Raw genomic sequence first — 44362 nt, forward strand, 5'->3', positions numbered from 1 at the left:
AGTGTCACACACACTGCCCGCTCTGGGGGGGGGGGGCGGGGGGGGGCCGCGGGGGCCGGGTGTTTGTGGGCGGCGCGGGGGGGGGTCCGCGGGGCCCGCCCTTAGGTACGGGGCGGGGTGGGGGGCCGTTCAACGGGTGTGAGAGAAGTGTGATGTCCGGTGGGGCCGCACCTTCATGGAAGTGAACCGAGGACCAGAATGACCATCAACGTCTCGCATTGTTCCTTCGGGTACCGGCGCCGGGATTTCGTCCTGGACGACCTGACGCTCGACATTCCGTCAGGGTGCTCGGTGCTTCTCGGGCCGAACGGTGCCGGTAAGTCGACGCTGCTGGCGTTAGCCGCCTCCGCGCTCAGACCCCGCAGGGGCCGTGTGACGCTCGGCGACCTCGACACCGGTCGGCGAGGGGATCTGAAGGAGTACCGGCGGCAGGTCGGCTGGCTGCCCCAGCGGGTGACCGCGGTCCCCGGGCTGCGGGTTCGGGAGCAGACAGCGTATGCCGGGTGGCTGAAGGGCCTGTCGCGACGGGACGCGTGGGACCGCTCGCTGGCCGCCATCGAGCGGGTCGGTCTGGGCGAGTTGGCCGACCGGTCCGCCGAACACCTGTCGGGGGGCCAACTACGGCGCCTCGGCATCGCCCAGACACTCGTGCACTCGGCGCGGGTGGTCCTCATGGACGAACCGACCGCCGGCCTCGACCCGGCGCAGCGACGGGTCTTCCGCGCTCTTCTGGAGAGGCTCAAGGACCAGGCGAGTTTCGTGGTCTCGACCCATCAGACGGACGATCTGGCGGACAGCTACGACTCGGTTCTCCTGCTCGACCAGGGGCGAATCCTCTTCCAGGGGCCCACCGCGTCCTTTCTCGACCTGGCGCCTCGGCAGGTCGAGAAGGAGCGGCGGGCCGAAGCGGCCTACACCGGTCTCGTCGAAGAGGAGGTGTAGACATGCCGTGGCGTACCGTGCTGCGCGTGTCGATCGCCCCGCGCATCGGCATCCCGCTGATCCTGTGGCTGCTCCTCTACAGCGGCAATGTCACCGAACTCGTGACGCGCGGCTACTGGCCGTCGATCGCCGCGCAGACAACGTCGCTGCTGGTCTGGACGGCCCCGGCCGTGGCTGCCTGCGGCGCCTGGGAGGGCCTGCGGCTCCGGCGGTCCCAGGTCCTCCAGCAGGCACCGGCGCGCACTTTCGGCACCGTGTCACTGACTGCCCTGGCGCCGACGCTCGTTGTGGGCACCCTTGCCGTGGTGCTGGCCCTGGGGCTGCTCCTGCCGCAGGCCGAGGGCGTTCCCGACCGGATCTCCACGGCCGTACTCGCTCTGGAACTGCTGGTCATCACGGCCCACACCGCCGTCGGGTACGTCATCGGGCTCTCCCTGCCACGGCTGCTGGCGGTCCCGACGGCACTGGTGGGCAGCTTCGTGTGGATGGCCTATCCGGCGTCGATGGACGTCTTCTGGGTCCGGCAACTGAACGCCACCAACCTCGCGGAATGCTGTGCGCTCGACCAGGTGCCGGAACCCCGGAGCATCCTGGCGCCCCTGCTCGTGTCGGTCGGCCTGATCGTGGCCGCGTGGCTGGCGACCACGAGTCGATGGGGGCCGCGGATCACCGCGCCGGTCGTCCTGGCCGTGATGGTGGCCACCGCGGCCTGGGTCGTCCGTCCTCTCGGATACAGCGCGGCGGAATCCCGTTCGCCCGCCCTGCGCACCTGCTCCAGCACCCAGCCGCGGGTCTGCCTCTGGCCCGAGCAGCGCCGGGCCGCCACCGATGTCGTCGAGTGGGCGACGGACGCCCGTACCCGCCTGGCCGCATTCGGTGTGGCGACCGCTCCTGAGCTGTCGCCGAGAGCATCCACACCGTCGTCGAACGACGTCCGCGCCCTCGTCGCGCTGAGCGCGCTGCCCCAGGACATTCCGAAGTGTGCGGAGAGCGGGCAGTGGCCCGGAGCCGTGGCTGCGGGGCCGCTCAGTGTCTGGCTCACCGTCACCGCCGGAGCGGACGTCCGGATCGTGGCCTCGCGCTATGCGCCGGAGGATGTGGAGACGGCCACGCGGGTTCGCGAGCAGCCCGACCCGGTGCAGGCCGCCTGGTTCCAGCGCAACGCGGAAACGGTCACCGGATGCGATCTGCAACCCGACCTCGACCCCGCCCACTTCTGAGCGTGCCACCACCGCACACCACGGAGAGAACCCAATGGACTGGTGGCTTCGCGTACGCCGCGTGCCCGCTGTCTGCGCGAGCCTGGTCGCCTGCCTGCTCCTCGGTGCCCTCGCCGATTCCATCCACATCCCGGTCCCGGTGGTCCTGGGCGGAGTGTCCTTCCAGATGCCGCTGCCCTTCCTCCTTCCGCTCGTACCGGTATGCCTCATCCTGTACGGCCAGTCGCGGGGGATGAGCGCCCTCGAAGCAACCGCCGTCCGCCCGGTGAAGCGGTGGGACACCGGATTCATGACGGCCTGCTGCCTGCTGGCGGTGACAGGAGGCTGGTCCATCGCGTCCATGACGGGCCACGTGCTCGCCGCGGGGATGGCGCGCAACTTCCTTGGCTACCTCGGGCTCGCCCTGCTGCTCCGTCCGCTCATCGGCCACAGCGTCACGGCGGTGGCCATCACCCTTCTCCCGATCGGATGCGCCGCCTTCGGCGTCCGCAACGGGCGACCCCACAGGTGGGCGTGGCCACTGCACGAAGCGGCGAGTCTGCCGTCCTTCCTGGTGGCCGTCGCCCTGGCGGTCACCGGGATCGCCGTGTCCCTTCTCCCTCGTGCCGTCACCCGCCGTGCTCATGCCGAGGGCGGCTGAGCGCCGCGCGTGTGTCAGACGAGCACACCCTCCGGTTCCTTCGTCCACCGTTCCAGCAGGTCCACGAACTCCGCGCCCCGGTCGGTCCAGTCCAGCTCGGACAGGGCCGCCTCCCGGCCGCGTTCGGCGGAGCCGAGCCGTAGGTCGGGGTCGGTGCGCAGGCGTCGTACCGCCATCGCCGCCGCCGCCGGGTCCTCGTAGGGGACGACGAGGCCGCAGCGGTGGCGTCGCACCAGGTCGACGGCGAGCGGGTTCGGGGTGGTGACGACGGGGATGCCGTGGGCCATGTACTCGACGACCTTGGTGGGCCGCGAGTGACGGTAGTTGGGCTGGTCGTGCAGGAGGGAGAGCCCGGCCAGGGCGCCGGAGAGCAGGCCGAGCGCGCGGTCGTTGGGGAGGTAGCCGTGCCAGCGCAGCACGCCGTCGCGGTCGGCGGCGGTGAGCGCGTCACGGACATCGGGGTCGGCGGCGCCGACGACCTCCACCCGTACCTCGGGGGCCAGCAGCCGCGCGGTCTCGATCAGGTCGAGCGCGCCGCGCGCCCGGGAGAGATGGCCCAGGTAGACGGCCCGGTCGGGGCCGGGCGGCGCGGGGTGCTCGCGGGGCACGACCGGGAGGTTGGGGACGACGGGGTGCGGCTTGCGGAAACGTTCCTGGTAGGCGTCCTCGGCGAGTAGCAGCCGTACGTGCCGTTCCGCGAGGCGTTCCGCGGCCCGTACCGCCGCCCGCAGCGGGAGCCGCAGCGGGGCCGGGACCCAGCGCTTCATCACCAGGGCCGCCGCGGTGTCCTCGTGCACGTCCCACACCGTCACCGGGGCGCGGCCCTCGCGGCGCCAGCGGCGCAGGGTGCCGGGCAGGGCGAGCAGCAGTTCCGGATCGTGCAGGATCACGACGTCCGCGTCCGGGCCGCGCTCGGCCAGCAGGGTGCGGGCCGCGCGCAGGGCGGTGCGGCGGTCGCGTCCGGCGGCCCGGGGCAGGTCCAGGCCCTCCACGTCCGGGCGCGGGGTGACCTGGCGGGCGGCGAACGGGGCCGCGAACATCACCTGGTGACCGCGCTCCTTCAGCGCGGCGATCTGCCGGTGGAGGATGCGCGCGTCCTCCGGATGGTGGACGACGGTGACCACGAGTATCCGCATCAGAGCAGCACCTTTCGGCTCCCGCGCGAGGTCAGAGCACTTCGACGCCGGGCCGGAAGATCCGCCCCCGGGTGTCGAAGAGCAGCCGGGCCGCGTCGGACAGGGCGGGCAGGTCGTAGGAGGAGTGGTCCTGGAGCAGGATCGTCAGGTCGTGGTCGGCGACCGCGGCCATCGGGTCGTCCACACGCGGGACCGGCACACCGTCCACGGTCCATTCACGGACGTACGGGTCGTGGAAGCGGACGTCCGCCTCCCGCCGGCGCAGCAGCCGGGCCACCGGCACCGCCGGGCTCTCCCGCTGGTCGGCGATGTCCGGCTTGTAGGTGACCCCGAGGAGCAGCACCCGGGAGCCGTGCAGCGGCCGTCCGGCGTGGTTGAGCAGATCCTGGGCGCGGCGCACGACGTACTCGGGCATCCGCCGGTTGATCTCCTGCGCCAGCTCCACGAACCGGAACTCGTAGCCGAGCGAGGAGCGCACCTTGTACGAGAGGTAGTTCGGGTCGATGGGGATGCAGTGGCCGCCGACCCCGGCGCCGGGGCGGAAGGCGTGGAAGCCGAACGGCTTGGTGCTCGCGCAGCGGATCGCGTCCCACAGGTCGACGCCCAGCTCGTGGCTGATCACGGCCAGCTCGTTGACCAGGGCGATGTTGACATGCCGGTAGGTGTTCTCCAGCAGCTTGGCCATCTCGGCCTCGCGGGTGCCCTTGGCCTGGACGACGGTGTCCACGAGCTTGCCGTAGAAGGCGACCGCGCGGGCGGCGCAGGCGGGGGTGCAGCCGCCGACCACCTTCGGGGTGTCGCGCAGCCCGAAGCCCGGGTTGCCGGGGTCGATGCGCTCGGGGGAGAAGGCGAGCGAGAAGTCCTGACCGGCCCGCAGCCCCGACACCTGCTCCAGCAGCGGCCGTACGACCTCCTCGGTGGTGCCCGGGTAGGTCGTGGACTCCAGGACGACGAGCTGTCCGGGCCGCAGCCGGGCCGCGATCTCCTGCACGGCCGCGGTGACCGCGCTCAGATCGGGCCCGCCGTCGCTGTTCAGCGGCGTCGGCACACAGATCACCACGGTCTGGGCGCGGGCCAGGCAGCCGGGGTCGGTGTGGGCGCTGAATCCGGCGGCCAGCATCGCGCGTACGTCGTCGTCCGGGACGTCGTCCACATGGGAGCGTCCGGCGTTGAGCGACGCGACGATGCCGGGGTCGCGGTCCAGGCCCACGACCCTCAGGCCGACCGTCGCCGCCTCCCGGGCCAGGGGCAGTCCGACATAGCCCAGCCCGATCACCGCCAGCTCGGCCGTGATCTCCGGGTCCGTGGGTTCCGGGGCCGTGATCTCCGGGTCCGTGGTCTGACTACTGCGCGCGGCCTGCATGGGCATTCCTCCCCGTCAGCGGTGGTGGCTGCACCCGCGCGGCCCGCGCCTCAGACAGCGCCGAGGGCGCGGTACGCCTCGCGGGTCGTCTCGGCGACCCGCGTCCAGGTGCGGTCGCGGGCCACTAGCTCGCGCGCGGCCGATCCCCATTCGTACCGGTTATGACCGTAATAGAGTTTTTCCATACTTTCAGTCCAGGATTGCGGGGAGTCGGGTGGAATCAACTGTCCGGTCTCACCCGGCATGACGAGTTCCCGCAGCGCCGGGAGGTCGCTGGCGGCCACCGGCAGCCCGCTCGCCATCGCCTCCACCGGCTTCAGCGGGGTGACCGTCCGGCACACCCGCTCATCGGTGCGCGGCACGGCGAACAGGTCCAACACCGCGTGATACGCGCGTACTTGGGTGTGCGGCACCCGCCCGGTGAACAGCGCCGTACCGTCGTCGAGACCGAGCCGCGCGGCCAGCGCCGCGAGCTCCGCCCGCTGCGGTCCGTCCCCCACGATCAGCAGCCGCACCGGCACCCCGCGCCGCCGCAGCGCGGCACCCGCATGGAGCAGCGTGCCGATTCCCTCGTGTGGCGCAAGGGTGCTGACCGTGCCGACCACGAAGTCCTCCGGCGCGATCCCGAGCCGCGCCCGCAGCGCCGCCCCGTCCGGAGGCGGAGCGAGGAACGCCGCGTCGACCGCGTTCGGCACGATCAGCACCCGCTCCTCGGGCACCCCGCGTCCCACGATCTCCGCCTTCATCGCCGCGCCCAGCGTCAGCACCAGGTCCGCCTCGCGCATGACGGACGTCTCCAGCTCGCGCCGGGCCCGGTAACTGGGGTGGGCGGGGGTGCGGCCGGGTGCCTGGGTGAGCCAGGTGTCCTCCAGGAAGCCCCGCACCTCGTACACCACCGGCAGCCCGTAGGACGCGCGCAGCGCCAGCGCGACCCGTCCGTTGCCGTGGTCGGTCGCCGGATGCAGCACCGCCGGGCGCAGCCGCTCCACCAGCCGCCCGGCCAGCTCCGCGTCACGGGCCAGCAGCGCGGACTGCCCGTACGGCAGCCACCAGGGCAGCAGCCGGTGGTGCGGGACGCCGGCCACCGACTCCACCGGCCGGGCCGCCATCACCCCCTGTGCCACCGGGAACCCGATCCGGGTCACCACATGCGGATCGAGACCCAGCGCCCGCTGCGCCTCGGCGATCTTCTGGGTGCGCACGGTGTATCCGGCGTGCTTGACCGGCAGGGAGTTGGTCACCAGGTGCAGCACCCGCCCCGGCACCGGCCGTACCGCCGACCGGGGGAGCGGCGGGGCCACCCGTCCCCCGTCCGGAGCAGCCGCCGGACCCGCCGCGCGGGCCCGCGCGGCGAGCCGCCGTTCGAGCGACCCGGCCCGCCGCCGCACGGGCGGGGGCAGCATCCGCACCCCCAGCAGCATCGCCCGGACGGGGTCATGGCGCAGCTCGCCCCAGGCCACGGAAGCGGCCAGACTGAGCGCGCGAGGGGATGGTGTGGGGATATGGCGTGACATGACATCACGTTAGATGGAAAAAATGGATAAGTGCGATATGAAGCATGAAGTAGGTCATGGCGTAGGTCATGGCGTAGGTCATGGCGTAGGTCATGCAGCAGGTCATGCAGCAGGTCGTGAAGCAGGTCATGCAGCAGGCAGGTAGAGGGACGACATGAAGGACGACATGAACGGGGTCACATGAACGGGCGCGTACTCCACGTCGTCGGCACCCGGCCGAACTTCGTCAAGGCCGCACCGGTCGTGGCCGCGCTGCGCGCGGCGGGCTGTGATCAGGTCCTGGTGCACACCGGCCAGCACTACGACGAGCGGATGTCGGACATCTTCTTCCGGCAGCTCGGTCTGCCCCGGCCGGACACCGACCTGGGCGTGGGCTCCGGCAGCCAGGCCCGCCAGACGGCCGAGCTGCTGATCGCCCTGGAGGGCGAGCTGATCGCCCGGGATCCGGCCCTGGTCATCGTCTACGGCGATGTGAACTCGACCCTGGCCGCCGCCCTGGTCGCCGCCAAGCTGGGCATCCCGCTCGCCCATGTGGAGGCCGGGCTGCGCAGCTTCGACATGGCGATGCCGGAGGAGGTGAACCGGCGCCTGGTCGACCAGCTCGCCGAGCTGCTCTTCGCGACGAGCCCCGAGGCGATCGGGCATCTGGCCCGCGAGGGTGTCCCGGCCGACCGGATCCATCTGGTGGGCAACCCGATGATCGACACCCTGCTCACCCACGTGGACCGCTTCGACCCGGCCGCGGCCCGTACGTCCCACGCCCTGCCCGAGCGCTACGGCGTGGTCACCCTGCACCGCCCCGCCAACGTGGACGACCCGGAGGCGGTACGGGCCGCCGTGCACGCCCTGACCGAGGCGGCCCGGCTGATCGACCTCGCCGTGCCCCTGCACCCCCGGGGCCGGGCGGCCCTGGGCGCGGCGGGGCTGGCCGACGCCCCCGGCATCCACATCCTGGACCCCCTCGGGTACGTCGAGTTCATGAGCCTGGTGCGGGGCGCCGCCGCCGTGATCACCGACTCGGGCGGCGTCCAGGAGGAGACGACGGTCCTGAACGTCCCCTGCCTGACCCTGCGCACGACCACCGAACGCCCGGTCACGGTCACCCACGGCACCAACCGCCTGGTCGCCCCCACCGAACTGGTCCCCGCCCTGCGCAAAATCCTGGACACGACGACCCACCCCCCAACAGAGGGCCCACCCCTGTGGGACGGCCACGCGGGCCCGCGTATCGCGAGGACCATCACACGCTGGCTGGACCACCATGGCTGAGGGCGCCGGGCTTCTTGGCGGTGACGGGGCGGGCTTCTCTGCGGCGGAGGGCGCCGGGTCATACGGGAGCGGGCGCGCTGGCGCGTCCATGGCAGCGGGCGTCGGGCCTGATGGCAGCGGGGGGATGGGCTTGCCCGTGGCTGGGGGCGCCGGGGCGCGTGGGCTCGATGGCGGTGGTGGGGCGGGCCTTTCCGCGCTTGGCGGTGCTGGGCGTCACGGCGGTGGTGGGGCGGGCTTCTCCATGGCCGGGGGTGCCGGGTCATACGGGCGTGGGCGCGCGGGCGCGTCCATGGCAGCGGACGTCGGGCCTGGTGGCAGCGGGGGGATGGGCTTGCCCGTGGCCGGTGACGGCACCGGCGGGTCGGACCCCTGCACGGCCGACGGCACCACACCCATCGGCAGCGCCGGGGCGCTCTCCTTCACGCCCGAGGACACCCGGCCCCACGAACCCTCCGGCAGCGCGGTCACCCGTACCTACTGGGACACCCGTCACCGCGTCCACGACCACCTCGCCTCCGGCGGTCACATCGGCCTGGACCGGGCGGGCAACGAGATCTTCTACGCGCTGCGCCTCGGCGCGCTGCTCCCCCTGATCGGCGACCTGGCCGACCCGACGGCCCCGCTGTTCGTCCTGGACGCGGGCTGCGGCAAGGGCCACTTCGCCCGTGCCCTCGCCCGGTGCGGCCACCGCGTCGACGCCTTCGACACCAGCGAACAGGCCGTCGCCCACGCCCGCGCCGAGGGCGGCGGCCCGCGCTACGCCGTCGCCGCCCTCGACGCCTGGCGCAGCCCCTGGCCCTACGACACGGTCCTGTGCCTCGACGTCCTCTTCCACGTCCTGGACGACGAGGAGTGGTCCGCCGCCCTGCGCAACCTCGCCTCCCTGGTCCGCATCACCGGCCGCCTGATCATCACCGACGAGAACGCCCCGGCACGCCGCCTCCGAGGCGACTACATCGTCCACCGCACGGCGACGGAGTACGCCGCCGTCCTGACCCCGCTCGGCCTGCGCCCCACGACCTTCACCCCGTACGGCTTCCGCGAGAACGAGGTCGGCTTCCACGTCTTCACGAGGGTCCGCTGATGCGCGCGGCCGACCGGCCGGCGGACTCGACACCGCGCGCAGCCCGCCGACTCCGGGACTCGCCGCGCCGGTCTCCCCGCCGCACGGCCGACTCCACGCCGGCCTCCCGCCGCCGCCCGGCGGGCGCGTCGCCTCGCCCCCGCCCCGCCCCGGTGGGCGTGCCGCCAGGCTTCCGCCCGCTCTCGGCGGGCGCCCCGCCCCGCCTTCGCCGTGCCCCGGCGGGCTCCCCGCCCTACCCCCACCACCCCCCGAAGCACCCGCCGCCGCGCGCGACCGAGCGTACGAGGACCAGCCGATGCGTCTGACCGATCTGCTCCGCCCCCATCTCGACGGCGTCACCACCGTCGTGGACGCCACCCCCGGCGCCCTCGACCTGGAGCCCTATCTCCACCTCCCCGACGGCGTCACGCTCCGGCGCGGTGCGCAGGGGGCCGGGCAGGGCGAGCTGGTGCTCGTCTCCTACGGCCCCGACGCCCGGCTGCACGGCACCGAGTCCGCCGTCCTCGCCGTACTGGAGCGGATGCGCCCCGGCGGACGCGGCCTGATCGTCTTCGGGCACCGGGGCCCCGACCTGCCCTACCACCGGCTGCTCGACGCCCTGGTCGCCCACCACTGCCAGGTGCTGCGCGCCGCCCCGCTCGACTACGTCCATCTCCACGCGGGCGCGGTGTTCGCCCGTACCGATGAACTCCTGCCCCCCGACGACTGGTTCGGCCGCCCGGTCCCGGCCGAGGGCTTCACCACCGCGCTGCGGATCGCCGACGAGTACGTCCTCGCCGACCTGGTCTCCCGCTCGCTTCGCGCGAAGGTGCTGGACCTGGAGCGGACGGTCGAGGAGACCGAGGCCGCCCGGGGCTCCGAGCGCAGCGACGGACTCGCCGAGCGACTGGCCGCCGCCGAACGGGAGAAGGCCCGCCTCTCCGGCGCCCTGCGCGGCGCCCGGGACCGGGTCGAGGTGCTCCAGGCACGGGTGGCCATGCTGGAGGGCTCGACCTCGCTCCGGGTCGGCCGCGCCCTGGTCTCGGCGGCCCGCTCCCCGAAACGCGGCGCGTCCCGGCTGCCGAAGGAGCTGTACGGGCTGTGGCGCGGACGGACCGCGCAATCGGCCCCCGCGAAGCCGCCCCGGACCGCCGCCGCCGCGACCGCCGAGGCGGAGGCCGTCCAGGACGGCCGTCTGCACCTCGCCCACCGCGCGTTCACGTCGGCCCCCCGCGACCGCCTGGTCCTCACCGGCGTCCTCACCGACGACACCGCCACCGCCTTCGCCGCGGACGCCGTGGTCAACCCCGCCCTGCCGCACGACGGCGAGCTGATCGTCCGGCGCACCGACCCGGACGCCGTCGTCGTCCAGCTCAGCGCCTGCACCGGCTACGGCCCCTGGGCGCACACCGGCACCGGCTTCGCCCCCGACCTGGACCGCCGGCTGGCCGAGATGCTCACCGAGGCCCGGGTCGCGGGCCGCGCCTGCGTCCTGTGGCGGGACGGCCCCCCGTCCGCCGCCCCCGGACTGTCCCGGCTGACCTGGGACGCCGTCATCGACACCGACACCGGGGTGCCGCTGACCGCCCTGGACCCGGCGGTGGACGGCCGCGAACGGCTCCGCGAGACCTTCCGCACCGGCAGCACCCGGGTACGGCTGGCCGAACTGGCCCGCCGCGTCGGCGCCCCCGACCCCCTGGACACCCGCCGCGTCTGCGTCGTGGCCGCCCCGAGCGACCGGGCCGGCATCGCCCGCCTCACCGCCCAGGTCCTCAGCCAGCTCCACCGGCCCGCCGAGGTGGTCGTCCCCGACCCCACCGGCCTGGACGAACTCACCGCCGCCGGGATCACCGTCCGCACCGGTGCCCCCCTCGCCCCCTGGGTCGCCGACTGGACCGACCTCACCGAGGACCGCCCGGACACCCTGCTCCTGGACCTGCTGTGCGCCCAGGAACACTCCGGAGCCGACGCCGTGGGCAGCACCCCCGCGGGCGACGACTACACCTTCGTACCCGAACTGCGCCCCCTCCTCGTACGCCGCTCCCTGCACACCTCCACCACCCCACCCGAGCTATGGGCCCGCCAGGGCCACCGCCTGTTCGCCTGCTGTGGAAAGGAGCCGGCTTGACTTCCTCCCCCGCCTAAAGGCGGGGGATTCCAGCGGTCACCCGCTGGGGTTCCTGCTTCACCGACGACCGCCCCGTCCGGGAGGACTCCCGTTGAGGTCTTACACCGTCTCCACAGGCAGACACGGCCAGTCCGGCCGCCAGAATGTTCTTCGCCGCGTTCACGTCGCGGTCATGCACAGCGCCGCAGTCGCACGTCCACTCGCGGACGTTCAGCGGCATCTTCGCCGCGACCGTGCCGCAGTCCCCGCACAGCTTGCTGGACGGGAACCAGCGGTCGATCACGACGAGTTCGCGCCCGTACCAGGCGCACTTGTAATCCAGCATCGCCCGCAGATCACGCCAGGCCGCGTCGGAGATGGCGCGGGCCAGCTTGTGGTTCTTGACCATGTTGCGGACGGTGAGGTCCTCGATCACGACCGTTTGGTTCTCACGGACGAGTCGAGTCGACAGCTTGTGCAGGAAGTCCCGGCGCCGGTCAGCGATCCGGGCGTGGGCCTTTGCGACGCGGCGGCGGGCCTTCTCCCGGTTCGCCGAGCCCTTCGCTTTCCGCGACAGTTCCCGCTGAGCGTGGGCGAGACGGGCCCGGTCCCGGCGCTCGTGGCGCGGGTTGGTGATCTTCTCACCGGTGGACAGGGTCACGAGGGACGCTATGCCCGCGTCGATGCCGACCGCGTTCGTCGTGACCGGAGCCGGAGCGATGCGGTCGTCGCACAGCATCGAAACAAACCAGCGCCCGGCTGGATCGCGGGACACGGTGACCGTGGTCGGCTCCGCGCCTTCGGGCAGGGGGCGCGACCAGCGGATGTCCAGGGGTTCGGTCATCTTCGCGAGGGTGAGGCGGCCGTCCCGGAACTTGAAGCCGGAGCGGGTGTACTCGGCCGACGCGCGGGACTTCTTCTTCGACTTGAAGCGCGGGTACCTGGCCCGCTCGGCGAAGAAGTTCGCGAACGCTGTCTGGAGATGCCGCAGTGCCTGCTGGAGCGGGACGCTCGACACCTCGGTGAGGAACCCGAGTTCCCCGGCCTTCTTCCACTCCGTGAGCGCGGCGGACGACTGCACGTAGGAGATGCGGCGCTGCTCGCCGTACCAGGCCCGGGTGCGCTCCTCCAGCGCCTTGTTGTACACGAGGCGGACGCAGCCGAACGTGCGCGACAGCTCAGCCGCCTGCTCGTCCGTGGGGTAAAAGCGGTACTTGAAAGCCCGCTTGACCTGCCGCGTCATGCCTCACATCGTATTAGCTCCCGTGTGAGTGGCGGCTGTTGGCCGGTGGCCGGTGGACGCCGGCCCGCCCCGGAGGCGAACCGGCTTTCCCTGCCCTGCTCCGCAGGAGCTTCGTTTCCTCCCCCGGCTGAAGCCGGGGGTATCCACGAAGGAAGGCCCCGATGACTCCGGCGGGAAGCGGCCCCGGCCGCACACTCGACGCGCTCGTCTACGGCGACGTCGACCTCAACCTCATCGACGGCTCCGCCGTCTGGGCCCAGTCCACCGTGCAGGTGCTCGCGGGCGCCGGCTGCCGGACCCGGCTGGTGCTCAAGGCGCCCGTGCGGACCGCGCGGCTGATCGATCCGCTGGCCGGGCTGCCCGGCGTGCGCGTGGTGCGCCCGCACGAGGAGCGGCTGGTGCCGGGCGCCCCCGACCGGCCGCTCTCGCCCGTCCAGGCCGAACGGCTCCTCGCCCGCCTCGACGACGCCGAGCCCTGCGATCTGCTCGTGCTGCGCGGGCGGCGCCTCGTCACCCGGGTCGTCTCCGAAGGCCGTTTCGACGGCCGGATCTGGGCCTACCTCACCGACATCCCGCAATCGGCCGCCGAGATGACCGAGGAGGCCCGCGCCGACCTCACCAGGATCGCCGAGGCGTCCCAGCGGCTGCTGTGCCAGACCGAGGAACTGCGCTGCCTGCTGGAGACCTGGATCCCGGAGGCGGTCGGGAAGTGTGTCCTCAGCCCGCCCGCCGTACCCGAACCCACCTCCCCGGTCCCCGACCATGACCGGCCCGGCCATGACCGGCCGCACGACGGCGGGTCCCACGACGACCAGCCGCACGACTACCAGCCATACGGCGACCAGCCCCACCCCGACCAGCCCCACGACCCCTTCCGGCTCGTCTACACCGGCAAGTTCGCCCCCCTGTGGAACACCCTCCCCATGACCCGCCTCCCCGCCCTCCTCGCCGAACAGGGCATCCGGGCCACCCTCCACACCGTTGGCGACAAGATCCACGACGACCCCGCCCACCCCGGCTTCCGCCCCGCGATGGCCCGCGCGCTGCACAGCACGCCCGGCGTCGAACACCACGGCGGACAGCCCCGCGAAGAAGCCATGCGCATCGCGGGCGACTGCGACCTGGGCCTCGGCTGGCGCGCGCCCGAGCTGGACTCCAGTCTCGAACTCTCCACCAAGGTCCTGGAGTTCGGCGCCCTCGGCCTGCCCGTCGTCCTCAACCGCACCCCCGCCCACGAGGCACTCCTGGGCACCGACTACCCCCTGTACGTCCCCGGCCGCGCCGGACTCGACGACGCCGTGGCCGCCATCGCCCGTGCCGTGCGCGAACCCGGCAGCCGCCACCTGGCCGCCGCCCGCTGCCGCGAGGCCGCCGCCCGCCACACCCTGAGCGCGGCGGCCGGCCGCTGGCGCACCCAGCTCGACCGCGCCTTCCCCGCCGCGCCCCCTGCCGTCGCCGCCCGGCCCCGGCCGCTGCGGGTCGGCGTCGCGGGCCACGACCTCAAGTTCCTCACCCGGCTCATGGACCACTTCCGCGCCCTGCCCGGCCTCGACGTCCGCGTCGACGCCTGGCCCGCCCTCTCCCGCCACGACCCGGTGGCCGGCCGCGAACTCGCCGAGTGGGCGGACGTGGTCGTCGTGGAGTGGTGCGGCCCCGCCGCCGTCTGGTACAGCCGCCACAAACGCCCCGGCAGCCGCCTGATCATCCGCCTGCACCGCTTCGAACTGGAGGCGGGCTGGCCCCAGCAGGTCGCCATCGAGAACGTGGACCGGGTGATCTGCGTCAGCACCTACTACGCCCGCCGCACCCTGGAGCACACCGGCTGGCCCGAGGCGAAGGTCACCGTCGTCCCGAACTGGGTCGACACCGACCAGCTCGACCGGCCCAAGGCACCCGGCGCCCGCTTCCGGCTCGGCATGATCGGCATCGCGCCCAGCCGCAAACGCATGGACCTCGGCCTCGATGTGCTGGAGGCCCTGCGCGCCCGCGACCGGCGCTGGCACCTCGCCATCAAGTCCAAGCCGCCGTGGGAGTACTGGTGGATCTGGAACAAGCCCGAGGAACGCGCCCACTTCGACGACGTCCTGCGCCGGATGCAGACCTCGCCGCTGCTGACCGGCGCGGTCGTCTTCGACGGCTTCGGCGCCGACGTGGCGAGCTGGCTGCGCCGCGTCGGACACGTCCTGTCCACCAGTGACGACGAGTCCTTCCACCTCGCCCCGGCCGAGGGCATGGCCTCCGCCGCCGTACCCGCCCTGCTGCCCTGGCCGGGCGCGGACGAGATCTATGACCGGCGCTGGATCCACCAGGACCCGCAGACGATGGCGGACGCCCTGGACTCCCTGGACGAGCACGGCTGGCGCGCGGCCGGTCAGGAGGCCCGCACCCAGGTACGGAAGGACTTCTCACTGGAGCGAGTGGCCCAGGAGTGGACGGACCTCCTGGTGTCCGGGTGAGGCGACGGGCCGCCAGATGTGGGGGCGTCCTGACCGCCAGGCCCGTACGGGCGTCCAGGCCATGAGAGATACGAGGCTCCCGGCCCGGACGCCCCCGCGTCAGCCCCCCACCCGCGCCTCGACGCCCGCCTCGACCCCCACCTCAACCCGCTTCCTCACCCGGAACGCGAACTGCCCGCAGAACGTGAGCTTGCGCAGATTCACCAGCGCCGTCTGCCGCCGGGTCAGCTTGCCCCAGTCGTCGATCTCCACGTTCAGCGGCGATTCCTCGCTCCAGTACCGCCCGTACCGCTCCTTGCGCTCATGGTCGTACGTGCGCAGGATCAGCGTCACGCCGTCCAGCGAGGGCCGGATCTCCTCCAGCGCCAGCCCGGCCTCCTCGACCAGCACCCGGAACCCGTACGGCGTGTAGTTCCACAGGCTGAAGGAGTGGTACGGCTCGAACTGCGAGGTGCTGCCGATGAACACCCCGCCCGGCGCCAGCACCCGGCCGATCTCGGCCAGCAGATCACGCGGGCGCACGACATGCTCGAAGACCTGATGGGAGTAGATCAGCGGCAGCGAGTCCGTGCGGAACGGCAGCCGGACACCGTCGAAGTGCAGCACCGGGTCGCCGTTCGGCCGGTGCTGCCGGGCCTCGGGGGAGTCGCAGATGTCGACGCCCACCCAGCGCACCTCGGGGTCGTGCCGCTTGAAGTGCGCGGCCGAGGTGCCCCGTCCGCATCCGAGGTCCACCACCCGGCCCGGCGCGCCCGGCGCTTGCATGACCTGGTCCACGTAGTAGCGCGAGGTCACCTGACGGGCGTGGTCGTCGGGGATGCAGTCCTTGAGAAGGTCCCAGAGGGTCGCCATGCGGCGAGGCTACGGCACCACCCGCCGCAACAGATCCCGCAACGCCAGGCGCTCCTCCTCGCTCAACCCCGCCAGCGGCTCACGGGCGAAACGCAGGGAGTCACGGAGGCTGCGGGCGACCCGCAGGCCCTCGTCCGTCGCCGCCGCCAGCTTCACCCGGCGGTCGGCCGGGTCGGCGCGGCGCTCGGCGAGACCGCGCGATTCCAGCCGGTCCACGATCCCGGTCACATTGGACGGCTCGCAGCGCAGCTTCCGGGCGATCCTGCGCATCGGCAGCGGCTCCAGCGCCAGCAGACTCAGCAGCTTGGCCTGCGCGCCGGTCAGCGCGTGCTCGGCGGCGGCCTCCTCGTACTCCTCGTGGTAGAGCGCCACGACCGAGCCGATCAGGTCGACCACCTCCAAGGTCAGTGCGTCGGGACGCCGGGGGAGCGATGGTGTGGCCATGCTTCCCAGGGTACCCCGTTACTTGACATCATGAAATATTAAAGAGCATGATTATTTTAGTCAATGAACTAATGAGCTACTGAAGTAAATGGAGAGCCCGCCCACATGTCTTCGACTCACCCCGCCCTCCCCGCTCTCAGCCGTGAATGGCACCTGCTCAGCCGTCCGGTCGGCTGGCCGAAGCCCGAGGACTTCGCCCTGGTCGAGGCCCCCCTCCCGGTACCGGGCGAGGGTCAGGTGCTGGTCCGCAACCGCTACCTCTCCGTCGACCCCTACATGCGCGGCCGGATGAGCGCCGCCAAGTCCTACGCACCCCCCTACGAGCTGGGTGAGCCGATGCTCGGCGGGGCGGTCGGCGAGGTCGTGGCGTCCCGCGCCGAAGGACTGGCCGTCGGCGATCACGTCCTGCACCGCCTCGGCTGGCGCGAGTACGCGGCCGTGGACGCCTCCGCCGCCGTCCAGGTGGACCCCAAGGCCGCGCCCCTCGCCGCGTACCTCGGTGTGCTCGGCATGACCGGGCTGACCGCCTACGCCGGGCTGCTGCGGATCGCGGCGCTGAAGGAGGGCGACACCGTCTTCGTGTCCGGCGCCGCCGGGGCCGTCGGCAGCCAGGCCGGGCAGATCGCCAGGCTCAAGGGCGCCGCCCGGGTCATCGGCTCGGCCGGCTCGGACGAGAAGGTCCGGCTGCTGCTGGACGAGTACGGCTTCGACGCCGCCTTCAACTACAAGGACGGGCCGGTCGCCGAGCAGCTGGGCGCCGCCGCGCCCGACGGCATCGACGTCTACTTCGACAACGTCGGCGGTGAGCACCTGGAGGCCGCCGTCGGCGCGCTCAGGGTGCACGGCCGGATCGCCCTGTGCGGCATGATCTCCCTCTACAACGCCACCGAGCCCGTCCCCGGCCCGCGCAACCTCGGCCGGCTGATCCAGACCCGTGGCCGGATCGAGGGCTTCCTGGTCAGCGATCACCGGGACCTCCAGCCGCGGTTCGTCCAGGAGGTCGGCCCCTGGATCGCCTCGGGCGCGCTCAAGCACCGCGAGACCGTGGTCGACGGTGTGGAGAACACCCTGGAGGCGTTCCTCGGCGTCCTGCGCGGCGACAACACCGGCAAGATGATCGTCAAGCTCTGACCCCTTCACCGGCCCGCCACCCCTTCAGAGACTTTCCGGCATGCGGTAACTTCTTTCCGAAACCGTCGGGGATCGTGGGCGCGAGTCCCCGGCGGACCCGAGGAGGAAGAACCCCATGCCCATTCAGCAGTCCGACGTCCTGTACACCGCCGTCGCCACCGCCGAGAACGGCCGCGATGGCCGGGTGTCCACCGACGACGGCACGCTCGACGTGGTCGTCAACCCGCCCAAGGAGATGGGCGGCTCCGGCACCGGCACCAACCCGGAGCAGTTGTTCGCCGCCGGCTACAGCGCCTGCTTCCAGGGCGCCCTCGCCGTCGTCGCCCGCAAGGAGAAGGCCGATGTCTCCGGCTCGACCGTCACCGCGAAGGTCGGCATCGGCAGGAACGCCGACGGCTTCGGGATCATCGTGGAGATCTCCGCCACGATCCCCGGCGTCGACACCGAGACCGCCAGGGCCCTGCTGGACAAGGCCCACCAGGTCTGCCCGTACTCGAAGGCCACCCGCGGCAACATCACGGTGACGCTCGTCTGAGGGTCACCCGCGAGGACGGCGGTGACCGCACGCCCCTCCGGGGGACGCGGTCACCGCCGTTCGTCGTGCTCCGTCAGGCCGGCGCCCTGCCTCGGTCCTGCGCCCGTCGGACCGGCGTTGGCGCCCTGCCTCCCTCACGCTGCCGTCGGACCGGCGACCTGACCCCGCCCTGCCTCCGTCCTTGTCACCCGGCCCCGGGCTTCCCCCCCCCGCTTCCCTCCGCTTCCCCCGCTTCCGCCCTGTTGCCCTCAGGTCTCCAGCGCCGCCCGGTGCGCCGCCGCCACGAACCGTTCGTTCTCGGGCGCCGCCCCGCCGGGGTACGCGAACCGGCGCCGCGTGTACCCGTACGCCAGCCCGTTGCGCGGATCCGCGAACGCCTGCGCCCCGGCCGCCCCGCTGTGCCCGAACGCCCCGGCGCCCAGGAAGGGATACGCGATCTCGGAGGGCGCCTGGAAGCCCAGCCCGTACGCACTGTGCGTGCGGGTCACCAGGTCGTACCCCACGGAATGCGGCTGCCCGAACTCCGCCACCGTGTCCTCCTTCAGCAGCGGCGCCTTGCCGTCCACCTCGCCGATCGCCGCCGCGTACATCCCGGCCAGCCCGCGCGCCGCGGCCACCCCGCCGTACGAGGCGGGCCCCTTGGCGCGGACCGCCCGCCCGTTGGGCAGCGCTTCGATGTCGGTGGGCTCGGCCGCGTGGCCGTTGAACGCGATCGACGCCAGCGTGTGCCGACCCCGCGCCACCGCGTCGAGCAGCGCCCGCTGCTTCGCCGTCGGCGCCATCGGCTGCACCGCGCGGAAACGCGGCTCCAGCGCCTGGGGCAGCCCGAGGTGGAAGTCCAGGCCGTACGGCGCCCGGACCCGCTCCTCGAACACCTCCTGGAGGGTGCGGCCGGTGGCCCGGCGGACCACCTCACCGGTCAGCGCGCCGATCACCATCGCGTGATACCCGAACGCCGTGCCCGGCCGCCAGAACGGCCGCTGATCGGCGAGCCGTTCGGCCATCAGCCGGTCGTCGGCCAGCTCCCGCGCGCTGAACCCGCCGTCGGCGCCGACCACCCCGACCCGGTGCGCCAGCAGCTCCCGCAAGGTGACCGCGCCCTTGCCCTCGGCGGCGAACTCGGGCCAGTAGTAGGTCACCCTGCGGTCCAGCTCCAGCGTGCCGTCCTGCACCAGCAGCGCCACCACGAGGTGCGCGGCGCCCTTGGTGCAGGAGTACACCCCGTACAGCGAGTCGGCGCCGACACCGTCCGCGCTGTCACCGGCCCACAGGTCCACGACCCGGCGCCCGCGCAGATAGACGCACAACTGGCCCTCGTAGTCCGGCCGTTCGGACGCGACGAACGCCGTGAACTCCTCCCGTACGCCTTCGAAGCCGTCCGCGACCGTGCCATGGATCTTCACGGCCGTGCCGTGGATCTCCTGTGTCATGCGCTCTCCTCACATGTCATGCGCTCTTCCCACGCTCCGCCGCCACCGGCGCCTGCCACCGTGAACAATGCCCGCCCGACCTGTGCGAACTCCCCCTTTCGGAGATCGGTACGGCGAGCCGCACCCGTTCGACTCAACCGCGACAAGAGGGTGTTGCGCGCACCCGGGCGGACCGCTGCCCCCGCTCGGCCCGGACCGGCCCCGACCGGCCCCGGTAGGGTGCCCCCATGCACGATCTTGGGGCGGGTTTCGGCTATCTCATCAAGGGCCAGCGCTGGATGGCCCGGCACGGCAGGAGTTATGGCTTCGGGCTGCTCCCGGGCCTGGTCACGCTGGTGCTCTACGCGGCGGCGCTGGTCGGGCTCGCGCTGTGGGGCGAGGACTTCGTCAGCTGGGCGACCCCGTTCGCCGACGACTGGGCGAGCCCCTGGCTGGGTCTCTTCCGCGGCTTCCTGACCGCCGTGCTCTTCGCCCTCGCCCTGCTCCTCTCGGTGCTCACCTTCACCGCGGTCACGCTGCTGGTCGGCCAGCCGTTCTACGAGAACCTCTCCGAGCAGGTCGACCGCGATGTCTCGCCGGACGGCACCGCCCCCGAGTCCGGGCTTCCCCTGTGGCGGGAGATCTGGATCTCGGCCCGCGACAGCCTGCGTATCCTGGTCCGCGCCCTGTTCTGGGCGATCCTGCTCTTCGCCCTCGGCTTCATCCCGGTCGCCGGGCAGACCGTCGTCCCGGTCGCCGGGTTCATGGTGACCGGCTTCTTCCTCACCGAGGAACTGACCGCCGTCGCCCTCCAGCGCCGCCGCGTCGACGTCCGCGCCCGCCTCGCCATCCTGCGCCACCACAAGCGCATGGTCTGGGGCTTCGGCACCCCGCTGGCGCTCGCCTTCCTGGTCCCGTTCGTGGCGGTGTTCCTGATGCCGGGCGCGGTGGCGGGGGCGACGCTGATGGCACGGGAACTGCTCGGGGAGGACTTCAAGGAGGACGGGGCGGACGCGGCACAGGACGGCGAGATCAGTGCCGGGAGCGTCCCGCCGCGACTGCCGCAATCGCCCTGACCTGCGCGACGATGTCCAGCCGATTCCGTACGAACGCCGGGTCGGTCACCTCGGTCGTGTTCCCGGCGCTGAACGCCGGACCCGCCTGACAGCGGCGCATTCGCCCGGCAGCGGCGCATTCGCCCAGCGGACCTGCCCAGCGCTCCGGACCCGTCCAGCGGGCTGCCCAGCGCGCCGGACCCGTCCAGCGGCGCCAGGAAGCCCCGGAGCGCGCCCGGCGTGCCGGACGCCCCTCGGAGACCGCCGCCTTGGTGATCCGCCGCCCCGGCGCCCCGCCGACCCGGCCACGCTCCCGCCCCCGCCACCACCCCCCGTGCACGATGGGAGTCACCCGACCCCACCTCGACGAGGAGGCAGCCGATGGCGACGACGACCCCGGGCACCCGGCCCGCGTCGGACCCCCCGGACCCGGACCCGGCGCCCACCCCCGCCGACCGGGCCCGCGAGGCGGCGGTCGAGGCCGCTCTCGGCGTCCTCGGGCTCGATGCCAAGGCCCGGCTGCTGTCCGGTCAGGACATGTGGTCGCTGCCCGCGCTCCCGGAGATCGGCCTGGAGTCCCTCGTGATGTCGGACGGCCCGATCGGGGTGCGGGGCGTGCGCTGGAGCGCCGACGACCCGTCCGTCGCCCTGCCCTCCCCGACCGCGCTGGCCGCCACCTGGGACCCCAGCCTCGCCCGCCGCGCCGGTACCCTCCTCGCCCAGGAGGCCCGCCGCAAAGGCGTGCACGTCCTGCTCGCCCCCACGGTCAACCTGCACCGCTCCCCGCTCGGCGGACGGCACTTCGAGGCGTACAGCGAGGACCCCTACCTCACCGGCCGGATCGGCACCGGATACGTCCAGGGCGTCCAGTCCGGCGGCGTCGGCACCACCGTCAAGCACTTCGTCGCCAACGACGCCGAGACCGACCGCTTCACCGTGAACAACCTGGTCGGCGAACGCGCCCTGCGCGAGCTGTATCTCGCCCCCTTCGAGGCGATCGTCGAGAAAGCCCGCCCCTGGGGCATCATGACCGCCTACAACGCCGTCGACGGCCCGACCATGACCGAGCACCACCACCTGGTCAACGAGGTGCTGCGCGGCGCCTGGGGCTTCGACGGGTGCAACGTCTCCGACTGGACGGCCGCCCGCGACACCGTCGCCGCGATCACCGGCGGCCTCGACGTCGCCATGCCGGGCCCCAGGACCGTCTACGGCCCGGCCCTCGCGCAGGCCGTGCGCGACGGCTCCGTCCCCGAGGCCGTGGTCGACACGGCCGTCCGCAACGTGCTGCGGCTCGCCGCCCGCACCGGCCTCCTGGCGGGCGCCCGACCGGCCGTCACCGACCTCCCCGCGCCGGTCGACGGCGAGGCCCTCGCCCGCGAGATCGCCCGCCGCTCCTTCGTCCTGCTGCGCAACGAGCCCCGCGCGTCCGGCCCCGCGCTGCCGCTGCGGCCCGGCGGCACCCTCGCCCTGCTCGGCGCCGCCGCCCGGGACGCCCGCATCCTCGGCGGCGGCTCCGCCACCGTCTTCCCGCCCCGGGTCGTCTCCCCGCTCGACGGCCTCACCGCCGCCCTCCCCGCCGGGGCCCTGACCTACGCGCTCGGCGCCGACCCCACCACCGGGATGGCCGTCGCCGCCCGGGGCTTCACCCTGCGCACGGTCTGCCGGGACGCCCACGGCGAGATCATCGGCACCGCCTCCGCGCCCAACGGCCACATCCAGTGGACGGACCCCGACCTGCCCGACGGCGTCACCCACGACCGGCTGCACACCGTGGAACTGACCGGCACCTACCTCCCGCGCGAGAGCGGCACCCACACCTTCGGCATCAAGGGCGTGGGCGCCTTCACCCTCACCATCGGAGGCCGGACGTACTTCGAGGGCGTCCAGGGCAACGGCGAGGCCGACCCCTTCGCCGCGTTCTTCGGCACCCCGGTGCCCCGCGCCGAAGCGGCTCTCACGGCGGGCGAACCCATCGAGGTCTCCCTCACCCAGGTCGTCGCCCTGCCCGAGGGCGCCCCGCTGAAGGTCGTCACCTTCTCCCTCGCCCACCAGGAGCCACAGCGCGACCCGGACGCCCTGATCGCCGAGGCCACCGAGGCCGCCCGCGCCGCCGACACCGCCGTCGTCGTGGTCGCCACCACCGAACAGGTGGAGTCCGAGGGCTTCGACCGCACCGACCTCACCCTCCCCGGCCGCCAGGACGACCTGGTCCGCGCGGTCGCCGCCGCCAACCCGAACACCGTGGTCGTGGTCAACGCCGGCTCCCCGGTCGAACTGCCCTGGCGCGAGGACGTGGCCGCCGTCCTGCTGACCTGGTTCCCCGGCCAGGAGGGCGGCGCCGCCCTCGCCGACGTACTGACCGGCGCCCACGAGCCCGGCGGCCGGCTGCCCACCACCTGGGGCGCCCTCGCCGACGCCCCGGTCACCCAGGTCACCCCCACGAACGGCGAACTCGCCTACACCGAGGGCGTCTTCATCGGCTACCGCGCCTGGGACCGCCAGGACCGCACCCCCGCCTACCCCTTCGGCCACGGCCTCGGCTACACCACCTGGACATACGACTCCATCGAGGCGACCGGCGCCGACGGCAGCCCCACGACCGGCCCGACCGTCACCGTCCGCGTCCGCAACACCGGCGACCGCCCCGGCCGCGAGACCGTCCAGCTCTACCTCGCCCCCACCACCCCCGACCCCGGCCGCCCCGCCCGCTGGCTGGCCGGTTTCACGGTGGTCGAGGCCGCACCGGGCGAGACCGCCGAGGCCGTCATCACCCTGCCCGTCCGGGCCTTCGAGCGCTGGGACGAGACGACCGGCTCCTGGTCGCTTGTGAAGGGTTCGTACGACATCCTGGCAAGTTGTTCGATCTTCGACCACAGGCTCGCCCTGACGACTACTGTCTGATCAAGGCCGATTTTCCTCCCACCGGACGGATTCGTCCCCCGGACGGCACAGCGACCCGTCGCCTCCCGACGGACAGCGAGCCGCCCCCTGAACAGCCCCGGCCCGGAACCTGACATCCGGGCCGGGGTTCACGGCCTTCCCCGCAACCACAGCGCTCCGCGCCCCCCGAAGCCATACACCGTCTCCGACCGGAACACCTCACCCGGCCGCAGCACGGTGTCCGGGAACTCCGGCCGGTTCGGCGAGTCCGGGAAGTGCTGGGTCTCCAGGGCGATCCCGTCGCCCGGCGCGAACGGCTCGGTGAGGTGGTCGGCGGTGTAGAGCTGAAGGCCGGGTTCGGTGGTCGCCACGGTCAGGGTCCGCCCGGACGCCGGGTCGGACAGCTCCGCGACCTCCACCGGGGCGCCGGTCACCCCCTTGTCCAGCACGAAGTTGTGGTCGTACCCCGACCCCACCTTCCGTGCCGCCCGGAAGTCGAAGCGCGTGCCCTCCACCGCCGCGATCCCCGTCGGGATCTGATCGGCGTCCACCGGGGTGTACCGCGCGGCGGCGATCCGCAGTTCATGCCCGCCCGCGCTCCCCGACCCCGCCAGATTGAAGTAGCTGTGGTGGCTGAGGTTCACCGGAGTGGGCGCGTCCGTGATCGCCTCGTACGAGATGCGCAGCGAGCCGTCCGCGTCGAGCCCGTACGTCACCGCCACCTCCAGACGCCCCGGGAACCCCTCCTCGCCGTGCGGGCTGACCCGGCTGAGCCGCAGACAGTGCTCGCCCGGCGTCACGTCCCACACCCGCTTGTCGAAGCCGCGCTCCCCGCCGTGCAGCGAGTTCCGCCCGCTGTTGCGGGCCAGCGCGTACGTCCGCCCGTCCAGCGGGAACCGGCCGCCCGCGATCCGGTTGGCGTACCGCCCCACCAGCGCGCCGAAGTACGGCCCCGGGTGGGACAGATAGCCGTCCAGATGGGGGAACCCGAGCACCACGTCCACCCCGCCCGGCACCTCAAGGGACTGCACGATCCCCCCGTAGGACAGCACGCGCACCCGCACGCCGCCCCGCTCGATGCTCCAGCGACCCACCCGGGTGCCATCGGAAAGTGTGCCGAAATGATCACTCATGATCGAAACCCTAGGCCCTTGCCGCCAAAGTCGCCTCGATCAACCATCCTCCGCGGTGACCGTCTCGTAAGCGATCTCCGCCAGCCGCGCCTGACCGTCCTTGCTGGGGTGGAACCAGTCCCAATGGCTCAGCTGATCGGTACCGAACTCGAACTCGTACACCGCGTCCCCGTCGAACCGGCACCGCTGATCCTTCGCGCAGACCTCCCGCAGTACGTCGTTGTACTCCTCCACCCGGTCCCGCACCGACAGCCGCCGCTCGGTCGCCGCCGCGTCCATCGCGTCCGCGTCGCCGAGCATCGACGGGCAGATGCCCAGCTTCCACACCTGCTTGCCCAGCGGGTTCGTCCGCCCCTCCGACCACAGCCGCAGCAGATCCGGCACGCTCGACACATACAACTGCGCCTCGGGCGCCACCCGGCGCAGCGTCGCCACCGCGTCCTGGAACGCCTCCCGGAACTCCGTGACCGGCGTCATCGCCGCCACCGACTGACGGCACGCGTCGTTGGAGCCCGCCATCACCGTCACCAGTTCGGGGTCCCGGGTGGCCGCCTGGGCCATCTGGCCGGGCAGATCGGCCATTCGGGCGCCGGTCTCCGCGTAGTTCCAGCTGTGCGTGGCGGCCCGGGCGTCGCCCAGCAGCCGGACGGCGAGGCTGTCCACCTCCGGGCTGGTCCCGGTGGACCAGGAGACCTCGGGGCAGTCCGACAGGACCGTACAGGCGTCGAAGCCACGGGTGATGGAGTCCCCGACCGCCGCCACCGACCCCGGGCTGACATCCCACACCGGCGTCGGGCTCGGCGCCGGCTGCGCCTTCTTCTCCACCGCCGGGGAGTCGTCACCGCCGACCGCGTCACACCCCGCCGCGCCGACGACCACCGCCGTCATCACCGCGAACACCGGCAGTGAACGCCGCCGCATAACCAGACCCATCCCCACAAAGCCCTCCTCGCCCGGTCACCGTCCCCACCCCATAAGAACGCGTGAGGGTTCCCGGCACCTGACTCGGAGCGCCAGCCGCCCGCACAGGGGTCCTGCCGGGTGAATGGCGGAGGTTTCCCGGCACCAGGACCGACGGTACGTCACACTCCCCACGCCGTCGCACGGTAGCCTCGCCATCGAACGTGGCTGGCCGCCCCACCGCCCAGCCGCCGCACATATTGTCCCGCTCAGCCCGGAGGTCCCGGTGACGACACGTGGAGTTCTGTACGTGCACTCCGCTCCGCGCGCCCTGTGCCCACACGTCGAGTGGGCCATCGCCGGAGTGCTGGGCACCCGCGTCAGCCTCGACTGGATCCGGCAGCCCGCCGCGCCCGGCACCTGGCGCTCGGAGTTCTCCTGGAAGGGCCAGGTGGGCACCGGCTCCAAACTCGCCTCCGCCCTGCGCGGCTGGCAGCTGCTGCGCTTCGAGGTCACCGCCGACCCCTGCGCCACCGCCGAGGGCGAGCGCTACAGCTGCACCCCCGACCTGGGCATCTTCCACGCCGTCACCGGCATCCACGGCGACATCCTCATCCCCGAGGACCGCCTCCGCGCCGCCCTCCAACGCAGCCAGCGCGGCGAGAGCGACCTCCACGCCGACCTCGCCAAACTCCTCGGCAAACCCTGGGACGACGAACTGGAACCCTTCCGCTACGCAGGAGAGGGCGCCCCGGTCCGCTGGCTCCACCAGGTGGTCTGAGGAAGCACGGGGACACGCCGGCCGTCCTTCCGCTTTGAGAGGCGCGGCGAAGGGCGCGATCCAACGGGGCTGCGGGCATCGCCGGGTCCTTTGCTTCTCGGGGCGCGGCGAAGGGTGCGATCAAACAGGGCTGCGGTCAATGCCGTGCTTCTAGGGGCGCGGGGAACTGCGCGACCAGCCACAACCCACCCGCACCCGGCACACCACCGCACACCCAACGGCGATGGCCCGGACCCCCCAGAGGGACCCGGGCCATCAAAGCCACAGCGCCGATCACACCGTCCGGAAGGCCAGCACCACGTTGTGCCCCCCGAACCCGAACGAGTCGTTCAGCGCGGCGATCCGCCCCTCGACAGGCAGCTTCCGCGCCTCTCCCCGCACGACATCCGCGTTGGCCTCGGCCTCGGGATCGATGTTCTCCACATTGATCGTCGGCGGCGCCACCCGGTGATACAGCGCGAGCACCGTCGCGACGGTCTCCACCCCACCGGCACCACCCAGCAGATGCCCGGTCATGGACTTGGTGGCGGACACCGCGAAGTGGTCCACCTCGTCCCCGAACACCTTCCGCAGCGCCTTCAGCTCGGCGATGTCACCGGCCGGCGTGGACGTGGCATGCGCGTTCACATGCACGATCTCCGCCGGATCCAGATCCGTACGCTCCAGCAGGTTCTTCAGCGCCTGAGAGATCCCGCGACCCTCCGGCTCCGGCTGCACGATGTCATGGCTGTCGGCGGAGATGCCCTGCCCGACCGCCTCGGCGTACACCCGCGCCCCGCGCTTGGCGGCGTGCTCGGCGGACTCCAGGACGATCACACCGGCGCCCTCACCGAGCACGAACCCGTCGCGGTCGACGTCGTACGGACGCGACGCGCCCTGCGGGTTCTCGTTGTTCTTGGACATCGCCATCATGTTGCCGAACGCGGCGATCGGCAGCGGATGGATCGCCGCCTCCGTGCCGCCCGCGATGACGATGTCGGCGCGGCCGGAGCGGATCATCTCGATGGCGTAGCCGATGGCCTCGGCGCCGGAGGCGCACGCGGAGACCGGCGTGTGCACGCCCGCGCGGGCGCCCACCGCCAGCCCGACGTTCGCCGACGGGCCGTTCGGCATCAGCATGGGGACGGTGTGCGGGGAGACCCGGCGCACACCCTTCTCCTTGAGTACGTCGTACTGGTCCAGCAGCGTCGTCACGCCACCGATACCGGAGGCGACCACCGCACCGAGCCGGTCGGGATCGACGACCCCGCCGTCCTCACCGGCCTTCGCCGTGAAACCGGCGTCGGCCCAGGCCTCGCGGGCCGCGATCAGCGCGAACTGCGCCGACCGGTCCAGCCGCCGGGCCTGCGGCCTGGGGATGATCTCGGTCGGCTCGACAGCGATCGGCGCGGCGATCCGGACCGCCTGATCGGCGGCCCAGTCGTCCTCCAGGGACTTGACGCCGGAGCGTCCGGCGACCAGGCCCTCCCAGGTTGAGGCTGCGTCGCCACCCAGCGGTGTGGTTGCGCCGATACCGGTGACGACCACGGTGCGATTGGTCGGGCTCACGGGAACTCTTTCTCCAGACGGATACAAGGGTCGACGGCGCCACCGCCGGGTGGCGGCGGACGGGCCGGACCGGGCCGGCCCTAGGCCCTCTGTCGGACAGTCCAGGTCCTGGCGGACCCGATGGACTCAGTCCTGGTGCTTGAGGATGTAGTCGGTCGCGTCGCCGACGGTCTTGAGGTTCTTGACGTCGTCGTCGGGGATCTTGACGTCGAAACGCTCCTCGGCGGCGACGACGACCTCGACCATGGACAGCGAGTCGACGTCCAGGTCGTCGGTGAAGGACTTGTCCAGCTGGACGTCCTCAACCGGGATCCCGGCGATCTCGTTCACGATCTCCGCGAGACCGGCGACGATCTCTTCCTGAGTGGCGGCCATTGTGGCGCTCCTTCGTTTCTTCTCAGAGGGTGTGGCGGTGCGCTCCCTGCCGGACAGCATGATCCGGCACGGAGTGCCTAGGGGAGGGTAACGACAGTGGCGGCGTACACGAGACCCGCCCCGAATCCGATGACGAGCGCGGTGTCACCGCTCTTCGCCTCGCCGGTCTCCAGGAGCCGCTCCATCGCGAGCGGGATCGAGGCGGCCGAGGTGTTGCCGGTGGTCCGCACATCACGGGCGACCGTGACCGACTCCGGCAGCTTGAGGGTCTTGACCATCGAGTCGATGATCCGCTCGTTGGCCTGGTGCGGAATGAAAACGTCCAGTTCGGTGGGGCTGATCCCGGCCGCGTCCAGCGCCTGCTGGGCGACCTTCGCCATCTCGAACACGGCCCAGCGGAACACCGCCTGGCCCTCCTGGGTGATGGCCGGGAATTTCACATTCCCCGCGCTGTCCACCGGAAGCCCGGAGACATCGCCGCCGACGCGGTACTCGTCCCACGGGACCGTCTGTCTGATGGTGTCGGACTTGTCGCCCTCCGAGCCCCACACCGTCGGGCCGATCGCGGGCTCCTGGGACGGGCCGACCACCACGGCGCCGGCGCCGTCACCGAACAGGAAGGCCGTCGCCCGGTCCTCCAGGTCGGTCAGATCGCTCAGCCGCTCCACGCCGATGACCAGCACATGTTCCGCCGAACCCTCGACGATCATGCCCTTGGCCAGGGTGAGCCCGTAGCCGAAGCCCGCACAGCCCGCCGAGATGTCGAAGGCGGCGGCCTTGTCCGTGCCCAGCTTGTCGGCGATCTCGGTCGCCACGGCCGGGGTCTGCTTGAAGTGGCTGACGGTCGAGACGATCACCGCGCCGATCTGCCCGACGGTGATCCCGGCGTCCGCGATGGCCTTGCCCGACGCCTCGATCGACATGGCGGCGACGGTCTCCTCGTCGTTCGCCCAGTGCCGGGTCTCGATGCCGGAGCGGGACCGGATCCATTCGTCGGAGGAGTCGATGTGCTCCAGGATCACCTCGTTGGGCACCACCCGGACCGGGCGGTAACCGCCCACGCCCAGGATGCGCGCGTACGGGGCACCCTTGCTTGGCTTGATCTTCGACATGGCCCGGAGGGCTCCTTTCAGGCGCCCGCCGCGTCGGCGGCAGCTGGGGACGGCTCCGCGGCGGCTGCGGTGACCACGGCGGTGTCTGCGGTGTCTGCGATGAGCCGGCGAGCGGCGTCGAGATCGTCGGGGGTCTTCAGGGCGAGGGTCCGGACGCCGGGCAGCGCGCGCTTGGCGAGGCCGGTGAGCGTGCCACCGGGGCACACCTCCAGCAGGGCGGTGACGCCGAGCGCTTTGAACGTCTCCATGCAGAGATCCCAGCGGACCGGGTTGGCGACCTGGCCGATCAGCCGCTGAAGCACCTCGGCGCCGCCCGCGACGGTCTCCCCGTCCTTGTTGGAGACGTAGGGGACCTTCGGGTCGGCCGGGGAGAGGTCCGCGGCGGCGCGGGCGAGGGTGTCGACGGCCGGGGCCATGTGGTGGGTGTGGAAGGCGCCGGCCACCTTGAGCGCGATGACCTTGCGGACGCCTTCGGGCTTGTCCTCGGCGAGCGCGGCGAGCTGCGCCATGGTGCCCGCGGCCACGATCTGCCCGGCCCCGTTGACGTTCGCCGCGGTCAGGCCGAGCTTCTCCAGATGCGCGACCGACACCTCGGGGTCGCCGCCGAGCAGCGCCGACATCCCGGTCTCGGTCACGGCGGCGGCGTCGGCCATCGCCAGCCCGCGGGTGCGCACCAGGCGCAGCGCGGCGGTGTCGTCCAGCACACCGGCGAGAACGGCGGCGGTGATCTCGCCGACGCTGTGCCCGGCGACCGCGCCGGGCGCGAGGTCCGCGATGTCACCGAGTGCCGCGGCGGACAGCAGACCGGCGGCGACCAGCAGCGGCTGGGCCACGGCGGTGTCCCGGATCTCGTCCGCGTCGGCCTGGGTACCGTAGTGGGCGAGGTCGAGGCCGATGGCGTCCGACCAGCCGGCGACGCGGGCGGCGGCGCCGGGCAGTTCGAGCCAGGGAGTCAGGAAGCCGGGCGCCTGAGCGCCCTGGCCGGGAGCGACGAGTACGAGCACTCTCACACTCTCTCTCGGGGGCGGGCAGCGCCGCCCGTGGGGACAGGGACGAAGAACGACAGGGGGTTTTGTGGACCCTCGACAAAACCCTAGGACTGAAGATCTCCATCGGCCAGACGCCCCAGGATCAGCGCGATCCGCAAAGTGAACGCAGATCGTACATCCGACGGTGACCAACCGGTGACGTCAGTCACACGTCGAAGCCGGTAGCGCACGGTGTTGGGGTGAACGAACAGCATGCGGGCCGCGCCTTCGAGGCTGCTCGCCTGTTCGAGATAGACCGAGAGGGTCTCCAGGAGCGCCGACCCGGCCTCTTCGAGTGGTCTGTAGATCTCCTCCACCAGTTGCTCACGGGCGCTGGGATCACCGGCCATCGCGCGCTCCGGCAGCAGATCATCGGCGAGCACCGGCCGCGGGGCGTCCTGCCAGGCGGAACACGCTTTGAGCCCCGCGGCGGCGGCCTGCGCGGACCGGGTGGCGGCCAGCAGGTCGGGCACCACGGGTCCGGCGACGACGGGCCCGGCGGCATAGGGCCCGATCAGGGATTTCGCGACAGCGAGCGGATTGTCGCTGCCCCCGGCGATCACGACCAGCCGGTTCCCGAGCACCCCCGTCAGCACCTGCAACTTGGCGTGCCGGGCGGCCCGCCGGATCGCCTCGACGGTCAGCTCGGAGTCGCCGTCGGGCGCGGTCCCGAGCACGACACACACATGGTCCGGCGAGTTCCAGCCGAGCGCGGCGGCGCGGGACACGGCCCCTTCATCGGCCTCCCCGCTCAGCACGGCGTTGACCACCAGCGATTCGAGCCGGGCGTCCCAGGCACCGCGTGCCTCGGCGGCCTGCGCGTAGACCTGGGCGGTCGCGAAGGCGATCTCCCGGGCGTAGACGAGCAGTGCCTCGCGCAGCAGCCGCTCGTCCCCCGGCGCGGCCACCTCCTCGATGGCCGACTCCATGACCTCGATGGTGGTCCGCACCATCTCCACCGTCTGCCGGAGCGTGATCGCCCGGGTCAGCTCCCGGGGCGCGGTGCCGAAGACGTCCGTCGAGATCGCCTGCGGGGCGTCCGGGCGCCGGAACCACTCGGTGAACGCGGCGATACCGGCCTGGGCGACCAGCCCGATCCAGGAACGGTTCTCCGGTGGCATCGCCCGGTACCACGGCAGTGTCTCGTCCATGCGCGCGATGGCCTGGGCGGCGAGACTCCCGGAGGACTTCTCCAGCCGCTTCAGGGTCGCGGCGTGCGGGTGGGGTTCGCGCGCGGGCACGTCGTTCCTGCGGGTTTCGGGTTCGGGCACGGCACAAGACTGCCCTATCAGGATGCCTCGGTCGCCTTCGGGGCGCTTTATACCGGTGCGGCGCGGGGCTGGCTACGCTGGTCGCCGTGATGGACATCAGGCGGGCCGACCAGCGCTATCCCGGGGGCGACCCCACCACCGGCATCGCCACGCGCCACGCCTTCTCCTTCGGCCCGCACTACGACCCGGACAACCTCCGCTTCGGCGCGCTGATCGCCTGCAACGAGGAACGTCTCGCGCCCGGCGCCGGGTTCGACGAACACCCGCACAGCCACACCGAGATCGTCACCTGGGTCGTCGAGGGCGAGCTGACCCACCGCGACTCCACGGGCCACGAGACGGTGGTCCGCGCGGGGGACGTCCAGCGGCTGAGCGCGGCGTCGGGCGTCCGCCATGTCGAGCGCAACGCGGGCCCTGCCGGGCTGACCTTCCTCCAGATGTGGCTGGCCCCGCTGACCCCCGGCGGCGACCCGGCCTACGAGATCGTCCGCGGCATCGCCGACGCGACCCCGTACGCGGTCCCCGAGGCGGGCGCGATGCTCCACGTCCGCCGCCTGTCCCCGGGCGAACGCACGGCGATCCCCGACGCGGGCCATGTCTACGTCCACGTGGCCGCCGGCGAGGCCCTCCTCACCGACACGGAACTCGCCCCGGGCGACTCGGTTCGCATCACGGACGCGCGGGGGGTGGAGGCGGTGGGGGTCTCCGGGGCGGAGCTCTTGATCTGGGAGATGGGGTAGGCGGTTCTGCCGGGTGCGGCCCGGTGGGGGCCGGTCGCGCAGTTCCCCGCGCCCCTTAAGAGCAGGGCGTTGCCGCCAGCGCCCGTTCGCTGGAATCCGCCCTGGCCGCGGCCAGTCGTCAGCCCCGCACCTCGCCGAGCACCGCGTCCGTGAACACCGGCCACGCCTCCACCGCCCACGCCCCGAACGCCCGGTCCGTCAGGGCGACGCACGCCACTCCCACCACCGGGTCGATCCACAGAAACGTACCGGACTGCCCGAAATGCCCAAAGGTCCGCGGTGACGACAACGCCCCCGTCCAGTGCGGAGCCTTACGGTTCCGGATCTCGAACCCCAGCCCCCAGTCATTGGGATTCTGCAATCCGTACCCCGGCAGCACCCCCTTCGTCCCCGCGAACTGCACACTCATCGCCTCCGCGACCGTCCGAGGATCCAGCAGCCGCGGCGCCAGCACCTCCGCCCCGAACCGCAGCAGATCCCCCACACTGGACACCCCGTCCTTCGCGGGGGACCCGTCCAGCACCGTGGACGTCATCCCCAGCGGCTCCAGCACCGCCAGCCGCACATACTCCCCGAACGGCATCTCCGTGGCCTTGGCGACATACTCCCCGAGCTGCTCGAACCCGGCGTTGGAGTAGATCCGCCGCTCACCCGCCCGCGCGGTCACCCGATGCTCGTCGAAGGCCAGCCCGGACGTGTGCGCCAGCAAATGCCGAACCGTCGACCCGTCCGGCCCCGCCGGATCGTCCAGCTCGATGGCCCCCTCCTCGTACGCCACCAGCACCGCGTACGCGGCGATCGGCTTGGTGACCGAGGCCAGCGGGAACACCCGCTCGACGGGCCCCCGCACCCCCAGAACCGTCCCATCGGCCCGTACGACCCCCGCCGCGGCATGCGGCACCGGCCAGTCCTCGATCAGCGCGAGACTCTTCAGCGACATGCGACGAGCCTAGGGCGTGCCGTCAAGCTCCCGCCGTGACCGCCCACAGCTCACCCCTTTCTCACTCCCTCCGCTTGCTTGGAGTGCACTCCAAGGTCATAGCGTGGAGGTCATGACGGTGATGCACACCACGGCCATGACCGCGACGGACACCGAGCCGGCCACCACCCCGGCGGACATCTGCGCCGCCCCGCCCCGCCGCCATCCGCGCCCCGCGGGCCAGGACCACTACACCATCAGCGAGGTCGTCGCCTTCACGGGACTGTCGGCGCACACCCTGCGCTGGTACGAGCGGATCGGTCTGATGTCCCACATCGACCGCTCCCACACCGGCCAGCGCCGCTACTCCAACCGCGACCTGGACTGGCTCGACCTCGTCGGAAAGCTGCGGCTGACCGGCATGCCGGTCGCCGACATGGTCCGGTACGCCGAATTGGTGCGCGAGGGCGAGGACACCTACGGCGACCGGTACGCCCTGCTGGAGGCCACCCGCCGGGACGTGCTCGCGCGCATCGCCGAGCTACAGGACACCCTCGCGGTGCTGGACCGCAAGATCAGTTTCTACGCGGACAACGGCCGCGCCCACGAAGGGGAGAGGACCCGATGACGAACGGCAACAGGATCCGGACCGTACGGCTCGGCGCCACCGGCCCCGAGGTCGGTGTCCAGGGCCTGGGCTGCATGGGCATGAGCTTCGCCTACGGCCCCACCGACGAACAGGCGTCCCGCGCGACCCTGGACCGCGCCCTCGAACTGGGCGTCACCCTCTTCGACACCGCCGACGCCTACGGCAACGGCGACAACGAACGCTTCCTGTCGCCCTTCTTCAAGGCGCACCGCGACGAGGTCGTCATCGCCACCAAGTTCGCCCTGCACATCCCGCCGGACGACCCCACCCGCCGGGTCATCCGCAACGACCCGCCCTACATCCGCCAGGCGGTCGAGGCCAGCCTCAAGCGCCTGGACGTCGATGTCATCGACCTCTACTACATGCACCGGCGCGATGTGAACGTCCCCCTGGAGGACACCGTCGGCACCATGGCCGACCTGGTCCGGGAGGGCAAGGTCAAGCACCTCGGCCTGAGCGAGGTCACCGCCGCCGAACTGCGCACCGCCCACGCCGTGCACCCGATCGCCGCCGTGCAGTCGGAGTGGTCCCTGTTCAGCCGGGACATCGAGGCCCAGGTCGTTCCGGCGGCCGGGGAACTGGGCGTCGCGCTGGTCCCGTACTCCCCGCTCGGCCGCGGCTTCCTCACCGGCTCCTTCGTGAACGCCGACACCGAACTCACCGCCGACGACTTCCGCCGCCAGCAGCCCCGCTTCACCGGCGACAACGCCACCGCCAACGCCGCTCTCCTGGCCCCGGTCCGCACGGTCGCCGAGTCCCACGGCGCGACCCTCGGCCAGATCGCCCTGGCCTGGGTCCAGTGCCAGGCCACCGTCCACGGCCTCCCGGTCGTCCCCATCCCGGGCACCCGCAAGCCGACCCGCGCAGCGGAAAACACCGCGGCCACCCGCATCACCCTCACCCCCGAGGACCTGGCCCTCCTGGCCCCCATCGCGGAAAAGGTCCGGGGCCCCCGCTACGCAGACATGACTTTCGCATCAGCAGGCAGGGAGTAAAGGGGGGGAGGGGTCAGCAATGGCGAATCGCCGGTCCGGGGCATCGCCCTTCAGGGTCACGGGCAATCGCCGGGCCGGGCAACGCCGTGTCTTTGCTTTTAGGGGCGCGGGGAACTGCGCGACCAGCCCCCACCCACCCGCACCCGACGAACAACCCAAACCCACGGAACTCTAAAGCTCGGCGAGCAACTCCGCCTTCTTCACCGAAAACTCCTCATCCGTCACCAACCCGGCCCGATGCAACTCCCCCAGATGCCGAATCCGCTCGGCAACATCCGCAGGGTCACGCCGGGCCACCGGCACCACGGCGACCTCCGGCCCAGCGCGGCGTACAGCGGCAAGCACCGCGGCGGCGAACGGCAGTGACTCGTGCACCGGCCCGTACCCCAGCCCGAAGACCACCGCGGCCGGATCCTGATCCGGCTGCGCCGGCTGCCGCACCCCACCTTCCCGCCGCAGCAGCCGCAGATGCCCTTCGAACACCTCCGGCGACCGCCACTCCACTCCGGCGAGGTCGCTGATCCGGAAACTCTGGTCCCCGGCCTTCCACTTCGCCGACGAAGCGCCCGTCCAGAACCAGCGGAACGCGACCGACGTACCGTCGAAGGACGCCTTCGCGTCGTACGCCTTGAAGGACATCGGCACCTCCGGCGGTGCCACCAGATGCCGCTCGGCCGGGCCCGACTCGGTGAGCAGGGCGCGCAGTTCGTCGGCGTAGTACTCGGCGAGAGTCTCCCGCTCGGCGGGCAGCACCAGGCGATAGGGGTCGCTGCTCTCCTTGAGCTGATCCGCCGCCGCCTCCATCAGCGGATCGGCGCCCGGCCGGGGCTCGGCCCGCAGCACCACCGTGCCGCGACGGCCGGGAGTGAGCGTCACACCCTGGAGCGCCGCCAGCGGCACCCGCCGTTCCCCCAGTGCCTGGAGGAGCTTGGGTGTGCGAATCCCCCGTTCGTAGCGGATGAGCACGGAGTCGGACCCGAACTCCCAGGCGCCATTGAATCCGGCCAGTACATCACCCATGCGGCTCATCGTATGTGGCATGAGCTCCTCCGTCCCCTCCCCGCGTACCCCGCAGATTCTGCGACTCTACGCGCGTCCGGCCCCCGCGTCTGCGGGCATACCGGTCATACATGTGTCGGCGTCGTCGGCGCAGTGCACCGAGCCATAAGCGCCTACCCCGATCTCGGCGAAGTTGCGCAGACTCTCCGTGCCCGGTTCGAAGTACCCGGCGTGGCCCCGCGCGCCGACCGCCGACAGCACCCGCGCGCCGAACGCCCGCGAGACCGGATCGGCCCCGTGACCGAGCCCGCCCAACTCCAGGTAGGGCACGTCCTGGATCCAGTCGTCGGCGTCCCGCATCGCCCACACCCGCGCGGAGGTACGCAGCCGTGACACCGTCTCGGCCCGCATCCCGGGGCTGCCGGCCACCGCGATGTCGGCCACCCGCCGGGGCAGCAGCCGCGCGACGACCCCGCAGAGCACCGAGCCGTAGCTGTGGCAGAACAGCGAGACCGGCGCCGCGCCGGGCAGCGCCCGCACCAGCGCGTCGAGCCGGACCGCGCCCTGCGCGGCGCGGGTCGCGGTGGCCGCGTCCACGCCGATGCCGCTGGGCGCGGTGTAGTCGGCCCAGGCGATCACCGCCGTGCGGGTGCCGGGGCTCACCGCGCGCTCGGCCGTGTACAGCGACTCGGCCATGCCCGCGGGCGCCGAGTACTTGCCGGTGGTGCGCTGGAAGGAGAGCAGATCGGTGTCGACGCCGGGGACGACGATCGAGATCCGCTCGGCGCGGTCCAGATCCCCGTACACCTCGGCGACCCGCCCGGAGCCCTCCGGGTCGAAGGCGAGGATGTTCCGGCCGGGCTTCATCAACGCGTCCAGGCGGTGCATCCGGCGGCCCGCCTCGTGCTGTCCGTCGGGGCTGAGGCGGGGGTCGTGTATCCGTTGTCGCTCGACCTCGCGGGCCTGTGCGAGGGCGACACGGTTGGCCTCGTAACGCACCTCGACGGGGGCGCCGTTCATATTGCCGACCGCGAGCGGATAGCGGTGGGCGAGCAGCGCGCGCTGGGCGTCGCCGAGCGTGGCGAAGAACGCGGCGAGCCGGGCGGGTGCCGCGTGCGGGTCGGGGAGCGGGTGCCCGTCGAGGCGGCCGTGCTCCCACGCGGTGATCGAGGCCTGCAACGGGGTCTGGTCACGCTGGTTGCGCATCGCGGTCCAGCCGGTGGTCGCCAGCATCACGAAGACCACGGCCAGGGCGAGCAGCGCGCGCCAGACGTTGAGCGTCGGGGAGGTGTCGAAGGAAGTCACTGGGAGGACACACTAGGAGAACGGGATGGTCTCGCGTGAACCTAGTGAGGGGTATCACGTTTAGAACGCGAGGCAATGGATCAAGCGCACGCCAGGCGCACTACGGGTCCATCACCGGGCCCACCACCCGGCCCACCACGGGCGCACCACGGGCGCACTACGGCTTGCGCCAGTTCGCCGCCAGCGCGGGTCCCACCTGATCGAGGTACCTCAGGGTGACCGCGCGCATGGCCGCCACGCTGTGGTCCTCGCCCTGGGTCCACAGCCGCTCGGTGACCCGCATGACCCCGCCGAACAGCGCCACCGCCACCCGCGGCCGGGGGTCGGCGTCCACATCGAGCCCCTCGCGCTCGGCGATCAGCCGCGCGAACCGGTCCTCCGTCTCCGCGGACCGGCGCAGATGCGCCGCCAGCAGTACGGGCGTCGACTCGATCACCTGGTACATGCGCAGATACTGGTCGACCGTCACGACGGACTCGATCGTCTCGTGCAGCGTGTCCCAGCCGTCCAGCACCGCCCGGCGCAGCGCCTCCAGCGGCGGTTCGTGCGGCGGGCGGGCGCGGACCGCCGCGTAGAAGTGATCGACCGTCATCGTCTGGACGGCGAGGGCGGCCTCCTCCTTGCCGGTGTAGTAGCGGAAGAAGGTGCGCTGCGAGACGCCGACGGCGTCGGTGATGGCGTCGACGGTGGTCTCGTCGTAGCCCTGGGTGGTGAACAGGGCGAGGGCGGCGCGCAGCAGTGCGTCGCGCGTGCGCTGCTTCTTGCGCTCGCGCAAACCCGGCCGGGTGGGGTCCCCGGCCGGCCGCTCCAGCGTGTCCATGACGTCCTCCAGGCCCTCCGGCGAACTGTTCTCCCAGTTCAGGGTATCGGCGAGTGACCTGACAGTTACCGACTTGTGAATTGGTTTGTCAACTGTCAGAGGCTGACATTAGCCTCCTTCACATGACTAGTCAGACCACCCTCGACAAGACTGGGCCAGGGGACGGCGCATCCCCCGGTCCGTCTTCGGCACCGGCCAAGGGGCTGCGTGGCCACCCTTGGTTCACCCTCATAACCGTCGCCGTCGGGGTCATGATGGTGGCCCTCGACGGCACCATCGTGGCCATCGCCAACCCGGCCATCGCCTCCGACCTCGGTGCCACCTTCGCCCAGGTGCAGTGGATCACCAACGCGTACTTCCTCGCCCTCGCCGTCACCCTGATCACGGCGGGCAAGCTCGGTGACCGGTTCGGCCACCGCCAGACCTTCCTCATCGGCGTGGTCGGCTTCGCCGCCGCGTCCGGCGCCATCGGGCTGTCCGACAGCATCGCGATGGTCATCGTCTTCCGGGTCTTCCAGGGCCTGTTCGGCGCGCTGCTGATGCCGGCCGCGCTCGGTCTGCTGCGGGCCACCTTCCCGGCCGAGAAGCTCAACATGGCGATCGGCATCTGGGGCATGGTCATCGGCGCCTCCACGGCCGGCGGCCCGATCCTCGGCGGTGTCCTCGTCGAGCACGTCAACTGGCAGTCGGTCTTCTTCATCAACGTGCCGGTCGGCATCATCGCCGTCGCCCTCGGCGCGCTGATCCTCCTCGACCACCGCGCGGCCAACGCCCCGCGCTCCTTCGACATCCTCGGCATCGCGCTGCTCTCCAGCGCGATGTTCTGTCTTGTCTGGGCCCTGATCAAGGCCCCCGAGTGGGGCTGGGGCGCGGGTCTGACCTGGCTGTTCCTCGGTGTGGCGGTCGCGGGCTTCGTCGCCTTCGCGGTGTGGGAGACGCGGGTCAAGGAGCCGCTGATCCCGCTCGGCCTGTTCCGCTCGGTCCCGCTGTCGGCGGGTGTGGTGCTGATGGTCATGATGGCCATCGCGTTCATGGGCGGCCTGTTCTTCGTGACGTTCTACCTCCAGAACGTGCACGGGATGAGCCCGATCGACGCCGGTCTGCATCTGCTGCCGCTCACCGGCATGATGATCGTCGGCTCGCCGCTCGCCGGTCTGGCGATCACCAAGGTCGGCCCGCGCCTCCCGCTGGCCGGCGGTATGGCGTTCACCGCGCTCGCCATGTACGGCATGTCCACGCTTGAGACGGACACCTCCAGCGCCGTGATGTCCCTCTGGTTCGCGCTCCTCGGCCTCGGTCTCGCGCCGGTCATGGTCGGCGCGACCGAAGTCATCGTCGGCAACGCGCCGATGGAGCTGTCCGGTGTCGCCGGCGGTCTCCAGCAGGCCGCGATGCAGATCGGCGGCAGCCTCGGTACGGCGGTGCTGGGCGCGGTCATGGCGTCCAAGGTCGACAGCGACCTGGCGGGCAACTGGGTCGCCGCGGGGCTGCCGGGGCTCACGCCCGAGCAGCAGGCCGAGGCGTCCGAGGCGGTCCAGGTCGGCGTCCCGCCGATCGCCCCCGGCACACCCGCCGAGGTCGCCACGAAGATCACCGACGTGGCCCACGACACCTTCATCTCCGGCATGAGCCTGGCGTCCCTGGTCGCGGCGGGCGTCGCGGCGGTCGCCATCTTCGTCGCCTTCCTGACCAAGCGGGGGGCCAACGCGGAGGCGGGAGCGGGGGCCGCGCACATCTGACTCGCCGGGGATGTCGCCCATCGGGGTGACGTCCCCGGTCGTACGCCGGGCGCGGCCCGGCGGGGGCCGGTCGCGCAGTTCCCCGCGCCCCTGAGAACAGGGCGTTTGTCGCGCCCGCCGGCTCGCGCCCGCCCTCTGCCACAGCTGCGGGCAGTCGGGCCGCAGGGCGGCACGGGTGGGCGGGGGGTCCCCCTCTGGGGGAGGCACCCCGTCGCGCCGGGCTGCGCATCGCCCTGTCCTCGGCGCCAACGCCGGGTCACTTGGTGAGCGACCGTTCCGACAACGCCGCCACCTCCGCCCGCAACGCCCGTACCTCCGCCGTCAGGGCGACGATCGCCTCCGTCTGGCGCCGCTCCACCACATCGTCACGGTCGAACCGCGCGATGAACCACGCCGCGATGTTCGCGGTGATCACACCGAGCAGCGCGATCCCCGACAGCATCAGCCCGACGGCGAGCAGCCGCCCCACCCCCGTCGTCGGCGCGTGATCCCCGTACCCCACGGTGGTCATCGTCGTGAACGACCACCACACCGCGTCGCCCAGCGTCCGGATGTTCCCGTCCGGCGACTCCCGCTCCACCGACAGCACGGCCAGCGACCCGAACATCAGCAGCCCCGCCACCGACCCCACCACATACGTCGTGAGCTGTATCTGGGGCGCCATCCGCGCCCGCCGCCCCACCAGCAGCAGCGTCGAGACGACCCGCAGCAGCCGCAACGGCTGGATCAGCGGCAGCAGCACCGCGCACAGGTCCAGCCAGTGCCGCCGCACGAACCCCTTGCGGTCCTCGGCGAGCGCCAGCCGCACCATGTAGTCCGCCGCGAACGCCCCCCACACCAGCCATTCGGCCATCGTGCAGGCACGGATGAGCCCCGGACCGGCGGACTCCTCGACTATGGGCACGGCGTAGGCGACCGCGAACACCAACGCCAGCGCCAGCAACGGCCGCTGGCTGCGTTCCTCCCAGCGTGCCTGGGCCGACTGCCGCTGCACCTCGTGTATCGCGTCCATGCCGGGCATCGTAAGGAACGGGAAAGGGCGGCGGGACCGGGTCCCACCGCCCTCAACCTCACCTCACGTCACCGCACCGCACACCCCGGCGCGGGCTACGCGTCGCCGCCCGCCGTCCCCGGGTCCGCCGCCGTGACATCCAGCAGCCGGTAGCGGTCGATGGCCTGCTTCAGCGCCGACCGGTCCACCTTCCCGTCCCGCGCCAGCTCCGTCAGCACCGCCAGCACGATCGACTGGGCGTCGATGTGGAAGAAGCGGCGGGCCGCGCCCCGGGTGTCGGCGAAGCCGAAACCGTCGGCGCCCAGCGACTGGTAACGCCCCGGCACCCAGCGCGCGATCTGATCGGGAACCGACCGCATCCAGTCGGACACGGCCACGAACGGCCCTTCGGCGCCGCTCAGTTTGCGCGTCACCCACGGCACCCGCTGCTCCTCCTCGGGGCGCAGCAGATTGTGCTCCTCGCAGGCCACGGCCTCGCGCCGCAGCTCGTTCCAGGAGGTCGCCGACCAGACACCGGCCCGTACGTTCCACTCCTCGGCGAGGATCCGCTGGGCCTCAAGCGCCCAGGGGACGGCCACGCCCGAGGCGAGGATCTGCGCCGGGACCGTGCCGCCCGTGCCCTCGCTGAGCCGGTGCACGCCCTTGAGGATGCCCTCGACGTCCACGTTCTCCGGCTCGGCCGGGTGCCGGATGGGCTCGTTGTAGACGGTGAGGTAGTAGAAGACGTCCTCGCCGTGCGGATGCTCCGCGCTGCCGCCGTACATCCGGCGCAGCCCGTCCTGCACGATGTGCGCGATCTCGTACCCGTACGCCGGGTCGTACGCCACACAGCCCGGGTTGGTGGAGGCGAGCAGCTGGGAGTGGCCATCGGCGTGCTGGAGACCCTCGCCGGTCAGGGTCGTGCGCCCGGCGGTCGCGCCCAGTACGAAACCGCGCGCCAGCTGATCGGCCATCTGCCAGAACTGATCGCCGGTGCGCTGGAAACCGAACATCGAGTAGAAGACGTAGACCGGGATCAGCGGCTCGCCGTGCGTGGCGTACGCCGAGCCCGCCGCGATCGCCGACGCCGTGCAGCCCGCCTCCGAGATGCCGTCGTGCAGCATCTGGCCGGTCGGCGACTCCTTGTAGGCGAGCAGCAGATCCCGGTCCACGGACTCGTACTGCTGGCCCAGCGGGTTGTAGATCTTCGCGGTCGGGAAGAAGGAGTCCATTCCGAACGTGCGGTACTCGTCCGGCGCGATCAGTACGAACCGCCGCCCGATCTCCTTGTCCCGCATGAGGTCCTTCAGCAGCCGTACGAACGCCATGGTCGTGGCGATCTGCTGCTGACCCGAACCCTTCTTCACGGTCGCGTACGTCGAGTCGGCGGGCAGCGCGAGGGGCTTCGACCGGACGACCCGGGTGGGGACGTACCCGCCGAGCGAGCTGCGGCGGTCGTGCATGTACTGGATCTCCGCCGAGTCACGGCCCGGGTGGTAGTACGGCGGCAGGCCGCTCTCCAGCTCCCGGTCCGAGATCGGCAGGTGCAGCCGGTCGCGGAAGCCCTTGAGGTCACCGACCGTGAGCTTCTTCATCTGATGCGTGGCGTTGCGGCCCTCGAAGTTCGGCCCGAGCGTCCAGCCCTTGATCGTCTTCGCCAGGATCACCGTCGGCTGGCCCTTGTGCGCCTTGGCCGCCGAGAACGCCGCGAAGATCTTCCGGTGGTCGTGACCGCCGCGCCCCAGATGCAGGATCTGGTCGTCGCTCATGTTCTCGACCATCGCGCGCAGCCGGTGATCGTCCCCGAAGAAGTGGTCGCGGATGTATCCGCCGGTCTCGGTCGCGTACGTCTGGAACTGGCCGTCGGGCGTGGTGTTCATGCGGTTGACCAGCACACCGTCACGGTCCTGGGCGAGCAGCGGGTCCCAGGAGCGGTCCCACACCAGCTTGATCACATTCCAGCCGGCGCCCCGGAAGACCGACTCCAGCTCCTGGATCACCTTGCCGTTGCCGCGCACCGGGCCGTCCAGGCGCTGGAGGTTGCAGTTGACCACGAAGGTCAGATTGTCCAGGCCCTCGCGCGCCGCGATGGTCAGCTGGCCGAGCGACTCCGGCTCGTCCATCTCGCCGTCGCCGAGGAACGCCCACACATGCGACGCCGAGGTGTCCGCGATCTCGCGCGCGTGGAGGTAGCGGTTCATCCGCGCCTGGTAGATCGCGCCGATCGGGCCGAGCCCCATCGACACCGTGGGGAACTCCCAGAAGTCGGGCATCAGCCGCGGATGCGGGTACGAGGACAGCCCGTACGGCGCCTTCGACCTCTCCTGGCGGAAGCCGTCCAGGTGCCGTTCGGTGAGCCGGTCCAGCAGGAACGCGCGGGCGTAGATGCCCGGCGAGGCATGGCCCTGGAAGAAGACCTGGTCACCGCCGTCGCCCTCGTCCTTGCCCCGGAAGAAGTGGTTGAAGCCGACGTCGTAGAGCGAGGCGGAGGACGCGAAGGTCGCGATGTGGCCGCCGACCCCGATACCGGGGCGCTGGGCGCGGGAGACCATCACCGCGGCGTTCCAGCGGGTCGCGTTGAGGATCCTGCGCTCGATCTCCTCGTTGCCGGGGAAGAAGGGCTCGTCCTTGGTCGCGATCGTGTTGACGTAGTCTGTGCTGCGCATCTCGGGTACGGCCACGCGCTTCTCGCGGGCGCGTTCGATCAGCCGGAGCATGAGATAGCGGGCCCGTTCACGGCCCCGCTCGTCGATGGCGGCGTCCAGGGAGTCCAGCCATTCCTGGGTCTCCTCGGGATCGAAGTCAGGAACCTGACTCGGAAGGCCGCCAATGATGATCGGATTGCGATCGGATCCGGAAACCACGCTGTTCCTTACCTTTCGGAGTTACCGGGACGAGAGCCGTACCACCCCGTGCCCGCACCGCTCCCCATCGTGTACCTCGGGGGCGTAAACGTCATCTCTACCGAAAGGTAACCGGCACACTCGGACCACCCCGCCGATGCGGAAAACTCATTCGAGGATCGTACGTCCAGAGGGTTCCCAAACGCCCAAATGGGGCAGAAGGGTGTGGTGTGCGTCACGTTCATCAGAGAGACGCCGCCGGGAGTTGCGGGGACACGGCCGGGATCGTCACCGTTTCGGCGGTCCGAAACGCCGGGTACTTGCGCGATCGGTCCCGCCCGTGTGGACTACGGCCAATGCTTCGCGCACGCGCGTGGCTGAGACATACCCAAAGACATGATCAGGAGGCAAACCGTGAGCGCGACCGCGGACCACGCGGAGGAGCGGACGAACCCTGCCGCCAGGCTGGGGTTCCAGCCCGGGCAGGTGGTCCAGGAGATCGGCTACGACGACGACGTCGACCAGGAGCTTCGCGACGCCATTGAGGACTTGATCGGCAGTGATCTCGTCGATGAGGATTACGACGATGTTGCCGATGCCGTGGTGCTGTGGTTCCGCGACGACGACGGCGACCTGACCGATGCGCTGGTGGACGCCACCACGTACATCGAGGAGGGCGGCGCCATCCTGCTGCTGACGCCGAAGACCGGGCGTGACGGCTACGTCGAGCCGAGCGACATCTCGGAAGCCTCCACCACGGCGGGGCTGACCGCCGCGAAGAGCGTCAGTGTGGGCAAGGACTGGAGTGGCAGCCGGCTGGCCACGCCGAAGGCGGCGAAGTCCAAGCGGTGAGATGACGCCGGGGGGGGGGCCGGGGCGGGGCCCGGGCCCCCCCCCGGCCGCGGGGGTGGGCCCCCCGGCCCCGCGGGGGTGGGCGGGACCCATAACGAAA

Annotated in this window: 37 protein-coding genes; 17 read left to right on the top strand and 20 right to left on the bottom strand. The window is 71.9% G+C overall.

The window, feature by feature from the left end; translation table 11 throughout:
- Window positions 1-198 precede the first annotated feature (198 nt).
- Genes ACFXAZ_RS05330 through ACFXAZ_RS05340 form a run of 3 tightly spaced genes read left to right on the top strand, consistent with a single transcriptional unit; the run spans window position 199 to window position 2802 of the window.
- Window positions 199-942 (top strand): ATP-binding cassette domain-containing protein, encoded by a 744-nt coding sequence (locus ACFXAZ_RS05330; protein ID WP_384585396.1) that lies wholly within the window; start codon window positions 199-201, stop codon window positions 940-942.
- Between the two features lie 2 nt (window positions 943-944).
- The gene (locus ACFXAZ_RS05335) at window positions 945-2162 is read left to right on the top strand and encodes a hypothetical protein (RefSeq protein ID WP_384585399.1); all 1218 of its coding nucleotides are present in this window, start codon (window positions 945-947) and stop codon (window positions 2160-2162) included.
- A gap of 34 nt (window positions 2163-2196) precedes the next feature.
- Window positions 2197-2802 carry a hypothetical protein gene (locus ACFXAZ_RS05340; protein WP_384585402.1) on the top strand — a complete coding sequence of 202 codons (606 nt, stop codon included), beginning with the start codon at window positions 2197-2199 and terminating at the stop codon, window positions 2800-2802.
- Between the two features lie 14 nt (window positions 2803-2816).
- On the opposite strand, the gene ACFXAZ_RS05345 is transcribed toward ACFXAZ_RS05340, so the two are convergent.
- The 3 genes from ACFXAZ_RS05345 to ACFXAZ_RS05355 form a co-directional block, all read right to left on the bottom strand.
- Complete coding sequence (locus tag ACFXAZ_RS05345; RefSeq protein ID WP_384585404.1) at window positions 2817-3938, bottom strand: glycosyltransferase; 1122 nt, start codon at window positions 3936-3938, stop codon at window positions 2817-2819.
- A gap of 31 nt (window positions 3939-3969) precedes the next feature.
- Window positions 3970-5232: a nucleotide sugar dehydrogenase gene (locus ACFXAZ_RS05350; RefSeq protein WP_384585761.1), complete on the bottom strand. Its 1263-nt coding sequence runs from the start codon at window positions 5230-5232 to the stop codon at window positions 3970-3972.
- Window positions 5233-5351: 119 nt separating this feature from the next.
- On the bottom strand, window positions 5352-6815 hold the full coding sequence (locus tag ACFXAZ_RS05355) for a glycosyltransferase (RefSeq protein ID WP_384585407.1): 1464 nt from the start codon (window positions 6813-6815) through the stop codon (window positions 5352-5354).
- Between the two features lie 180 nt (window positions 6816-6995).
- Between ACFXAZ_RS05355 and wecB the strand changes: the two genes are divergently transcribed.
- From wecB to ACFXAZ_RS05370, 3 genes are all read left to right on the top strand, one after another.
- A complete protein-coding gene (gene wecB / locus ACFXAZ_RS05360; protein WP_384585410.1) occupies window positions 6996-8084 on the top strand; it encodes a non-hydrolyzing UDP-N-acetylglucosamine 2-epimerase in 1089 nt (362 codons plus the stop codon).
- 325 nt (window positions 8085-8409) lie between these two features.
- Window positions 8410-9168 carry a class I SAM-dependent methyltransferase gene (locus tag ACFXAZ_RS05365; RefSeq protein WP_384585413.1) on the top strand — a complete coding sequence of 253 codons (759 nt, stop codon included), beginning with the start codon at window positions 8410-8412 and terminating at the stop codon, window positions 9166-9168.
- Between the two features lie 295 nt (window positions 9169-9463).
- Entirely contained in the window at window positions 9464-11275 is a 1812-nt protein-coding gene (locus tag ACFXAZ_RS05370; protein ID WP_384585416.1) for a hypothetical protein, read from the top strand.
- A 13-nt stretch (window positions 11276-11288) separates the two neighbouring features.
- Here the strand turns inward: ACFXAZ_RS05370 and ACFXAZ_RS05375 are convergent, their stop codons facing one another.
- Window positions 11289-12497, bottom strand: a complete 1209-nt coding sequence (locus ACFXAZ_RS05375) for an RNA-guided endonuclease InsQ/TnpB family protein (protein WP_384585419.1) — start codon at window positions 12495-12497, stop codon at window positions 11289-11291.
- A 161-nt stretch (window positions 12498-12658) separates the two neighbouring features.
- On the opposite strand from ACFXAZ_RS05375, the gene ACFXAZ_RS05380 reads away from it, so the two are divergent.
- Window positions 12659-14953 carry a glycosyltransferase family 4 protein gene (locus ACFXAZ_RS05380; RefSeq protein WP_384585422.1) on the top strand — a complete coding sequence of 765 codons (2295 nt, stop codon included), beginning with the start codon at window positions 12659-12661 and terminating at the stop codon, window positions 14951-14953.
- Between the two features lie 99 nt (window positions 14954-15052).
- Here the strand turns inward: ACFXAZ_RS05380 and ACFXAZ_RS05385 are convergent, their stop codons facing one another.
- Entirely contained in the window at window positions 15053-15805 is a 753-nt protein-coding gene (locus tag ACFXAZ_RS05385; protein WP_384585425.1) for a class I SAM-dependent methyltransferase, read from the bottom strand.
- A 9-nt stretch (window positions 15806-15814) separates the two neighbouring features.
- A complete protein-coding gene (locus ACFXAZ_RS05390) occupies window positions 15815-16249 on the bottom strand; it encodes a MarR family winged helix-turn-helix transcriptional regulator (RefSeq protein ID WP_382685902.1) in 435 nt (144 codons plus the stop codon).
- A gap of 105 nt (window positions 16250-16354) precedes the next feature.
- Here ACFXAZ_RS05390 and ACFXAZ_RS05395 point away from each other — a divergent pair, with 105 nt between their 5' ends.
- The gene (locus ACFXAZ_RS05395) at window positions 16355-17380 is read left to right on the top strand and encodes an NADP-dependent oxidoreductase (RefSeq protein WP_384585428.1); all 1026 of its coding nucleotides are present in this window, start codon (window positions 16355-16357) and stop codon (window positions 17378-17380) included.
- A 115-nt stretch (window positions 17381-17495) separates the two neighbouring features.
- Window positions 17496-17915, top strand: coding sequence for an organic hydroperoxide resistance protein (locus tag ACFXAZ_RS05400; protein WP_384585431.1), 420 nt, complete (start codon window positions 17496-17498; stop codon window positions 17913-17915).
- A gap of 248 nt (window positions 17916-18163) precedes the next feature.
- Here ACFXAZ_RS05400 and ACFXAZ_RS05405 read toward each other — a convergent pair whose 3' ends face one another.
- Window positions 18164-19345, bottom strand: coding sequence for a serine hydrolase domain-containing protein (locus ACFXAZ_RS05405; RefSeq protein ID WP_384585434.1), 1182 nt, complete (start codon window positions 19343-19345; stop codon window positions 18164-18166).
- Window positions 19346-19572: 227 nt separating this feature from the next.
- Here ACFXAZ_RS05405 and ACFXAZ_RS05410 point away from each other — a divergent pair, with 227 nt between their 5' ends.
- The gene (locus ACFXAZ_RS05410) at window positions 19573-20400 is read left to right on the top strand and encodes an EI24 domain-containing protein (RefSeq protein ID WP_384585437.1); all 828 of its coding nucleotides are present in this window, start codon (window positions 19573-19575) and stop codon (window positions 20398-20400) included.
- Between the two features lie 360 nt (window positions 20401-20760).
- Window positions 20761-23283: a glycoside hydrolase family 3 protein gene (locus ACFXAZ_RS05415; RefSeq protein ID WP_384585440.1), complete on the top strand. Its 2523-nt coding sequence runs from the start codon at window positions 20761-20763 to the stop codon at window positions 23281-23283.
- Window positions 23284-23411: 128 nt separating this feature from the next.
- On the opposite strand, the gene ACFXAZ_RS05420 is transcribed toward ACFXAZ_RS05415, so the two are convergent.
- Together ACFXAZ_RS05420 and ACFXAZ_RS05425 are read right to left on the bottom strand one after the other, a co-directional pair.
- Window positions 23412-24395, bottom strand: coding sequence for an aldose epimerase family protein (locus ACFXAZ_RS05420; protein ID WP_384585443.1), 984 nt, complete (start codon window positions 24393-24395; stop codon window positions 23412-23414).
- Between the two features lie 39 nt (window positions 24396-24434).
- The gene (locus ACFXAZ_RS05425) at window positions 24435-25328 is read right to left on the bottom strand and encodes an SGNH/GDSL hydrolase family protein (RefSeq protein ID WP_384585446.1); all 894 of its coding nucleotides are present in this window, start codon (window positions 25326-25328) and stop codon (window positions 24435-24437) included.
- A gap of 253 nt (window positions 25329-25581) precedes the next feature.
- On the opposite strand from ACFXAZ_RS05425, the gene ACFXAZ_RS05430 reads away from it, so the two are divergent.
- Window positions 25582-26076 carry a DUF3145 domain-containing protein gene (locus ACFXAZ_RS05430; protein WP_384585449.1) on the top strand — a complete coding sequence of 165 codons (495 nt, stop codon included), beginning with the start codon at window positions 25582-25584 and terminating at the stop codon, window positions 26074-26076.
- A gap of 273 nt (window positions 26077-26349) precedes the next feature.
- Here ACFXAZ_RS05430 and ACFXAZ_RS05435 read toward each other — a convergent pair whose 3' ends face one another.
- From ACFXAZ_RS05435 to ACFXAZ_RS05455, 5 genes are all read right to left on the bottom strand, one after another.
- Window positions 26350-27624 carry a beta-ketoacyl-[acyl-carrier-protein] synthase family protein gene (locus tag ACFXAZ_RS05435; RefSeq protein WP_384585452.1) on the bottom strand — a complete coding sequence of 425 codons (1275 nt, stop codon included), beginning with the start codon at window positions 27622-27624 and terminating at the stop codon, window positions 26350-26352.
- 126 nt (window positions 27625-27750) lie between these two features.
- Window positions 27751-27999, bottom strand: a complete 249-nt coding sequence (locus tag ACFXAZ_RS05440) for an acyl carrier protein (RefSeq protein ID WP_191880738.1) — start codon at window positions 27997-27999, stop codon at window positions 27751-27753.
- 77 nt (window positions 28000-28076) lie between these two features.
- Window positions 28077-29111 carry a ketoacyl-ACP synthase III gene (locus ACFXAZ_RS05445; protein ID WP_384585455.1) on the bottom strand — a complete coding sequence of 345 codons (1035 nt, stop codon included), beginning with the start codon at window positions 29109-29111 and terminating at the stop codon, window positions 28077-28079.
- 17 nt (window positions 29112-29128) lie between these two features.
- Window positions 29129-30115 carry an ACP S-malonyltransferase gene (locus tag ACFXAZ_RS05450; protein ID WP_384585459.1) on the bottom strand — a complete coding sequence of 329 codons (987 nt, stop codon included), beginning with the start codon at window positions 30113-30115 and terminating at the stop codon, window positions 29129-29131.
- A gap of 89 nt (window positions 30116-30204) precedes the next feature.
- Window positions 30205-31410, bottom strand: a complete 1206-nt coding sequence (locus tag ACFXAZ_RS05455) for a PucR family transcriptional regulator (protein ID WP_384585462.1) — start codon at window positions 31408-31410, stop codon at window positions 30205-30207.
- An 89-nt stretch (window positions 31411-31499) separates the two neighbouring features.
- On the opposite strand from ACFXAZ_RS05455, the gene ACFXAZ_RS05460 reads away from it, so the two are divergent.
- The gene (locus ACFXAZ_RS05460; protein WP_384585763.1) at window positions 31500-32150 is read left to right on the top strand and encodes a pirin family protein; all 651 of its coding nucleotides are present in this window, start codon (window positions 31500-31502) and stop codon (window positions 32148-32150) included.
- A gap of 118 nt (window positions 32151-32268) precedes the next feature.
- Here ACFXAZ_RS05460 and ACFXAZ_RS05465 read toward each other — a convergent pair whose 3' ends face one another.
- Window positions 32269-33090: a serine hydrolase domain-containing protein gene (locus tag ACFXAZ_RS05465; RefSeq protein WP_384585465.1), complete on the bottom strand. Its 822-nt coding sequence runs from the start codon at window positions 33088-33090 to the stop codon at window positions 32269-32271.
- 112 nt (window positions 33091-33202) lie between these two features.
- On the opposite strand from ACFXAZ_RS05465, the gene ACFXAZ_RS05470 reads away from it, so the two are divergent.
- Together ACFXAZ_RS05470 and ACFXAZ_RS05475 are read left to right on the top strand one after the other, a co-directional pair.
- Window positions 33203-33697 carry a MerR family transcriptional regulator gene (locus tag ACFXAZ_RS05470; protein ID WP_384585468.1) on the top strand — a complete coding sequence of 165 codons (495 nt, stop codon included), beginning with the start codon at window positions 33203-33205 and terminating at the stop codon, window positions 33695-33697.
- On the top strand, window positions 33694-34713 hold the full coding sequence (locus ACFXAZ_RS05475) for an aldo/keto reductase (RefSeq protein WP_384585471.1): 1020 nt from the start codon (window positions 33694-33696) through the stop codon (window positions 34711-34713). The genes ACFXAZ_RS05470 and ACFXAZ_RS05475 overlap by 4 nt, the downstream gene beginning before the upstream one ends.
- A gap of 171 nt (window positions 34714-34884) precedes the next feature.
- Here the strand turns inward: ACFXAZ_RS05475 and ACFXAZ_RS05480 are convergent, their stop codons facing one another.
- The 3 genes from ACFXAZ_RS05480 to ACFXAZ_RS05490 form a co-directional block, all read right to left on the bottom strand.
- Window positions 34885-35733, bottom strand: coding sequence for a DUF4429 domain-containing protein (locus tag ACFXAZ_RS05480; RefSeq protein ID WP_384585474.1), 849 nt, complete (start codon window positions 35731-35733; stop codon window positions 34885-34887).
- A gap of 66 nt (window positions 35734-35799) precedes the next feature.
- Complete coding sequence (locus ACFXAZ_RS05485; RefSeq protein WP_384585477.1) at window positions 35800-37017, bottom strand: alpha/beta hydrolase; 1218 nt, start codon at window positions 37015-37017, stop codon at window positions 35800-35802.
- A gap of 157 nt (window positions 37018-37174) precedes the next feature.
- Window positions 37175-37837 (bottom strand): TetR family transcriptional regulator, encoded by a 663-nt coding sequence (locus tag ACFXAZ_RS05490; protein WP_384585480.1) that lies wholly within the window; start codon window positions 37835-37837, stop codon window positions 37175-37177.
- 122 nt (window positions 37838-37959) lie between these two features.
- Here ACFXAZ_RS05490 and ACFXAZ_RS05495 point away from each other — a divergent pair, with 122 nt between their 5' ends.
- Complete coding sequence (locus ACFXAZ_RS05495; protein WP_384585488.1) at window positions 37960-39576, top strand: DHA2 family efflux MFS transporter permease subunit; 1617 nt, start codon at window positions 37960-37962, stop codon at window positions 39574-39576.
- Between the two features lie 256 nt (window positions 39577-39832).
- Here ACFXAZ_RS05495 and ACFXAZ_RS05500 read toward each other — a convergent pair whose 3' ends face one another.
- Window positions 39833-40588 carry a potassium channel family protein gene (locus tag ACFXAZ_RS05500; RefSeq protein WP_384585491.1) on the bottom strand — a complete coding sequence of 252 codons (756 nt, stop codon included), beginning with the start codon at window positions 40586-40588 and terminating at the stop codon, window positions 39833-39835.
- Window positions 40589-40683: 95 nt separating this feature from the next.
- The gene (gene aceE / locus ACFXAZ_RS05505) at window positions 40684-43431 is read right to left on the bottom strand and encodes a pyruvate dehydrogenase (acetyl-transferring), homodimeric type (RefSeq protein ID WP_384585494.1); all 2748 of its coding nucleotides are present in this window, start codon (window positions 43429-43431) and stop codon (window positions 40684-40686) included.
- 393 nt (window positions 43432-43824) lie between these two features.
- Here aceE and ACFXAZ_RS05510 point away from each other — a divergent pair, with 393 nt between their 5' ends.
- A complete protein-coding gene (locus ACFXAZ_RS05510) occupies window positions 43825-44262 on the top strand; it encodes a DUF3052 domain-containing protein (protein WP_382685961.1) in 438 nt (145 codons plus the stop codon).
- Window positions 44263-44362 lie beyond the last annotated feature (100 nt).

The organism is Streptomyces sp. NPDC059477, from assembly GCF_042749375.1.
GTDB lineage: Bacteria > Actinomycetota > Actinomycetes > Streptomycetales > Streptomycetaceae > Streptomyces.

Coding starts and splice junctions, on each gene's coding strand:
- ACFXAZ_RS05375 (WP_384585419.1), bottom strand. CDS start 12,497: ATGACGCGGCAGGTCAAGCGGGCTTTCAAGTACCGCTTTTACCCCACG.
- ACFXAZ_RS05440 (WP_191880738.1), bottom strand. CDS start 27,999: ATGGCCGCCACTCAGGAAGAGATCGTCGCCGGTCTCGCGGAGATCGTG.
- ACFXAZ_RS05460 (WP_384585763.1), top strand. CDS start 31,500: ATGGACATCAGGCGGGCCGACCAGCGCTATCCCGGGGGCGACCCCACC.
- ACFXAZ_RS05400 (WP_384585431.1), top strand. CDS start 17,496: ATGCCCATTCAGCAGTCCGACGTCCTGTACACCGCCGTCGCCACCGCC.
- ACFXAZ_RS05365 (WP_384585413.1), top strand. CDS start 8,410: ATGGGCTTGCCCGTGGCCGGTGACGGCACCGGCGGGTCGGACCCCTGC.
- ACFXAZ_RS05385 (WP_384585425.1), bottom strand. CDS start 15,805: ATGGCGACCCTCTGGGACCTTCTCAAGGACTGCATCCCCGACGACCAC.
- ACFXAZ_RS05465 (WP_384585465.1), bottom strand. CDS start 33,090: ATGTCGCTGAAGAGTCTCGCGCTGATCGAGGACTGGCCGGTGCCGCAT.
- ACFXAZ_RS05475 (WP_384585471.1), top strand. CDS start 33,694: ATGACGAACGGCAACAGGATCCGGACCGTACGGCTCGGCGCCACCGGC.
- ACFXAZ_RS05420 (WP_384585443.1), bottom strand. CDS start 24,395: ATGAGTGATCATTTCGGCACACTTTCCGATGGCACCCGGGTGGGTCGC.
- ACFXAZ_RS05425 (WP_384585446.1), bottom strand. CDS start 25,328: ATGGGTCTGGTTATGCGGCGGCGTTCACTGCCGGTGTTCGCGGTGATG.
- ACFXAZ_RS05470 (WP_384585468.1), top strand. CDS start 33,203: ATGACGGTGATGCACACCACGGCCATGACCGCGACGGACACCGAGCCG.
- wecB (WP_384585410.1), top strand. CDS start 6,996: ATGAACGGGCGCGTACTCCACGTCGTCGGCACCCGGCCGAACTTCGTC.
- ACFXAZ_RS05340 (WP_384585402.1), top strand. CDS start 2,197: ATGGACTGGTGGCTTCGCGTACGCCGCGTGCCCGCTGTCTGCGCGAGC.
- ACFXAZ_RS05335 (WP_384585399.1), top strand. CDS start 945: ATGCCGTGGCGTACCGTGCTGCGCGTGTCGATCGCCCCGCGCATCGGC.
- ACFXAZ_RS05405 (WP_384585434.1), bottom strand. CDS start 19,345: ATGACACAGGAGATCCACGGCACGGCCGTGAAGATCCATGGCACGGTC.
- ACFXAZ_RS05495 (WP_384585488.1), top strand. CDS start 37,960: ATGACTAGTCAGACCACCCTCGACAAGACTGGGCCAGGGGACGGCGCA.
- ACFXAZ_RS05445 (WP_384585455.1), bottom strand. CDS start 29,111: ATGTCGAAGATCAAGCCAAGCAAGGGTGCCCCGTACGCGCGCATCCTG.
- ACFXAZ_RS05395 (WP_384585428.1), top strand. CDS start 16,355: ATGTCTTCGACTCACCCCGCCCTCCCCGCTCTCAGCCGTGAATGGCAC.
- ACFXAZ_RS05345 (WP_384585404.1), bottom strand. CDS start 3,938: ATGCGGATACTCGTGGTCACCGTCGTCCACCATCCGGAGGACGCGCGC.
- ACFXAZ_RS05490 (WP_384585480.1), bottom strand. CDS start 37,837: ATGGACACGCTGGAGCGGCCGGCCGGGGACCCCACCCGGCCGGGTTTG.
- ACFXAZ_RS05500 (WP_384585491.1), bottom strand. CDS start 40,588: ATGGACGCGATACACGAGGTGCAGCGGCAGTCGGCCCAGGCACGCTGG.
- ACFXAZ_RS05330 (WP_384585396.1), top strand. CDS start 199: ATGACCATCAACGTCTCGCATTGTTCCTTCGGGTACCGGCGCCGGGAT.
- ACFXAZ_RS05380 (WP_384585422.1), top strand. CDS start 12,659: ATGACTCCGGCGGGAAGCGGCCCCGGCCGCACACTCGACGCGCTCGTC.
- ACFXAZ_RS05370 (WP_384585416.1), top strand. CDS start 9,464: ATGCGTCTGACCGATCTGCTCCGCCCCCATCTCGACGGCGTCACCACC.
- ACFXAZ_RS05415 (WP_384585440.1), top strand. CDS start 20,761: ATGGCGACGACGACCCCGGGCACCCGGCCCGCGTCGGACCCCCCGGAC.
- ACFXAZ_RS05480 (WP_384585474.1), bottom strand. CDS start 35,733: ATGGGTGATGTACTGGCCGGATTCAATGGCGCCTGGGAGTTCGGGTCC.
- ACFXAZ_RS05390 (WP_382685902.1), bottom strand. CDS start 16,249: ATGGCCACACCATCGCTCCCCCGGCGTCCCGACGCACTGACCTTGGAG.
- ACFXAZ_RS05355 (WP_384585407.1), bottom strand. CDS start 6,815: ATGTCACGCCATATCCCCACACCATCCCCTCGCGCGCTCAGTCTGGCC.
- ACFXAZ_RS05410 (WP_384585437.1), top strand. CDS start 19,573: ATGCACGATCTTGGGGCGGGTTTCGGCTATCTCATCAAGGGCCAGCGC.